Origin of the sequence: Rhizobium sp. Rhizsp42 (genome assembly GCF_047304155.1) — a bacterium.
In the GTDB taxonomy this organism is placed as follows: domain Bacteria; phylum Pseudomonadota; class Alphaproteobacteria; order Rhizobiales; family Rhizobiaceae; genus Rhizobium.
This window is the reverse complement of the sequence record NZ_JBGLYS010000027.1, coordinates 57,139-103,003: the sequence shown is the minus strand read 5'-3', so window position 1 is coordinate 103,003 and position 45,865 is coordinate 57,139. Positions and strand designations below refer to the sequence as shown.

General features: G+C 59.9%; 48 protein-coding genes and 3 pseudogenes (1 of these 51 cut by a window edge). 23 read left to right on the top strand and 28 right to left on the bottom strand.

The annotated features are described in order from the left end of the window. Window positions 1-196: 196 nt before the first annotated feature. Window positions 197-985 carry a DUF4394 domain-containing protein gene (locus ACCD05_RS22815; protein WP_313760836.1) on the bottom strand — a complete coding sequence of 263 codons (789 nt, stop codon included), beginning with the start codon at window positions 983-985 and terminating at the stop codon, window positions 197-199. 202 nt (window positions 986-1,187) lie between these two features. Here ACCD05_RS22815 and ACCD05_RS22810 point away from each other — a divergent pair, with 202 nt between their 5' ends. The 5 genes from ACCD05_RS22810 to ACCD05_RS22790 all read left to right on the top strand — a co-directional run bounded on the left by ACCD05_RS22810 (window position 1,188) and on the right by ACCD05_RS22790 (window position 3,982). Continuing rightward, window positions 1,188-1,733, top strand: coding sequence for a sigma-70 family RNA polymerase sigma factor (locus ACCD05_RS22810; RefSeq protein WP_112989840.1), 546 nt, complete (start codon window positions 1,188-1,190; stop codon window positions 1,731-1,733). Beyond that, window positions 1,730-2,434 carry an anti-sigma factor domain-containing protein gene (locus ACCD05_RS22805; RefSeq protein ID WP_112989836.1) on the top strand — a complete coding sequence of 235 codons (705 nt, stop codon included), beginning with the start codon at window positions 1,730-1,732 and terminating at the stop codon, window positions 2,432-2,434. Before ACCD05_RS22810 ends, ACCD05_RS22805 begins: the two co-directional genes overlap by 4 nt. A gap of 430 nt (window positions 2,435-2,864) precedes the next feature. Then, window positions 2,865-3,056, top strand: a complete 192-nt coding sequence (locus tag ACCD05_RS22800) for a LysE family transporter (protein ID WP_313760835.1) — start codon at window positions 2,865-2,867, stop codon at window positions 3,054-3,056. A gap of 34 nt (window positions 3,057-3,090) precedes the next feature. Continuing rightward, the gene (locus ACCD05_RS22795; RefSeq protein ID WP_313760834.1) at window positions 3,091-3,408 is read left to right on the top strand and encodes a LysE family translocator; all 318 of its coding nucleotides are present in this window, start codon (window positions 3,091-3,093) and stop codon (window positions 3,406-3,408) included. Window positions 3,409-3,736: 328 nt separating this feature from the next. Then, on the top strand, window positions 3,737-3,982 hold the full coding sequence (locus ACCD05_RS22790) for a helix-turn-helix domain-containing protein (protein WP_112989834.1): 246 nt from the start codon (window positions 3,737-3,739) through the stop codon (window positions 3,980-3,982). Between the two features lie 307 nt (window positions 3,983-4,289). On the opposite strand, the gene ACCD05_RS22785 is transcribed toward ACCD05_RS22790, so the two are convergent. From ACCD05_RS22785 to ACCD05_RS22765, 5 genes are all read right to left on the bottom strand, one after another. Further along, window positions 4,290-4,685: a response regulator gene (locus tag ACCD05_RS22785; protein WP_413395513.1), complete on the bottom strand. Its 396-nt coding sequence runs from the start codon at window positions 4,683-4,685 to the stop codon at window positions 4,290-4,292. Further along, on the bottom strand, window positions 4,660-5,004 hold the full coding sequence (locus ACCD05_RS22780) for a hypothetical protein (protein WP_313760833.1): 345 nt from the start codon (window positions 5,002-5,004) through the stop codon (window positions 4,660-4,662). The genes ACCD05_RS22785 and ACCD05_RS22780 overlap by 26 nt, the downstream gene beginning before the upstream one ends. Next, window positions 5,001-6,092 carry an IS5 family transposase gene (locus ACCD05_RS22775; RefSeq protein WP_313760832.1) on the bottom strand — a complete coding sequence of 364 codons (1,092 nt, stop codon included), beginning with the start codon at window positions 6,090-6,092 and terminating at the stop codon, window positions 5,001-5,003. Before ACCD05_RS22775 ends, ACCD05_RS22780 begins: the two co-directional genes overlap by 4 nt. Window positions 6,093-6,472: 380 nt before the next feature. Further along, window positions 6,473-8,179 (bottom strand): ISL3 family transposase, encoded by a 1,707-nt coding sequence (locus tag ACCD05_RS22770; protein WP_313760837.1) that lies wholly within the window; start codon window positions 8,177-8,179, stop codon window positions 6,473-6,475. Between the two features lie 381 nt (window positions 8,180-8,560). Beyond that, window positions 8,561-9,475, bottom strand: coding sequence for a LysR family transcriptional regulator (locus tag ACCD05_RS22765; RefSeq protein WP_409527958.1), 915 nt, complete (start codon window positions 9,473-9,475; stop codon window positions 8,561-8,563). An 88-nt stretch (window positions 9,476-9,563) separates the two neighbouring features. On the opposite strand from ACCD05_RS22765, the gene ACCD05_RS22760 reads away from it, so the two are divergent. Both ACCD05_RS22760 and ACCD05_RS22755 read left to right on the top strand, forming a co-directional pair. Then, window positions 9,564-10,007, top strand: coding sequence for an ester cyclase (locus ACCD05_RS22760; protein ID WP_413395503.1), 444 nt, complete (start codon window positions 9,564-9,566; stop codon window positions 10,005-10,007). Window positions 10,008-10,017: 10 nt separating this feature from the next. Beyond that, window positions 10,018-10,938, top strand: coding sequence for an NADP-dependent oxidoreductase (locus tag ACCD05_RS22755; RefSeq protein ID WP_313760829.1), 921 nt, complete (start codon window positions 10,018-10,020; stop codon window positions 10,936-10,938). Between the two features lie 63 nt (window positions 10,939-11,001). Here the strand turns inward: ACCD05_RS22755 and ACCD05_RS22750 are convergent, their stop codons facing one another. Then, window positions 11,002-11,985: an SDR family oxidoreductase gene (locus tag ACCD05_RS22750; protein ID WP_313760828.1), complete on the bottom strand. Its 984-nt coding sequence runs from the start codon at window positions 11,983-11,985 to the stop codon at window positions 11,002-11,004. 4 nt (window positions 11,986-11,989) lie between these two features. Continuing rightward, on the bottom strand, window positions 11,990-12,643 hold the full coding sequence (locus ACCD05_RS22745; RefSeq protein WP_313760827.1) for a DUF2306 domain-containing protein: 654 nt from the start codon (window positions 12,641-12,643) through the stop codon (window positions 11,990-11,992). 150 nt (window positions 12,644-12,793) lie between these two features. Between ACCD05_RS22745 and ACCD05_RS22740 the strand changes: the two genes are divergently transcribed. Next, a complete protein-coding gene (locus ACCD05_RS22740; RefSeq protein ID WP_313760826.1) occupies window positions 12,794-13,717 on the top strand; it encodes an AraC family transcriptional regulator in 924 nt (307 codons plus the stop codon). Between the two features lie 169 nt (window positions 13,718-13,886). Here the strand turns inward: ACCD05_RS22740 and ACCD05_RS22735 are convergent, their stop codons facing one another. Further along, window positions 13,887-14,774, bottom strand: a complete 888-nt coding sequence (locus ACCD05_RS22735) for a LysR family transcriptional regulator (protein ID WP_313760825.1) — start codon at window positions 14,772-14,774, stop codon at window positions 13,887-13,889. Between the two features lie 107 nt (window positions 14,775-14,881). On the opposite strand from ACCD05_RS22735, the gene ACCD05_RS22730 reads away from it, so the two are divergent. From ACCD05_RS22730 to ACCD05_RS22715, 4 genes are all read left to right on the top strand, one after another. Beyond that, window positions 14,882-15,514, top strand: coding sequence for a glutathione S-transferase family protein (locus ACCD05_RS22730; RefSeq protein WP_313760824.1), 633 nt, complete (start codon window positions 14,882-14,884; stop codon window positions 15,512-15,514). A gap of 42 nt (window positions 15,515-15,556) precedes the next feature. After that, window positions 15,557-16,327 carry an enoyl-CoA hydratase/isomerase family protein gene (locus tag ACCD05_RS22725; protein WP_313760823.1) on the top strand — a complete coding sequence of 257 codons (771 nt, stop codon included), beginning with the start codon at window positions 15,557-15,559 and terminating at the stop codon, window positions 16,325-16,327. 94 nt (window positions 16,328-16,421) lie between these two features. Then, window positions 16,422-17,099 (top strand): peroxiredoxin-like family protein, encoded by a 678-nt coding sequence (locus tag ACCD05_RS22720; protein WP_313760822.1) that lies wholly within the window; start codon window positions 16,422-16,424, stop codon window positions 17,097-17,099. A 54-nt stretch (window positions 17,100-17,153) separates the two neighbouring features. Next, window positions 17,154-17,867 (top strand): SDR family oxidoreductase, encoded by a 714-nt coding sequence (locus ACCD05_RS22715; RefSeq protein ID WP_313760821.1) that lies wholly within the window; start codon window positions 17,154-17,156, stop codon window positions 17,865-17,867. Between the two features lie 49 nt (window positions 17,868-17,916). Here the strand turns inward: ACCD05_RS22715 and ACCD05_RS22710 are convergent, their stop codons facing one another. Continuing rightward, the gene (locus ACCD05_RS22710; protein ID WP_313760820.1) at window positions 17,917-18,606 is read right to left on the bottom strand and encodes an SDR family NAD(P)-dependent oxidoreductase; all 690 of its coding nucleotides are present in this window, start codon (window positions 18,604-18,606) and stop codon (window positions 17,917-17,919) included. 98 nt (window positions 18,607-18,704) lie between these two features. Here ACCD05_RS22710 and ACCD05_RS22705 point away from each other — a divergent pair, with 98 nt between their 5' ends. From ACCD05_RS22705 to ACCD05_RS22695, 3 genes and pseudogenes are all read left to right on the top strand, one after another. Then, window positions 18,705-19,613: a LysR family transcriptional regulator gene (locus ACCD05_RS22705; protein ID WP_313760819.1), complete on the top strand. Its 909-nt coding sequence runs from the start codon at window positions 18,705-18,707 to the stop codon at window positions 19,611-19,613. 76 nt (window positions 19,614-19,689) lie between these two features. Continuing rightward, window positions 19,690-20,781: pseudogene (locus ACCD05_RS22700) on the top strand (IS5 family transposase). Further along, window positions 20,778-21,125: a hypothetical protein gene (locus ACCD05_RS22695; protein WP_112668310.1), complete on the top strand. Its 348-nt coding sequence runs from the start codon at window positions 20,778-20,780 to the stop codon at window positions 21,123-21,125. The pseudogene ACCD05_RS22700 and the gene ACCD05_RS22695 overlap by 4 nt, the downstream one beginning before the upstream one ends. Before the next feature lie 417 nt (window positions 21,126-21,542). Here ACCD05_RS22695 and ACCD05_RS22690 read toward each other — a convergent pair whose 3' ends face one another. From ACCD05_RS22690 to ACCD05_RS22650, 9 genes are all read right to left on the bottom strand, one after another. After that, a complete protein-coding gene (locus tag ACCD05_RS22690) occupies window positions 21,543-22,076 on the bottom strand; it encodes a 2,4'-dihydroxyacetophenone dioxygenase family protein (RefSeq protein WP_413395497.1) in 534 nt (177 codons plus the stop codon). 14 nt (window positions 22,077-22,090) lie between these two features. Then, the gene (locus ACCD05_RS22685) at window positions 22,091-23,803 is read right to left on the bottom strand and encodes a thiamine pyrophosphate-requiring protein (RefSeq protein ID WP_413395495.1); all 1,713 of its coding nucleotides are present in this window, start codon (window positions 23,801-23,803) and stop codon (window positions 22,091-22,093) included. 17 nt (window positions 23,804-23,820) lie between these two features. Then, the gene (locus tag ACCD05_RS22680) at window positions 23,821-24,579 is read right to left on the bottom strand and encodes an SDR family NAD(P)-dependent oxidoreductase (protein ID WP_413395493.1); all 759 of its coding nucleotides are present in this window, start codon (window positions 24,577-24,579) and stop codon (window positions 23,821-23,823) included. A 109-nt stretch (window positions 24,580-24,688) separates the two neighbouring features. Further along, window positions 24,689-26,140 (bottom strand): aldehyde dehydrogenase, encoded by a 1,452-nt coding sequence (locus ACCD05_RS22675; protein ID WP_413395491.1) that lies wholly within the window; start codon window positions 26,138-26,140, stop codon window positions 24,689-24,691. Between the two features lie 22 nt (window positions 26,141-26,162). Continuing rightward, window positions 26,163-26,876 carry an ABC transporter ATP-binding protein gene (locus tag ACCD05_RS22670; RefSeq protein WP_413395489.1) on the bottom strand — a complete coding sequence of 238 codons (714 nt, stop codon included), beginning with the start codon at window positions 26,874-26,876 and terminating at the stop codon, window positions 26,163-26,165. After that, window positions 26,869-27,597 (bottom strand): ABC transporter ATP-binding protein, encoded by a 729-nt coding sequence (locus tag ACCD05_RS22665; protein WP_413395487.1) that lies wholly within the window; start codon window positions 27,595-27,597, stop codon window positions 26,869-26,871. Before ACCD05_RS22665 ends, ACCD05_RS22670 begins: the two co-directional genes overlap by 8 nt. Further along, window positions 27,594-28,547, bottom strand: coding sequence for a branched-chain amino acid ABC transporter permease (locus ACCD05_RS22660; RefSeq protein ID WP_413395485.1), 954 nt, complete (start codon window positions 28,545-28,547; stop codon window positions 27,594-27,596). The genes ACCD05_RS22665 and ACCD05_RS22660 overlap by 4 nt, the downstream gene beginning before the upstream one ends. Further along, on the bottom strand, window positions 28,544-29,416 hold the full coding sequence (locus tag ACCD05_RS22655) for a branched-chain amino acid ABC transporter permease (protein ID WP_413395483.1): 873 nt from the start codon (window positions 29,414-29,416) through the stop codon (window positions 28,544-28,546). The genes ACCD05_RS22660 and ACCD05_RS22655 overlap by 4 nt, the downstream gene beginning before the upstream one ends. 147 nt (window positions 29,417-29,563) lie before the next feature. Continuing rightward, on the bottom strand, window positions 29,564-30,790 hold the full coding sequence (locus tag ACCD05_RS22650) for an amino acid ABC transporter substrate-binding protein (RefSeq protein ID WP_413395481.1): 1,227 nt from the start codon (window positions 30,788-30,790) through the stop codon (window positions 29,564-29,566). Window positions 30,791-31,028: 238 nt separating this feature from the next. On the opposite strand from ACCD05_RS22650, the gene ACCD05_RS22645 reads away from it, so the two are divergent. Then, the gene (locus ACCD05_RS22645; RefSeq protein WP_413395479.1) at window positions 31,029-31,937 is read left to right on the top strand and encodes a helix-turn-helix domain-containing protein; all 909 of its coding nucleotides are present in this window, start codon (window positions 31,029-31,031) and stop codon (window positions 31,935-31,937) included. A gap of 381 nt (window positions 31,938-32,318) precedes the next feature. On the opposite strand, the pseudogene ACCD05_RS22640 reads toward ACCD05_RS22645, so the two are convergent. From ACCD05_RS22640 to ACCD05_RS22630, 3 genes and pseudogenes are all read right to left on the bottom strand, one after another. Then, a pseudogene (locus tag ACCD05_RS22640) lies at window positions 32,319-32,693 on the bottom strand (DUF6481 family protein); the annotation flags it as partial. A 32-nt stretch (window positions 32,694-32,725) separates the two neighbouring features. Further along, complete coding sequence (locus ACCD05_RS22635; RefSeq protein ID WP_413395477.1) at window positions 32,726-32,950, bottom strand: hypothetical protein; 225 nt, start codon at window positions 32,948-32,950, stop codon at window positions 32,726-32,728. Window positions 32,951-33,072: 122 nt separating this feature from the next. Continuing rightward, window positions 33,073-33,282: a cold-shock protein gene (locus ACCD05_RS22630; protein ID WP_413395475.1), complete on the bottom strand. Its 210-nt coding sequence runs from the start codon at window positions 33,280-33,282 to the stop codon at window positions 33,073-33,075. Between the two features lie 436 nt (window positions 33,283-33,718). On the opposite strand from ACCD05_RS22630, the gene ACCD05_RS22625 reads away from it, so the two are divergent. Next, the gene (locus tag ACCD05_RS22625) at window positions 33,719-34,108 is read left to right on the top strand and encodes a response regulator (protein WP_413395472.1); all 390 of its coding nucleotides are present in this window, start codon (window positions 33,719-33,721) and stop codon (window positions 34,106-34,108) included. 12 nt (window positions 34,109-34,120) lie between these two features. Here ACCD05_RS22625 and ACCD05_RS22620 read toward each other — a convergent pair whose 3' ends face one another. Next, entirely contained in the window at window positions 34,121-34,630 is a 510-nt protein-coding gene (locus tag ACCD05_RS22620; protein ID WP_413395470.1) for a winged helix-turn-helix transcriptional regulator, read from the bottom strand. 211 nt (window positions 34,631-34,841) lie between these two features. On the opposite strand from ACCD05_RS22620, the gene ACCD05_RS22615 reads away from it, so the two are divergent. Further along, window positions 34,842-35,015 (top strand): hypothetical protein, encoded by a 174-nt coding sequence (locus ACCD05_RS22615; RefSeq protein WP_413395468.1) that lies wholly within the window; start codon window positions 34,842-34,844, stop codon window positions 35,013-35,015. 163 nt (window positions 35,016-35,178) lie between these two features. Here the strand turns inward: ACCD05_RS22615 and ACCD05_RS22610 are convergent, their stop codons facing one another. The 4 genes from ACCD05_RS22610 to ACCD05_RS22595 form a co-directional block, all read right to left on the bottom strand. Then, the gene (locus tag ACCD05_RS22610; RefSeq protein WP_413395466.1) at window positions 35,179-36,183 is read right to left on the bottom strand and encodes an NADP-dependent oxidoreductase; all 1,005 of its coding nucleotides are present in this window, start codon (window positions 36,181-36,183) and stop codon (window positions 35,179-35,181) included. Between the two features lie 31 nt (window positions 36,184-36,214). Next, complete coding sequence (locus tag ACCD05_RS22605; protein WP_413395511.1) at window positions 36,215-37,051, bottom strand: alpha/beta fold hydrolase; 837 nt, start codon at window positions 37,049-37,051, stop codon at window positions 36,215-36,217. Between the two features lie 140 nt (window positions 37,052-37,191). Further along, complete coding sequence (locus tag ACCD05_RS22600; protein WP_413395464.1) at window positions 37,192-38,283, bottom strand: alkene reductase; 1,092 nt, start codon at window positions 38,281-38,283, stop codon at window positions 37,192-37,194. Window positions 38,284-38,336: 53 nt separating this feature from the next. Then, window positions 38,337-39,125, bottom strand: a complete 789-nt coding sequence (locus ACCD05_RS22595; RefSeq protein ID WP_413395462.1) for an SDR family NAD(P)-dependent oxidoreductase — start codon at window positions 39,123-39,125, stop codon at window positions 38,337-38,339. Window positions 39,126-39,236: 111 nt separating this feature from the next. On the opposite strand from ACCD05_RS22595, the gene ACCD05_RS22590 reads away from it, so the two are divergent. Together ACCD05_RS22590 and ACCD05_RS22585 are read left to right on the top strand one after the other, a co-directional pair. Then, complete coding sequence (locus ACCD05_RS22590) at window positions 39,237-39,785, top strand: TetR/AcrR family transcriptional regulator (protein WP_413395460.1); 549 nt, start codon at window positions 39,237-39,239, stop codon at window positions 39,783-39,785. 182 nt (window positions 39,786-39,967) lie between these two features. Next, window positions 39,968-40,384 (top strand): LysR substrate-binding domain-containing protein, encoded by a 417-nt coding sequence (locus ACCD05_RS22585; protein ID WP_413395458.1) that lies wholly within the window; start codon window positions 39,968-39,970, stop codon window positions 40,382-40,384. Between the two features lie 66 nt (window positions 40,385-40,450). Here ACCD05_RS22585 and ACCD05_RS22580 read toward each other — a convergent pair. Further along, window positions 40,451-40,600, bottom strand: a pseudogene (locus tag ACCD05_RS22580) (HipA N-terminal domain-containing protein); the annotation flags it as partial. A 501-nt stretch (window positions 40,601-41,101) separates the two neighbouring features. On the opposite strand from ACCD05_RS22580, the gene bcsA reads away from it, so the two are divergent. The 3 genes in view from bcsA to ACCD05_RS22565 are tightly spaced (each overlapping or abutting the next) and all read left to right on the top strand, a layout consistent with a single transcriptional unit that may run on beyond the window. Further along, complete coding sequence (bcsA, locus tag ACCD05_RS22575) at window positions 41,102-43,339, top strand: UDP-forming cellulose synthase catalytic subunit (RefSeq protein WP_413395456.1); 2,238 nt, start codon at window positions 41,102-41,104, stop codon at window positions 43,337-43,339. Next, window positions 43,339-45,669: a cellulose biosynthesis cyclic di-GMP-binding regulatory protein BcsB gene (locus tag ACCD05_RS22570; protein WP_413395454.1), complete on the top strand. Its 2,331-nt coding sequence runs from the start codon at window positions 43,339-43,341 to the stop codon at window positions 45,667-45,669. The genes bcsA and ACCD05_RS22570 overlap by 1 nt, the downstream gene beginning before the upstream one ends. Beyond that, a protein-coding gene (locus ACCD05_RS22565) for a glycosyl hydrolase family 8 (RefSeq protein WP_413395452.1) crosses the window boundary here: on the top strand, window positions 45,669-45,865 show its 5' portion. The gene runs 895 nt beyond the window's last position; only the first 197 of its 1,092 coding nucleotides appear in the window; it begins with the start codon at window positions 45,669-45,671; its stop codon lies off the right edge, out of view. Before ACCD05_RS22570 ends, ACCD05_RS22565 begins: the two co-directional genes overlap by 1 nt.

The following is a 45,865-nucleotide window of genomic DNA, read 5'->3' as shown; positions in this document are numbered from 1 at the left end:
ACTGAAGGTGATGATCCGCAAGGCGAGCCAACTCGGCTATGATGTCAGAAAGCTTGAGTTTCCCGCGCAGTCTGGGCGCTGAGTGGCCGAAAGTCGCTTCAGCAAGCCTTGCGCCGATGCACTTTCAGAAAGTCCCGCCGGAGCGCGGAGGACAGTCGATTGCCTGCCCTCCGCGCCTTGAGAGACGAGGTGACCATCAGCTCGCGGGGAGAATGGCGATATCCCGCAGCTCCGTGTCCAGCCCCTCGATGGCGCCGACTTCAGTCGCCGCGCCAGTTTCCAGGTTCACGGTGTAGAGGATCTTGCTCGCAGCCAGATAGGCCGTGTTCTTGCCGTCTTCCGTCCCCTGGATATCGAAGGCATAAGTTGCGGGACCGTCCTTGATGCCGAGCTTTCCAATCGCCTTCAACGTGCCGTCGTTTGGCTTGGTCTGCTGGATCAGTGCGCCGATCGTCGCGTCGATATTGTGCATCGCCGTCTTCTCCGGCTTGCCGAAGGAATTGGTGTAGGCAGCAGCGACGATGTTCGGCGTTTCACCCTTGTGCATGTCGCCATCTTCATAGGCCAGGACGCCGTCCACCGTCACCGCACCCGTGTCGGGATGAACCCGATGGTTGGTCGTTCCGGTCATGAAGCGCAGACGGTCGGCCATCGGATTGAAGTCTACGACCACAGGCGCTTCGGTAAGAGAGAGCATCCTGTCCATCTTGGCGACCTCGCTTGCAGCTCCAGTCTCAAGATTGATCGAGACGATGCGATGGTCAGCCGTGACGCCGATGACGGTCTTGGTGCCTGGGCGGAAATCGATACCGATGAGCTTGTCGACGCCGGTGACCTCCATCGTCTTGGAGATCGCTGGCTTTGCCGTGTCGAACATGACGAGCGTTTTGTCGCCAGTCAGACCGAGCACCGGCGCGGCGAATGCGGCGCTGGCGGTCATCGCGAATACGGAGGAGGTGATCAGTGCGGCACGAATGATGGACATGTCTTTCTCCCGTTTGGTTGCTTTACGGGGCGGCTCGATGCTTGTTCGAAACGCTCCCATCATCACGACACGGCAGCAGGCCCATTTGGATGCAGCACGCCAAAAAAACTTTCTCGGCACGCATCCATTCCAGCTCATCGTGGGTATAGGCATTCAGTGGCGACCGTGGTCACCACCGAGATGGGGGACCTTGTGTATGTTGATGGGCTTCAAGCCGGATGATCTTGGGGGTGCGCTCGCCGCATGCGCCAAGGGCGATCGCAACGCGTTGCGTAGCATCTACGATCAGGAGGCGGGCCGACTTGTCGCCGTTGCCGAACGCATCGTGCGCCGGCGCGACCTTGCCGAGGAGGTCGTCCAGGAATCCTTCATCCGCATCTGGACCCATGCCCACCAATACAAGCAGGATTGTGGTTCGGCCCGCAGCTGGATTTACGCGATCGTCCGCAACCGGGCCCTCAATCTGCTGCGCGATGGCAAACGCGAGATTACAGTCGAAGACGTCGGCGTGCTCCGCGAGGGAGAAGACGCCAACGAACTGATCGCCGCCTGGCAGTCTCTGGACCGCAGTTCGCGTTTATATGAGTGCCTCGGCGCGCTCGACGAAACAAAACGGCGCGGCATTCTGATGGCCTATGTCAACGGCTACACGCACGGAGAAATCGCCGGACGGCTGCGGATGCCGCTGGGCACGGTCAAGTCCTGGATAAGACGCGGATTGACCGCACTCCGGGAGTGCATGGCATGAGATACGAGCACGCGGACATTCCTTGGATCGCCGACGAATACGTGTTGGGCCTGCTTGACCCGCGAGAGACGGCCGAGATCGAGGAAGCGATGGACAACGATGCAGATCTTCGAAAAGCCGTGGCAGCCAGCCGCGATCGTCTTCTCCCGCTCGACATGGCGCTCGAACCCGTCGACATCGATCAAACGCTCTGGCAGCGCATCGAAACCGCCCTACCCGATCATCAGCATACAGCAACGCCGCAGGAAAGACGGTCATCGAACGTCAACCGCGTAGGCATATGGCGAAACACGGCTGTCGGCGCGCTCGCCGCAACTATCCTGCTTGCCGTTGGACTGGCGTTCAGTTTGATACGAACGGCGGAGCCGATTGTCGTCGCAGTCCTTCTCAGCGAGACCGGCGAAGTCCAGGCGATCGTCGAGGATTTCGGCAACGAGAATGCAACGGTCCGCCTGCTGGCCGATTTCGATGTGCCAGACGACAAGACCATCCAGGTCTGGACTTTGCCGTCGCGGGACATTGGGCCTGTATCTCTCGGACTGCTGAAAGGTGTGCACTCGGCCCGTCTTGCAGGTCCCGAACTCCCGACGCCTCTTGTCGATCAGCTCTACGAACTGACGCTTGAACAGGCCGGCGGATCGCCAACGGGGCGCCCGACAGGTCCGATCCTGGCAAAGGGCTTGGCAAGGTTGCCTCGATAGGAAGCAGTGAGATTCGGGATGGCGTGGAAACCCGCAGGCGTCTATCCGCTATCCGAGGCGGTTCATATCGATAACGACCCACCGAAAAAATGCAAAAGCGCTCGCAGCGAAGTACATCAACCGGGGAGATATCGTCGAGCATCATGCTCATTCTCCTATCGATAATCCGATGCGCTGATGATTGAGCATAAGGTATTTCCGAGGCGTTAATTGCGGCGCAGGCTTAATCACAGAATGAACCGACCGTAAATTCTGCGAACTCGTTTCTCGCTTCTATCGCGAACAGTCTGGCCTAGCCCGCGAATACGTGACCATGTAACGATGATGGCTGTTCTTTCCAAATCCAATTCAGCCCGATGCGATTCTGCCGCTGACGACCGAGGACCTAATATTTTTTCTTTCAGTTGCGGCTATTTGGGCCATCGCGTCAATGACTCCCGGACCAAATACTCTTTTGTGCATTCGATACTGCCTGACGTCGACACGTAAGGTCGCCATCACCGCGGCTTGCGGCACGGTCACCGGGACATTCATGTGGGGTCTAGCTGGATGGTTAGGTATCAACGTGTTGTTTCAGACTGCTCCGTTCGCCTACCTGGCTCGGACTGAAACTCTTCCTTGACCTAAGGAAAGCACGCGGCTCAAACGCGGTCGTCTTGTCGAGGCGCGTTGAGATCCCGTTGGGAAGGGCATATCGAATGGGCCTCGCCACCAACCTTGCCAACCCAAAAACCGCGCTCTTTGTTGCGTCACTTTTCGCCGCGACAATGCCTGTAGGAACACCGTTCCTTTACGGCGTAGCCGCAATTGCCGAGATGATGTTAATTTCAAGCTTTTACTACGCCTGCCTGATCGGCCTTATGACCCACCCAGCGGTAGCTGCTGGGTATCTAAGGGCAAAACGCAAGATCGATGTGGGCGTTGCGAATGTATTTATCGGTTTCGGGACAAAGCTTCTGCTTTCGCGTCATTAGGATCTGAATTGGGTCTGTTAGCTAAGAAAAGGGCGTCTCGCTGATGCATTCACCCTTCCTCTAAAACACATCTAGGTTCGCAGTGCGACCGCGGTACGGGCAAGACGAACATGGCCACCGCAATGGGCGGTGTGGAGCAACATTTCGAGCCCGTATCAATGGTTCGCATATCGGACCATTCCGGCTAGGCGGAGAGATCGCCCAATCGCCGCCCAGCCCTTCGCCGCACATCGTCCGAGCAACGAAATACTTCGTCTCGTGGTGATCTGCCCAACTCCCCGTTGCGTCTAAAGTCCATCGCATCCAACACGGAGTTGAGTGTATCCCAATGGACCAGGAAGCCTCGGATGTAAACGAGAAGCTCGGTAAGCGGCTGCGGTCGGCTAGAAAAGCTCAAGGGTTGAGCCAGACACACGTTGCAAAATTCCTAGGGGTCAGCTTCCAGCAGGTCGGAAAATACGAAAGCGGGCAGAACACCATGTCTGTTCCAGTGTTCCTCAGGGTGTGCAAGGCCTTAAATCTCCGCCCGTCATTCGTTCTTGAACAAGTTGCCGGAGTCCAACACAACCGTTAGGAGAACGGCCGCCCAGACGTAAATTCTTCCGACACTGAAATAGCGGTCAAGGGAACGACATCAAGAGCTCGGTTTCGAGTCCACAGCGCCTACGCCGCGCGGAACCTTCGTAGCTCCGGCGACTGCCGACGGCGTCGTACGGCACCATGGCCGGCGCGCACCAAATGTTGGTTAGAACCAGAAAAGCGCAAACTCGAATATTTATAAGCTGTGGCGTGGGTGGATATGGTTGGGGACGAACATTTGGCCCGCCCACAGTGACGGGGGCCGACTACCAGATGGCAAGCGGATCTTGCGAGTCCTCGTGCTATGCCGACATCTGTCGGATCGTCGCGATGACATCTTTCTCCCGGTATGGCTTTGAGAAGAAGACACTATCGAGCGGGAGAGTATGTTTTGGTGGTACCTTGTGCCCGGAGGTGATGATAATGTGGATGGGCGGCCAGCGATCCGTAATCAGGTCAGCCAACCGCATGCCATCCATTCCCCGTGGCATGTCGATGTCAGTAAAGACGATACAGACATCAGGCCGGTTTTCCAGAATTTCGACGGCTTGTATCGCGTCAGCGGCCTCCAGCGCTTCGAAGCCGGCTGCCTCAATCATGTCGATCGCCGCCATTCGCAAAAGCGGTTCGTCTTCGACAACAAGTAGGCAAGGACATGATGACTCCCTCGCTCTAGCAGGCTGTTGAAGAAGTCTCAGGTTTGGCCTTCAGGATAGCTTCGTCGCCATTGTGGTAAGCGAACATTATCTCGATCGAGCCATCGTCGAGCAACTCGGCATGACCGTCACCCGAAACCTCGTCCATTTCGTCGCATCCGGCCCATGTGAAGGAGACCCGAGACGCGCTGTAGCCGAGATCGAGTCCCGCTTGCATCGCGCCGAAGGCGATTTCGCCATGCCCATTGGCCGCGATGGTGATCATGGCGGGCTCGACCAGATCGAGATAATCCCGATCCCATAGATCAGCCTCAACGATCCGCCAGCGGCCAATCAGGCGGCAGCTTGATGCCCCGCTCATGACGACACCGCCATCAGTTTCGGTAACCGCACCAGATCATAGGCGGCCGCGGCGAAGGTGAAGGCCCATCCGACGCGGTCGCGGCCACGGAACTTCGTCTTGTCCTGCCCCGCGACAGTCTTGATCCAGCCGAACGCCTCCTCGATGCGCTTGCGGATACGCAAGCTGACCTTATAGCCGCAATGGCGCGTCGTGCGTCCATCAATCGCCGAACGGCGACCGTTGATGTTCTGCGCCACATGGGGTGTCACCTTCATCGACCGTAATTCTTTGACGAAGTCTTTTGTGTCATAGGCCTTGTCGGCACCCAGCGTGATTGCTTGTGGCCGCTCAGCGAAGGGTTCGATCATGGTAAGCGCCGCGACCCGTTCGGCATATCCGCTGGCCTCGCTCAGGCAGGCGTCGACCAGTAGGCCATGACGGTTCTCCATCAGCCCATGGCCCATGAAGCACAGCTTGGCTTCCTTGCCTTTGCCTTTCTTATAAAGCCTTGCATCCGGGTCGGTCGTTGAAGCATGCGTCTCGTTGCAACGCCTTTCTCCGTGGAAGTCTGCTTCCGCATTCCGACCGCCGCTATCCGACGGTGGTTCGCCCGAGCCGCCCTTCGGCCTGAAGCTCTTCATCGACGCCCAGGCTTCGATCAGTGTGCCATCGACCGAGAAGTGATCCGTTGACAGCAGCCGCTTTACCTTGGGCTGAGAAAGGATCGCGCCGAGGAACTTCGCCGCGATGTCGCCATCAAGCAACCTGTCGCGGTTCTTCGAAAACACCGAATGGTCCCAAGCCGGGTCGTCAATGCCGATGTCAACGAACCAACGGAAAAGAAGGTCGTATTCCAGCCGCTCCATCAAAAGCCGCTCAGAGCGGATGGAATAGAAGGCTTGCAAAAGCATGGCGCGTAAAAGCTTCTCAGGCGCGATCGATGGTCGCCCGATGGGCGAATAGAGTGCTGTAAACTCCCGCTCCAGCAAGACGAGTGCATCGTTCACGATCTGGCGGATCGCTCTCAGCGGATGATCACGACGAACGCGAGCCTCAAGATCGACATAGCTGAAGAGTTCACCTGTCCTCACATCGCCGCCGCGCATCCATCAACTCCAATCTCGATGGTGCTAGTGAATCACGACAAACGCGATCACGCTAGGCCTTTTTCAACAGCCTGCTAGAGGCAATTACCGATTTTGAGCCTCGAATATGGGAACAGTTTAAGCATCTGGTGTCAAATTGACATCATGGAGTGTCGGCTGAATTTGGGGAAGTTAGCTTTAGTTGCAACCTTTCACGCAACCTAGGCCAATTCTGCTTCGTGGGTTTCACTATCGGACGTAAAATGAAATAACGAATCACATCAGCGATTTCGCCGCAGTCTTTAAAATCCAGCGCCACATTCGTAACAAACAACGTTGGAGATCTGATCGGCGACTGTAAGATGGTAGGTCTGTCGTTTTGCATTTAACCGGGGTCTTCCTCAATTTGTGTGGAGATCGGTCAATTTGATTGGCATCATCCGCGCCCTGAGCAGCTCTGGTCCCGCCCGGCCATACATTGCGCGCTTGATCGTCTTCAGTCGGTTGATCTGGCCTTCTGCCTGACCGTTGCTCCAGGGCAGGTCGATGGCGTTACAGACGGCATCGATATCACGGAGAATTACACGGGCAAAACGGGCTAAGAAGGCGAGACCAGAATGAATGGCATCGTCGATCCACTGGTGCAGTTTCGCCGAGGTTCGGCCACGAAATATGCCGCGAAATCGCATGGCGAAGCTGCGCAGAACAGTAAACGTCCGTGAACTCTGTTTGAGGGCATCGACTTTCCGCGCCTGATTGATGGTCAGTGCGCCGCGCGGCTTTATGCAAAGAGTAGCGGCGACAATGGGTGAGATCAAATGACCGGTTTGCGGATCACGGACAGGCACATTGTCAGGTGCTTTTTCAGAGAGCCCAATCCGAGCTGGCGCAGCATCAATCTTATCCTCATCCGCTTCCGGCCTCTCGGCGCGGCGCCATGTTGCCAGGAGGCGTTCAAGATTAGAAAAGCTGCCGGTGTATCCTCGGCGCTTTATGTCGTGAAACAAATGCCGACCACGGCGGTTGCCATCCTTCCAACACTGGGTGAGGAACACTTCGAAGTAGAGAGGCGATGTCGGCTGTAGCGCGCCCCTGCGTCGATCGGGTGGGGTTTCGAACGTCAGCCATTTCGTGATGCTGCGTCGGCCATATCCTGTGCGACGTGCAATGTCGGAGCAGGTCAGGCCTTCTTTGCTCAAGGCGTGCACTGTCTCGAACACATCCTTCCGGGACTGCCGATGCGCCCGGCGAAGCTGATTGCGCCAAGGCGTTTCAGGCGCCTGCACTTGCAAAGCCCGATCGTCATGATCGTTTTCGATATCCTCGTTTGGTAGCAGTGCCCTGCCTGTAGCTCGACCGGAGAGGCTCATCTGTTCCTCGATAGCAAGACGAAGATTTTGGATGAGATGAAAGCGGTCCGCCACCTGAGACGCTTGGGGCGCACCTTCACGAGTGGCCTGCGCGTAAAGTCCGCATCGATCTCGGCTGACGACCTCAATGGAAGGGTGCCGCTTCAACCATCGTGCAACGCTTGCCACGCTCCGGTCTTCGAGAATGTCCATAACCTTTCGGCGTTCAAGATCAACGATGATCGTACCGTAGCGCCAGGATTTCCTCCAACTCCAGTCGTCGATCCCGATGATCCGTGCCGCGGGGTCGTCGTCGACCCGTGAAGCATTGCGCTTCAAGTGCCGAAGGATGGTGTCGTCGCTGATCGGCATCCCAAGCCGTCTCATCAAGCGCTCTCCGGGCCGTCCGCCGGTGCTGTGCCCCAGCAGGCCAATTATTTCGGCGACCCTCGTTGTCCTGCGGCCGTAAGGGGAGGCAATCGCCGGGACCTGGTCTGTGAATGTTTGTCGTCTGCACTGCCGATTTGTGCAACGCCAACGGCTCAACTGAAGCCTTACCGTCACTTCCTTGCCTTGGACCGGCAGGTCCTGAAGTCTGCGGTAAGACCAGCCATGCCGACTTCTGCTTTGGTTTTGGCAATCTGGGCATGTGCCAGAGGATGGCCCACAAGCAGACACAACCCAATCACCGTCGTCGCTGGATACGACGCTCTGCACTTTAATGCCCGGACCGGGCGACCATTTCGATCTCGTTCGCATGCCCGCCCATAGCGCCGTGACCACTAACGATTTGTTAACCACACAAATTGAGGAAGACCCTTTAATCGCGAGACTCCGCATCCAATAATTTCAACAAGATAGCGCGGCAGTTAATTTGAGATCGGGCACCTAATTTGAGATTCGGCGGTCCGACTTGGCATTTAATGTGAGAATCACCGCGTAGAAAAAGATGGCCGCCGATGGCCAAGCTTCATCGGAAAATGCTAAGTATTACAGAATGTTATTCCCGGATCGGAGAGCGTCAAGCGCCGAAACTTGAACCTGTGCACCTCAAAATTGAGTGGCATGATCTGTCGGGACGGGCGCATTCTTACAGTTAAATGCCAAACGACATGTCCCTCCGGTTCGGCAGTGGCCCATTTAGGTCGAGGCCTTTTCAAAGAGCGACCCGATCACCTGACGCAGCCAGCGCTGCGCGGGGTGAACGTCGTTGCGCCGGTGCCACGCCATGTCGAACGTCGCCGTGCCGAGGTCCAGGGGCGGTTTTAGCACATGAAGCTGCTCGCGATATCCACAGGCGTCAACCACGCCCCTCATCAGCGTTGCAATCAGGTCGGACGACGCGACCAACTGCGGCGCTGCGTACATTTGCGGTAGGCTGAGCGCAAGGCGGCGGCGCAGTCCCAGTTTCCCAAGCGCGGCATCGACCAATCCAAACCGCTCGTTTTCGGGCGAAACCAGCAGATGCGACATCTGAAGAAACGTCTCGAGCGTCAGCTCTGCCTCGCCTTGCGGATGACCTTTGCGAACGACGCAGACGAAACGTTCCTCGAACAGGCGTCTGCTGAGGATGCGACCGGCCGGCGTGTGTGGGACGCCGATGGTCAGGTCCGCTTCCCCCAAATCCAGGAGTGTGATGACCTCGTCACGGTGGTCGATGTTGCGGATCCGTAGGACAATCCCCGGAGCCTGCGCGCGCAGGACCGCGAGCAGGCTTGGCAGGACGGCGAATGCCGCGTGCTCGGACAGGCCGATCGACAAGGTTACCGTCGACGTCGACGGGTCGAAAATCCTCGTGAACTCCAACGTTCTCTGGATCTCCGAAAGCGCATGACCGAGGGGTTCGGCAAGATCGAGCGCACGCGGCGTCGGTTGCAATCCCTCGGGGCCGCGGATGAAAAGCTCGTCCTGCAGGAGGGCACGCAGGCGGGACAGGGCCGCACTCATTGCCGGTTGCGTGCGCCCGATCCGCACCCCGGCACGCGTGACGCTTCGCTCCGCCATGAGAGCGTCGAAGGCGACGAGAAGGTTCAAGTCGATGCCATGTAAATCCATGAGATGGATGTTAGGCCATATCCTTTATCAATTTCAAGTATGAAAAATAACGACGTACGTTCCCTTATCGCCAACCAAGGGAATTGCCATGAGCGACAAACACCTCTCCATCAGCGGTATCGGGGCCGCCGATCTCCAGACCCTTCGCACCTTCTACAATGCGTTCGAGGGAAACCCTGACCTTCTCGACGACAGCGTCGTGCCCGACTGGCACGACATCCCGCTGGCTCCGGGCCAAGCCGAAGGCCGGGAGGGCTTCAAGCCCATGATCGTGGCCTTCTCAAAGGCTTTTGCCGACATCAAGATCGAGATCCTCGATGTGATCGGTGGGCCGGAGAAGGCTGCGGTCCGCGCCGTGATCACGGGCCGTCACGTCGCAGACTGGTTCGGGGTCGCCCCGACCGGCCGCACGTTCTCGCTTCCGATCCACGAGTTCCACGCTTTCGACAAGGGCCGGATCACCCACACCTGGCACATGGAAGACTGGATGGGTTGGTTCGCCCAGATGGGCGCCTGGCCGGTCGAGAATTAAGGATTACACGATGCGACAGATCATTCTCTCCGCCTATGCGCAAACGCCGGTTCTGACGGAGGTCTCTATCCCGGTACCGGGCGATGGCGAGGTGCTTGTGGCCGTGAAGGCGGCAGCCCTCAACCCTCTCGACGTCAAGCTGCAGCGCGGTCAGGTCCACACCTACTTCCCGCTCACCTTCCCGTCAGCGCTCGGCACGGATCTTGCTGGCACGATCGAGAAGACAGGTTCGCTGACCTCTCGCTTCAGAGCGGGCGACCGGGTCGTCGCGCGGCTCGATCCGACGGTGGGCGGCGCGTTTGCGGACTATGCGATCGTTCCGGAAAATCAAGTGGTTCTTGTGCCCGAAGATCTGAACTTCAGCAGCGCAGCCGGATTGCCGACCGCTGCAGGAACCGCTTGGCAGGCGCTTGTCGAAATGGCGGATCTCAGGGCCGGCCAGACCGTGCTCGTGCATGCCGGCAGTGGGGGCGTCGGCAGCTTCGCCATCCAGTTGGCCAGAGGGCTCGGCGCCCGCGTCATTGCCACCGCGTCGGGAGACGGCCTGGAGATCGCCCGTAAACTGGGTGCCCTTCAGGTCATCGACTATCGATCCGACGATGCCACCCAGATAGTTTCCGACGTCGACGTCGTGCTGGACACGATCGGCGGGGAGACACAACAGGGTTCCTTCAAGGTGCTGCACAGCGGCGGAAAGCTGGTTTCGACCGTGTCGCCCCCGGATCAGGCGCTGGCAGCAGCCCACAAGGTCGAAGCTGCGTTCGTGTTTCACACGTCGAACGCCAAACGGCTGTCGGATCTGGTCAAAGCCTACCGCGACAAGGGACATTCGACCTTGATCGACAGCGTCTTGCCTGTCACATCCTTCGCAGAGGCATTCGAACGCCAGGCATCTGGCAGAGCGCGGGGCAAGATCATCGTGAGCTTCTGATCCTCCCGATGACACCGACGAGCCGGGCGGTTTTCGTCCGGCTCGTTCCCTCGCGCGCTCAGCTTAGCCCAAGCCAAAATAATCCGCTCCTCTGAGATCATCCGTCAACGCCGGCCCAACCGGTTGCCATCCGAGCTCCTGCCGCGTTCGCCGGCTATCGACGGGATTGTCGACGGCCACGAAGGGCGCCAGGAAGCCGAACTGGCGCTTGGCTTGACGCGAGGTTGCGGAACGGGCGGGAAGTCCGAGACCTTCGGCCATGATCTCGGCAATCTGCTTGTACGCGATACCCTCCTCTGCGGCGCCGTGATAGACACCCCCGGCCCGGCCCTTTTCCAGCGCCAACGCGATCAGCGAGACGGCATCGCCGATATGCACGCCGCTCCACCGATTGGAACCGTCTGCGAGATAGAGAACCTCACCATGCTTTCGGGCGGCTGTTGCAAGCTGCGGAACCAGGCCCCTGTCGCCCCGGCCGTGCACCGATGGCGCGAGCCGCACGATCGACGCGCGAACACCCCGCTGCGCCCAGTGCTCCACCAGCACCTCGCTTATTGCACGAACGTAACCGGGCGAGCGGGGATCGGGCGCGTCGGTTTCGACGGCAAAGCGTCCCGCGCGCACGCCGGGGGGGCCGGCCACGCCCATCGTGGCGAACGCCGTCACCATCGGGCGTCCGGACCCCGCCAACGCGCCGGCCAAAGCATCGATGGCTGCGTCGTTCGTGGCGGTGATCGCCTGCATCATTCTCGCGACGATGTCGCCGGGCCATCCACCGAGCAGAGCGCCGATCAGGCGCCGGCGCGGCAGGTCGGCCGGCGAAAAGCTGTAGGCGAGATGGACGACCGCGTCGGCCTCGGCAGCGCCTCTACGAAGCGTGTCGACATCGAGGATGCTGCCGAAAAGCGGACGTGCATCTAGAGACCGCACTTTTTGCTCTGCCGCCTCTGACCGGGCTAGCCCGGTGATTTCGTGGCCCTTTGCCGACAGATGCTCGATCAGCGCCGGCCCGATGAAACCGGTGGCACCGGTCATGAAAATACGCATTCGATCACTCCTGAGAGATTGTCACGGGCCGCGCGGCATTGACCTCTGTCGCCCGAAGCCTGAGATAGACCTCGGCGAGGATGAGGTTCGGCAGCCAGCAAGCCCAGGCGATGACGGGATAGGCTATCGGAAAGTCGATGGTGAGGGCGCCCGAGAGCGGCAGGTAGAGGCGCAGCGTCACGGCGGAAAGCGTGAGCGCGAAGGACCGGATCATCCAGCGTCGATGCGATGCGATGCGCCGGGAAAGGGCTTCGCGTATCGCCAGACACGTGGTCGCAAGCCAGGCAAGGCCGAGGGTGGCGAAACCCGCACCGGCCACGGGCCCGGTGGTCAGACCCGTTGCCAGCACGAGCGCGGCAAGCCCGCCGCTCGCACAGCCCGCCGCATATAGGCGACCGATCCACCGGTGGACCGACGGCCAGCGAGCCCTCAGACCCGGCAGAAACTGCCAGGGTCCGAGAAGTAGGGCCGTCGCTGCGCCCGCCGCGTGCACGGCGATCCACGGATCGAAATGTCTATTGGCCGCGACATTCGCAGGCACGGGTCCCTGTCCGGCGAGATAGCGATAGGAAAGGAAAGCCAACGCGGTGGAAATTGTCGCCGAAGCGGCCCAGCCGAGCCGGACACCACGGGAACGATTGGTAGGCACCGCCGTCATAGCGCTGCCGATGCGCAATGTCGCGTCGGCCGAAGATGTGGGGGAGCTGCCATACAATATCCTTTGATCATCCAAGGCCTCCCACACTAGCTTCATTGTTTCGAACCATCTATGCTTGTTACATCTTAAAATCTTTGTGATCGTTCCAAAATGGATCCACTTTCCGATATCTTGACCATGCTGAAACCGCGGCGGCTGAAGACCGGCGCCACGGATGCCTCCGGCGATCTCTCCATTCGGTTCCCGCCGCATGCGGGCCTCTATTGTTATGCGGTGTTGGAAGGTGCCTGCTGGTTGACGATGGAGGACGGGTCCTGCCCGCTCCGCCTGCAAGCCGGCCATTGCGTGCTGCTGCCGAGCGGCCGTCCGTTTCGCATTGGCAGCGATCCCGACCTTGCGCCCGTGGCGGCCGACCTTTTCTTCGCGGGCCGAAGCAATGGCGCGGTGGCCACGTACGGAAGGGGCGGTGACTGCTTCATCTGCGCCGCACATTTTGACTTCGACGGTCCGGATTCCGCTCTGCTGCTGGGCCTGCTTCCGCCCGTCGTTCATATCGACGACGAAACCGATCAGACGGCGATGCGCTGGGCGCTGGACCGGATGATGGCCGAGTTGCGCACGCCCAGAGCCGGCAGCGACCTTCTTGTCGAGCACCTTTCCCACCTGATCCTGATCCAGGCGCTGCGCCAGCATCTGACGGCGCGGGACGGCGCGCGTGCGGGATGGTTGTCGGCACTGGCTGATCCTCCCGTCGCTTCGGTCATTGCAGCCCTGCATGCAGCGCCGGCTCGCCGATGGAGCGTGGCGGAGATGGCCGGGATCGCGGGAATGTCGCGCACGGTCTTCGCGCTTCGCTTCAAGGCACGCGTCGGCGCCAGCCCGATGGAGTATCTCACGCGCTGGCGCATGATGCTGGCCGCCGAGGCTTTGCGGCAGCCGCAGACGACGGTCGCGGCGGCTGCCATGACGGCTGGATATGACTCCGACAGCGCGTTCAGCACTGCTTTCAAGCGCGTCATGGGCTGCTCGCCACGGACGTATCACTCAAGTATGAACGGAGTAATCCCACTTTAGTCGCCGTCGTCTTGGCAGTGTTTGTATGCTTCGCAGGCTAATCTTACCTATCGAACTCTCAACGGGAAAAGACGGACTTCTCCACTTCATGCCACAAGAATACCGCTTTGAACCAAATCGAACCATCGACCTCTCATTAGCCGGAGGACGAGCCGTCGATCAACCTCGATTACGTGCTCTGGGCAGCAACGATTGATCCCGCGAAATCGGCGAAAGCGCGCGCCTTGGCGCTGGCCAGCCGGCCGGTCGGGAAGACGGCCCAGAGATCAATCGGCGGAAGGCCCCAGTCTTCCAGCACGCGTTCTACCGTGCCGTCCGCCAGTTCCGGCGCGAACATCCAGTCGGAGGCGACCGCCAGGCCCATATGCGACAGGACAGCGGTGCGTATGCCTTCCGCGGCACTGAATCGCGCCCTGCCGGAAACAGTGACCGAAGCCTGCGTTCCCTCGCGGGTGAAGGTCCAGGCGTTGCCAAGCTGAGTGTAGACGACTGCCTGATGGGCTGCGAGATCCGCCGGAACGGAAGGGATTCCGTGACGGTCGAGATAGGAGGGCGTCGCCATGACGGAGCGGCGGCCTGTGGCGAGCTTTCGTGCGACGGCTGACGTGTCTGCCAGCTCTCCCATCCGCAGTGCTATATCTATCCCTTCCGAGACCAAATCGATAACCCGGTCGTCCAGAATGACATCGACCTCGAGATCCGGATGGCTGTCCATGAACTGCGACAGGTGCGGCAAGACCATAATCCTGGCAAAGGTGGTCGCGGCACAGATGCGGAGGCGGCCGGATAGCCCGGCGCCTGCTCCCTTTGCTTCCAGCTCCGCCTCGTCCGCTTCTTGTATCGCTGTTCGCGCTCGCTCGAAAAAGCGCTGGCCGGCATCCGTCGGTGTCAGACCGCGGGTGGATCGGATCAGCAGACGCACCTGCAGCCGGTCTTCGAGCTGCGCGATCGTCTTCGAGATCGCCGGCTGACCGACGCCGATCTGTCGGGCAGCCTGCGAAAACGACCCTGTCTCCACCACCCGCACGAATGCGGTCATCGCCTGCAACCGGTCCATCGCTTATTCTCCTTCGGAATAAGCGTTATCGCCTCAACGCGCCTGCCGCAAGTCTGCAGGAATGGTCATAACTCTCTCCAACGGAACACGATCCGATGGAGACGAAGATGATCGAAGTCCACGCCTTTGCCACACCAAACAGCGTCAAGGTACTGATCGCCCTGGAAGAGATGGGGTTGCCCTACGATCTCAAGCCTATCAATGTGCGCATGGGCGCGCAGAAGGCCGAGGCATTCCTCGCTCTCAACCCGAACGGCAAGGTGCCGGTCCTGGTGGACGGCGGTTTTGTTCTGACCGAGAGCGCTGCCATCCTCGTCCATCTCGCTGAGAAGACCGGCAAGCTATTGCCAAAGGATGGCGCCGGCCGCGCTTGTGTCTTCGAACAGCTTTTCTTCCACGCCTCGGGCTTGAGCCCCGCCTTCGGCAATGCCGGCTTCTTCAAGCGCTCGTCACCCGAACCACAGCCGATCGCCGAGGCCCGCTTCACCACCGAGGCGGAACGGATCCTCGGCTTGCTCGATGACAAGCTTGCCTCGCAGCCGTTCATGGCCGGTGACGAGTTCACGATCGCCGACATCGCCCATTTCGGCTGGATGTGGCGAATACATTTCCCCGGGCTCACCCTTGACGGTCGCCCCAATCTTTCCCGCTGGTACGACGCCGTGGCTGCGCGCCCCGCCGTCCAGCAGGCCATCACTCGCACCGAAGCCCTGATCGAAACGCAGCGGCCCGCCGCCTGATCCTCCCAACCCCATGCCCGCTTGAACACAAAGGAGATAACCATGTCCAAATTCGAATCCTACAAGAACAGCTTCCCGAACGCCCGCCTGACCCGCACGGCAAGCGGCGTGCTCGAAGTCGCGTTGCACACCGATGGCGGCAAGCTCGTCTTCAACGGCCATACCCATGAGCAGTTCGTTGAACTCTTCCACCAGATCGGCGCCGACAGCGACAACCGCGTTATTATCCTCACCGGCTCGGGCAATGCCTTCATGGACGCAATCAGTCCCGACGGCTTCGACTTCTTCTCGCCGCGCGGCTACGACAAGATCTTTCGCGAGGGCCGCAAGGTTCTAATGAACATCCTCGACGTCGAGGTGCCGATGATTACCGCCTTGAACGGCCCGGTTCTTCTGCACTCCGAATATGCGCTTCTGACCGACATCATCCTTGCGACGCCTGAAACTGTCTTCCAGGACAAGCCGCATTTCGACTTCGGGATCGTGCCCGGTGATGGCGTCAACCTGCTGTGGCCCGAAGTGATCGGCAGCATCCGCGGCCGCTACTTCATCCTCACCCGCCAGGTACTGGATGCGGCAACCGCCAAGGATTGGGGCGTCGTCAACGAGATCGTGCCGGCTGACAAGCTCCTTGCCCGCGCCCATGAGATCGCCGAGGGCATTGCCGCCCTTCCGCCGCTGACCTCCAGCTATACCCGCATCGCGCTCACCCAGAAGCTGCGCCGGATCATCGATCAGGACGGTGGCTACGGTCTTGCTCTCGAAGGCATCAGCGCCGCCGAAGTCGCTCGTTCCCTGGCCGCACAGGGCTGATCACCTTTCAAGTTTATCAACGGACTTCAGGGGCATCCTGAAGTCCAAAAATGCCCGACACGCCAGACCCAATTCCAATTCAAGGAGAATGACGATGACCCTTCAATCCAAGCTTGACGCTTTCAGAGCTGACTTCGAAGCCGGCAAGCCGCCTTACAACGTGCCGTACTCCGTGATCGAGACGATGCACCGCGCCACTTCCGAACTGATTGCCTCTGGTGCTGCTCAAAAAGCCCTGAAGGCTGGCGACAAGTTGCCGGAATTCACCCTCTCCGATCCTGACGGCAATCCGGTCTCGTCGGCGGATCTTCTGGCGCATGGCCCGCTGGTAATCAGCTTTTACCGTGGCGTCTGGTGCCCCTATTGCAACATGGAGCTCCAGGCGCTCCAGGAAGCCCTCCCGCAGTTCGAAGCACTTGGCGCAAAGCTTGTTGCTATTTCCCCGCAAAACCCGGTCAACAGCCGAAAATCGTTGCGCCAGAACAACCTTACCTTCCCAATCCTGTCCGACACGCATAACGATGTCGCAGCTTCTTTCGGCCTGCGCTTCGAGATGCAGGATTATCTGGTCGATCTCTACAAGTCGCTGAAGAACGACCTCCCCGCCTTTAACGGTGACCCGAGCTGGACCCTGCCCATGCCGGCCCGCTACGTCGTCGACCAGGATGGCGTCATCCTCTATGCCGAGGTCAACCCGGACTATACCCGCCGCCCGGAACCGGAAGACATGCTGCCGGCACTTCGTGCGGCAGCCAACCGCGCCGCCGCTTGATCGGTCAACACCAGAGGACCCTGCCTCTTCGGAAGCAGGGTCGAGGATTTTCAAATGAAGAGAAGATTTCTGATAACGGGTGCCAGCAAGGGTATAGGACTTGCCTTGGCGAACCAGCTTGCCGGCCAGGGTCACGAGGTCATCGGCATCGCCCGCAACGCGACCGAGGGCTTTCCCGGCCGCCTTCACCAACTTGACCTCGCAGATCAGGCTTCCACCACTAGCCTTGCAACCATAATCCAAGAGAGTGGAATTGACGGGATCGTCAACAATGTTGGGCTTGTGCGGGCGGAGCCTTTGGGCAACATCGCTGTCGAGACGCTCGAAGAAGTCATGCGCGTCAATTTGCATCCGGCTCTCGTGGCGACACAGGCCGCCCTCCCAGGGATGCGTTTGCGGGGCTGGGGACGGATTGTCAACATCTCGAGCCTCACCGTCCTGGGCAGCGTGCAGCGCACCAGTTATGCCGCCGCAAAGGCTGCGCTCGTCAGCTTCACACGCAGCTGGGCTCTTGAACTTGCGGCGACCGGCATCACAGTCAACGCCGTGTCGCCTGGCCCCACGGAGACGGAATTGTTCAGGGCAAACAACCCGGCCGGAAGTGATGGCGAGGCTCGTTATCTCTCTGGTGTGCCGATGGGGCGGTTCGGAAAGCCGGAAGAAATCGCGGCAGCTATCGGCTTTTTGCTGTCAGACGAAGCCGCCTTCATCACGGGGCAGACCCTGCACGTCGATGGCGGTGCCTCGATTGGTAAGGCGTCGGCCTGAAGGAAATCCCCTTCCCTTCGTGTCCGTCTTCGCTCAAGTCAGTACCACATCACCAAGGCAGCGTTGCGTTGAAACGATCGACGTAGCGCAGCCCGGGCTTACCACGGTTTGCTTCGACCATATCGACGACGAGCGGGATGCTCTCTTCGATCGATAGCGCGGCATTTGAGCCGCCCATCTCCGTGCGCACCCAGCCTGGAGCAACAAGGAGAAGCGTGTGTCGGTCTTCCTCATGCTGCGCGGCGTAGCCCTTTATCAACATGTTGAGGGCCGCCTTGCTGGACGAATAGAGCTGCCAGCCACCCTTTGCGTTATGGATGCTGCCGAGCTCTGACGTCATGATGGCGATTGTTCCTCCCACCGGGACCAGATCCCGCAAAAGTTCGGCGGCGCGAACGGGCGAAAACGCGTTCACGAGCATCATGTCCAGGAAGTCGCGCTCGTCAGCAGCTGCAGGACTCTTCTCGATGGAGCGAGCGATACCGGCGTTGATGTAGAGGACGTCGAGGCGATGCCCGCCGAGACGATCTCTCAAAGCTTTAACGCTGTCGGCATTCGCGATGTCGACCGTTTCGATCTCCAGGCTTCCGGGAAATCGAGCACCAAGATCTTTGAGTTCGCTGGAGTGTGTTCGAACGGTGGCGATCACCCGCCAACCCCGTTCAAGCCATTCTCTGGCAAGTGCGAATCCCAGGCCGCGCGATGCGCCGAGTACGAGTACTGTCGATTGCTGCGTCATGCTGTGTTCCTTCTGCTTATCCTCGCAAATTAGGTTCCTTGAACCGCGAACGACAGCGCATATCTGTCATATGATTTCGGACATGGAGTCATGGAACAATGGCCTATGACGGACGGCTATTATCCGGCGTGACCATCCTGATGGCGGTCGTGGAAGCGGGAACGATGACGCGCGCCGCCGAAGCATTGGGAATGACCCAATCCGGTGTCGGCAGATCGATACAACGGTTGGAAGCCCGCATCGGTGTACGCCTGCTCGACCGGACGACGCGGACCTTGAGGTTGACAGATGAGGGGCGCCGGTTCTGGGAGCGTGTTGGCCCCCATCTCGACGGCATCGAGGAAGCCGCCTTGGATGCCGCAGATGCGACGGAGAAAGTTCGCGGCCGGTTGCGAGTGAATGTCGATCCCTTCTTCTCCCGCCTGGTTCTGGCCGGCGAGCTCGCTAGTTTTCTGGAACAGCATCCAGACCTGCGGCTTGAGTTGATCATGCGCGATCATATCGGCGACCTAGTTGCGGACGCTTTCGATATGGCGTTGCGTTTTGGGGAGCCTACAGTGGCAGGTTTCACCATTCGCAAGATGCTGGAGACCCGGATCTTGACAGTCGCGTCACCGGGCTACCTAGAAAAACATGGGCAGCCCGAGCATCCCCGCGACCTCATCAATTACACTTGCATCGATTTTCAAGACCCGACCACCGGGCGCGCCTTTGAATGGGAGTTTCGTCGCGGAAGTGAGATCTTTCCAATACGCCCGCCGGCGAGTTTGATGGTCTCGGACGTCGAGACAATGATCGGAGCTTGTTGCGAGGGGGCCGGCATCGCGCAGATCATGGAACTTGGCTCGCGGCACATCATGGCTAGTGGCAAGCTCGTCGAGATCTTTCCTGACTGGCCCGACGAGACGTTTCCTCTTTATGCCATTTATCCGTCACGACGTCATCGCGCTGCGAAAGTCGGTGTCTTCACCGATTTCTGTTTGCGACTACTGGGGCGCGCCGACTAGCAGGCTGTTGAAAAAGGCGCTGGCATAGAGACTACCGTCGTGATTCACTCGCTTTATTGCGATTTGGAGCTGATGGATGCGCGGCGGCGATGTGAGAACAGGCGAACTCTTCAGCTATGTGGATCTTGAGGCTCGTGTTCGAAAAGATCATCCTCTACGGGCCATCCGGCAGATCGTGAACGAAGCGCTCGTTTTATTGGAACAAGATTTTGCAGCGCTTTATTCACCGATCGGGCGACCGTCGATCGCGCCAGAAAAGCTTCTGCGCGCGATGCTTCTGCAAGCCTTCTATTCGATCCGTTCTGAGCGACTTCTGATGGAGCGGTTGGAATAAGACCTTCTCTTCCGCTGGTTCGTCGACATCGGCGTTGACGATCCCGCCTGGGACCATTCAGTGTTTTCGAAGAACCGCGACCGGTTACTTGAGGGCGACATCGCTGCGAAGTTCCTGGGTGCAATCCTTTCCCAGCCCAAGGTGAAGCGGCTGCTGTCCACAGACCATTTCTCTGTCGATGGCACGCTGATCAAAGCCTGGGCGTCGATGAAGAGCTTCAGGCCGAAGGACGGTTCGGACGAACCGCCGTCGGATGGCGGTGGTCGCAACGCGGAAGCAGACTTCCATGGCGAAAAGCGTTCCAACGAGACGCATGCATCAACGACCGATCCGGATGCAAAGCTGTATAGGAAGGGAAAGGGCAAGGAGGCCAAGCTGTCCTTCATGGGGCATGGGTTGATGGAAAACCGCCATGGTCTTCTGGTCAATGCTTACCTGACGGAAGCAACCGGTTACGCCGAACGCATCGCGGCTCTTCACATGATTGAACCCTTCTGCGACCGGCCACAGGCAATCACGCTTGGTGCCGACAAGGCTTATGATACAAAGGACTTCGTCAAAGATTTGCGGTCGATGAAGGTGACGCCCCACGTGGCACAGAACGTCAATGGTCGCCGCTCGGCTATCGACGGACGCACGACACGCCATCCCGGCTATGAGGTCAGCCTGCGCATTCGCAAGCGTATCGAAGAAGCGTTCGGCTGGATCAAAACCGTCGCGGGGCAGGACAAGACGAAGTTCCGCGGGCGCGACCGCGTCGGATGGGCTTTCACTTTCGCGGCAGCGGCCTACAATCTCGTGCGGTTACCGAAGCTGATTGCGGTGTCCTCATGAGTGAGGCGGGTTCAAACTGCAGCCTGGTCGGCCGTTGGCGGATTGTAGCGGCAGACATCTGGGATCGGGAATATCTCGACCTGGTCGAGCCAGCGATGATCACCATTCGGCCAGATGGCTCCGGAGAAATTGCCTTCGGTGCCATGCAAGCCAGCCTCGACATCGGCTATGGCGCATCATCCGTTTCCTTCACATGGTATGGATCTGACGAGATGGACGAAGTCTCGGGCGACGGTCATGCTGAACTACTCGACGATGGCTCGGTCGAGATCACGTTCGCATACAACAACGGTGACGAGGCCATCCTCAAGGCCAAGCCGCAGACTTTTTCAACAGCCTGCTAGCGGCGGAGCCTTTCAGGGATCGATCTGCAAAGGGTAACTAGCGAGGTACCGGAGCAATTCACTCCAATAGCTACCGCGTTGCCGGCCGAGACGGGCTGAACAAGGAACGCTGACCGGACACGTGTTTACTGATCTTGACAGGAATCGAACCGGCGACAGGTTGGCCAGATAGCTTAAGTATATGAAAATGCAAACTTCGGGGGTTACGCCTGTTTATGGAACTTTGCGCGATGCCAAATGGGGCAGCGAGGATGTAGAAAGTGGACATCAACATGCTATGGATCAATCGCTCCCTCTGATCGAAATATCTGAATGGGTATAGCAAGAGGTGACTATCGTTATATTCAGAGAAATACATCTTCATGAAAAGAAAGCCGCGGATGTGTGGCACGGCTCGCCTCCCGGGCCCAAACCCGCTTAACGGAACAGCTTTTCCGCATAGTCCCGCCCCAGACCGACTTTCTCATAGTGGTCGCGACAGAGGGCGATGTAGTTGTGCACGTCGAAAAAGCCATTCGACTCGCCCGTGTCATCCAGCCAGATCAGCGGCCCCTTGACCTGGAAGAATACCTTCATCGGCTGCTCGTGTTCATAAGCAACCAGCGTATGCCCCTCACCCGGCGTCTCATAGACAAAATCACCGGCCGTCGCCGTCCAGTCGTGCTCCAGATAACCCCATTTGCCGGAGATCGTGTAGGCAAAGACCTCGTGCGGGTGGTAGTGGCGGTTCACAAGGCCGGCCTTCTTGGCCATCAGGATATCGCACCACTTGTTCTGTGTGGGCGAAATCCAGAGCGGACGGGAAGACACCGTCTCGGTGAAGGGCACGTAATAGCGCTCGTCCTCTGTCGGTGCATTCTGCAGATAGACCTCCGGCAGAGCATCGGGCTGGAATACCTTGGTGATCGGCTGCAGGTCCTTCCAGAATTCATTCCTAGCAAGTTCGGGCATGGTTCTCCTCCTCGTTATGCTCTGACGCGGACATCAAGCAACGCCAGCGTCTTTTTTTCGTCGATATGACGAAACGCCCGCTCCAGCGCTCCGGCGAGGTCCTCGCCACGGGTGACGGTCTCGGCACGGGCGCGGCTAGCCTCGGCGATCTTGGTGAAATCCGGCACCGGCGTTAGCGAGGTCAACGGCACACTGTTTGCCTTGGCGGCATAGCCATTCGGATAAAGCCCGACGACCGATTGGCGCACCGCGCCCCATTCGGCATTGTTGACGATGACGATCAGGATCGGCAGCGCCATCGCCTCCGCGATCTGATGGCAGGCGGCGGGGTTTGAAAAGATGTAGGAGCCATCCCCCATTGTCGCGACGACGAGACGATTGCGGTCCGCGAGCTGCATGCCAAGTGCCGCCGGGAACGACCAGCCGAGGCCGCCCGAATGCGGTTCCTGATACCAGGCGCGATGATGCGAGAGCGTCATAGGCGCCAGCGGGCAGCCGAGTTCCGACAGCACGGTCGCGTCGCGTCCTGCAATCGCGCGGGAGAGCGTGAGGCTCACCCATTCCTTGCTCATCGGCTCGCCGCACCCGGCCTCCGCCTTGCGTAAGGTTTCCGCCCGGGCCGCCCGGTTCGTCGCTGCAACCTCGCTGCCGCGGAAAGTAGCCGACGTCTTTCCTATCCCGTCCATCGCCGCCTTCAGCGCGATCACGCCATCGGCAATATCGCAGGCAATCGTCACATCGGACGGAAAATAGCGAACGGGAGAGCGAGCAAACAACGGGTCCTGCCCGAGCTGGATGACCTTGCACCCTTCCCGCAGCGAATGAATATCCGGCGACCACGGCGCCAGCGCATCGATGACAAGAATAGCATCCGCCTTTTCCAGGAGCGGCTTCGGATCGGCAGCCGCCGCCATCGGATGATCGGTCGGGATCGCCAGTTGCACCGCCCAATACTGGCAGACCGGAATGCCCCATGTCTCCGCCAGCGCCGAAAGGGCTGCAAAACCTTCCGCCGAGCCCGCCCCGCGCTGGGCGAAAATGACGGGGTTCTTGGCGCTAGACAGAATGCGGGCCGCCTCAGCGATCGCGGCCGGGTCCGGCGCATGCATGGCCGGCGCCATGGTGGCCGGACGGTCGAGCCCTTCCGTCGGGCACGGCTGGCAGAGCACCTCGCGCGGCAGGCTCATATAAACGGGACCACGCGGCGTCGACATGGCGATGGCGCTCGCCCGATCCACCATCGGCGCCACATGCTCGGGAAACCGCAATTCGTCATCCCATTTCACCGCTTCGCGCACGAGGGCCGCCTGATCGCGCATCTCCTGTCCCCAGCCGATCGGCACGGTACGGGAACCGAAACGCCCCTTTTCGGTGACTGGCGTTCGGCCGGAAAACAGCAGCACCGGAATATGCTCGGTCGCGGCATTGATCGCGCCGATCGCGCAATTGGCAAGGCCGACATTGGTGTGCGCCATCACGGCCTGCATCCGCCCCGTCGCCAGATAGTAGCCATGGGCCATGCCCATGGCCGCGCTCTCGTGCGGAATGATCACCGTTTCCGGCAGCGGTACCCGCTTTGCCTCGGCTTCCGCCAGCCCCTCGATGATCGGCGGAAAATCCGTGCCGGAATTGGCAAAGATGTAGTCGATTCCGACCGCCTTCATGCGGGCGAGCAGCGCGCCGCCCGCCGTCATGGTTGCCGTCTTCGGTTCTGATCTACCGTCCATGTCCTGTCCCTCCGCCATCAACAACTCATGCCACCATCGACCATCAATGTCGTGCCCGTGACGAAGCTCGATTGATCGGAAGCGAGATACAGAACCGAGCGCGCAATCTCCTCGGGTCGGCCATGACGACCAAGCGGGATGAGCCCATTGAAAAACTCGGTTCCATCAGCCCCGATCGCCTCGCCGAGCCCCTGCTCCACCGCCAGCTGGAAGCCGTTATCGATGGGACCGGGATGGACCGTGTTGACGCGGATGCGGCGTGGCGCCAGCTCCTTGGCAAGGCAGCGCATCAGCCCCACTTGCGCATGTTTCGCGGTGATGTAGGCGTAAACCCCGGCATCCCCGCGCGTTGCGGCAACCGAAGACGTAATGACGATGCTGCCGCCATCGCGCATGTGAGGCACGGCACATTTCGCCGCCAGAAGCGCACCGCGCACATGCACCGCCTGCACCGCATCGAAAATATCGAGCGGATAGTCCGCAATCGGCGCCACGGTACCGAAATTGCCGGCATTGGAAAACAGCACATCGATGGCGCCGAAACGCTCGACCGCGAGCTGAACATAACGCTCGGTATCCTGCGCAGAGGAGACATCAGCCGCCACAAGCATCACCTGCACGGCCGGCAGATCCCGGCTCGCCTCTTCCAGCGCCGCAAGCGAAAGATCGACCAGAACGACGCGCGCGCCCTCATCGACGAACAGCCTTGCTGCTGCCAGTCCCAGACTGCCGGCACCACCGGTAATGACACAGACCTTGCCGGCAAGTGCCTGCATGTTTTTTCCTCCCGTTTGAACAATGTCCCTCTCTCCGCAGGAACGTGAGCGCCCACGAAAAGCGCGGTTCTGTCCCTCTCTTCTCCCCGCTGGGAGAAGAAAACCCCGTTCAGATCGGATAATGAATCGGTCCATCCTGAATGGTGATCCAGCGAAGCTCCGTGAACTCGGCAATGCCCGCCTTGCCGCCGAAGCGGCCGTAGCCGGAATCCTTGACGCCGCCGAAGGGCATCTGCGCCTCGTCATGCACGGTCGGCCCGTTGATGTGGCAAATGCCGGATTCGATACGGCGGGCAACCGCCATGGCGCGGTTCACATCCTTGCCGAAGACGGCGGCCGACAGGCCATATTCCGTATCGTTGGCAACCCGCACCGCTTCATCGACCGAACCGACGCGCACCACCGAAACGACCGGGCCAAAACTTTCCTCGCCATAAATCCGCATCGCCGGTGTCACCCGGTCGAGCAAGGTCGCATCGACGATCGTGCCGGATGCAGCTCCGCCGGCAGCAAGCACCGCGCCCTTGGCCACGGCATCGCGCACCAAAGCATCGATCCGCTGCGCCGCCGTGGCATCGACCACCGAGCCGAGTGGCGTGTCGCCCTTGCGCGGATCGCCGGCCTTCAGCGTCATTACCTTCGCAGCCAGCGCCTCGACGAAACGATCGGCGATCCTGTCATCGACGACGATACGCTCCGTCGACATGCAGATCTGGCCCTGGTTCATGTAGGCGCCGAAGGCAGCGGCGGCGACAGCCTGCTCGATATCGGCATCATCCAGCACCACGAATGGCGCCTTGCCGCCGAGTTCCAAGAGCGACGGTTTCAGATAGCGCCCAGCCGTCTCGGCGATGATGCGACCAACACGGGTCGAACCGGTGAAATTCACACGGCGGATGGCCGGATGCGCAATCAGCGCCTCGACGATCGCACCCGCATCTTCCGGCGCATTGGAAACGGCGTTCAACACACCTTCCGGCAGCCCGGCCTCATGCAGCGCATCGACGATCAGGCGATGTGTGCGCGGGCAAATCTCCGAGGTCTTCATCACGACCGTGTTGCCGCAGGCAAGCGGCGTCGCCAGTGACCGGACGCCGAGAATAACCGGCGCATTCCACGGCGCGATCGACAGCACGACACCCGCCGGCTGGCGAACCGCCATGGCAAGGCTGCCAGGACGGTTGGACGGGATGACTTCGCCGGCAATCTGCGTCGTCAGCGATGCGGCCTCGCGCAGCATGTCGGCAGCAAGCCCAACATTGAACATTGCCCAGCCGGCTGTCGCTCCGGTTTCAGCCGCCATGGCCTCGACGAATTGCGGCGCCTTTTCCTGCAGCTTGTCTGCAGCGGCAAGCAGCAGCTTGCGGCGCGCGCCGGGGCCGGTTGCAGCCCAGCCCGGGAAGGCCTTGGCCGCCGCATTGGCCGCCTGGCGCGCATCCTCGACGGAGGCTGCCGCGACAGTGGAGGCCACCTCACCGGAAATCGGGTTCAGCCGCTCGAAGATGCGGCCATCAGTCGCCTCGACTTCCGCATTGTTGATCTTCAATCCCAGCATATTCATGGGTTTCTCCCGTTCATAAAAATCAGACCGCGGCGCCGAGGAAGGCGCGCTGCACGGCGGCATCGTTCATCAGATCGCAGGCCGCCGCCTCGCCGGTAATCCGCCCGGCTTCGGCAAGATAGCCCCGATCCGCAATGGAAAGGCTCATTTTCACATTCTGCTCCACGACAAGAAGCGCAATGCCCCGTTCGCGAATACGCCCCAGACTGCGGAACAGCTCGCCGACCACCAACGGCGCCAGGCCAAGGCTCGGCTCGTCCAGCATCAGCAACTCCGGCTTCGACATCAGCGCCCGGCCGATCGCCACCATCTGCTGCTCGCCGCCGGACATGGTGTTGACGAATTGCGCCCGCCGATCCCGAAGCTTCGGAAAGAGCTCGTAGACGAAGGCCCGGCTATCAGCCGCATGCGCCCGCGCCCGCCTGGCATAGGCGCCTAGCGCCAGGTTTTCATCGACCGTCAGATCGCCGAAGACACCGCGCCCTTCCGGCACGAGCGCAATCCCCGCTTCTACAACATCATGCGCCGCTAGCGTCTCGATCCGACGTCCGTCAAACGAAACGCTGTAACCGGCATCCGGCCGTGTCACCCGCGCAATGGATTTCAGCAGCGAGGATTTGCCCGCCCCATTGGCCCCGAGGATGACGACGGTTTCGCCCTTCCTCACCCGAACCGAAACCCGGTTCAGCGCCACATGACGACCGTAGTGCAGCGAGAGGTTTTCAACATCAAGCATGGCCGCCTCCGAGATAGGCCGTGACGACATCGGGATGGGACAGCGCCTTTTCCGTCGGCCCATCGGCTATCTTGCGCCCAGCATTCATCACCACGCAGCGATCGCAGAGCGCGCGGACCGCATCCATCACATGCTCCACCAGCAGCACGGTAATCCCCCGCCCCTTCAGGGACTGGATAAGCTCGATGCCGGTGCGCAGCTCCGTCGGGTTCAGCCCCGCCAGCCACTCGTCGAGCAGCAGCAGTTCCGGCTCGGCGGCAAGCGCGCGCGCCAGTTCCATGCGCTTCTGGTCGATATAGGTCAGGTCTTGCGCGCTCTCGTCGGCGCGATGGGCAAGGCCTACCTCGTCCAATCGCGCCAGCGCTTCCGTACGGGCAGCCGCGCCCCAGAGCTTGCGCCGGCCGAAGGCGAGTGCGGCAATGACATTCTCCACCACCGTCAGGGACGGCAACCCGCGCACCAGCTGGAAGGTGCGGGCAACGCCCTTGAGCGCAATGCGGTTTGGCGTAAGGCCGGAAATCATCTCGTCGCTGAGGGCAATCGTGCCGCCGCTCGGCGGCAGATGGCCGGAGATCATGTTCAGCACCGTCGTCTTGCCGGAACCGTTCGGCCCGAGCAGGGCAACGACCTCACCACGCCCAACGGAGAAGGAGACCGCATCCACCGCCGTCAGACCACCGAAGCGCCGGGTAAGCCCCGAAATCGTCAGAAGTTCGCTCATTCTGCCACTCCCGGCACGGTTTTCGCTTCATGCCTGCGCCAGCGCTTCCAGTTCTCCTCGGCAAAGGCGAGCACGCCGCGTGGCAGAATGAAGACGATGGCAATGAACAGCAGGCCGAGAATGATCGAATAATGGTTCGGGAAATTGGCCGACAACCATTCGAACAGCAGGAACAGCGGCACAGCGCCGAGGAGCGGCCCCGTCAGCCGGTTGGCCCCGCCAAGCAGCGCCATGATCAGCGTCAGAAACGAGACCGTCGGATTGAAGGCAATCACCGGCTCGACATAGGTCCAGCGCGGCGCCTGGATCGCGCCGACAAGGGTGATGACCGTGGAGCTGACCGCAAACAGCGCCAGTTTCACCCGGGCAACATTGATGCCGCAATGGGCCGCCACGACTTCATCATCGCCGATCACCTTCAGGGCAAGGCCGATACGGCTGCGCCCGACACCCCAGGAAATCGCAAAGGTGATCGCCGCAAGCGCTAACAGCTGCCAATAGATTCCCTCCGGCGTCACCGGCAGGAAAATATAGCGGCCGAGCGTGCCGGTCATGTTGACCTCATACCAGGTCACCAACTGACGGATCAGTTCGGCAAGACCGAACGTGAAGATCACGAAATAGACGCCGGCAAGCCTGAGCGTCGCAAAGCCGACGACGCTTGCCACGGCAAGTCCGATCGCCGCCGAGACGAGCAGCACCAGCGGATAGGCCATGCTCTCGCTGAACACGGCAACCGTATAGGCGCCGATACCGAAGAAGGCGACGGTGGCAAGCGAGACATAGCGCGTCGGGCCGGAAAACAGCGCCCAGGCGGTCGCAAGCGTCACATAGCCAAGCATGCCGATCATCAGCGTCAGGCCATAGGGGCTGGCGAAGGCAGGCAGGAAGGCAAGGACTGCAACGACAGCGACAAACAATGCCACCTGCAGGGAAAGGACGCTCTTCATCGCGAAGCCCTCCCGAACAGGCCGGCCGGACGCCAGAGCAGGATGGCGAGGAAGATGCCGTAGGTCGCCGCCAGCGTCAGGCCGGGATCGATATAGGTGGCGACGAAGGTTTCGACGAGGCCGAGGATCAACCCTGCAGACAGCGCGCCAAGTACATTGCCGACTCCACCCATGATCACGACGATTAGCGCCTTCATGGTGAAAACGACGCCGGTGGTCGCGGTAAAGGTCTGGTACATAGAGATGACGACCCCGCCGGCTGCCGCCAGCGCACCGCCCAACGCAAAGGCCATGCGTGCAGCCTTGTCGACATTGATACCGACCAGCGGTGCCGACGCCGGGGCGACTGCGACAGCACGCAACGCCGTGCCCCAGAGCGTACGGGTGAGCAGCAGATAGAGCCCGCCGCCGAGCACCAGTGCCATCAGCAGCGCCAGCAACCGGTTTGCCGCGATATTGGTGCCGAAGACATCAACCGCGACATTCAGGTAGTTGTAGCTGGTGAAGTTCGCGCCAAAAATGACGAGCAGCACGCCCTGAATGACGAAAAGCAGGCCGAAGGTGGCGAGGATGGAATCGATCTCCAGGCTCGCCTTGTCCCTGGCGCGCGCCACCAGCGGCCGCATCATCACGCCATAGACGACATAGCCTAGAAGGAAGCCGGCAGGTGCTGCGATCAGCAGACCGACGACCGGATTGATGCCGGCACCGGCATAGAGCACATAGGCCAGAAAGGATGCCGAAATGATCATCTCGCCATAGGCAAGGTTCATGATGCGCGCGATGCCGTATTGGAGCGTCAGCCCCATTGCCACCAGCGCATAGGTTCCGCCGAGCACCAGCCCGGACAAAAGGGCCGTGACGAGCATCGGCCTCCTCCTTATGTCATATGCAAAATCGGCAGGACCGCGCCACGTCCGCCTTGCGGCGCGGCCCTGCGGTTTGGAGCGGAAGCATTTTCAAGCTCCGATCGTCCTCTCTCCCCGCATGCGGGGACAGAGGAAAGATGCCTCAGCTCATTTCTTCCAGGCCTGACGCGGCAAAACGATCTTGCTCACGCCGGAATGATCGGCCGGGGCAACCCCGACGAACTGGCCGTTCTGCCACTGTCCCGTCCACCAGAGCTTGCGCAGCTGGTTTTCCTCAAGCTTCGTCTCGCCGAGCACGGTCTGGAACGTACCGGCCGAAAGCTCTGCCGAGACGGCTTCGCGATCGAGACCCTTGCGCTTGATCGCCTCCTGCAGCATCTGCAGGCTGGCATAGGTGATGACACTGCCCCAATAATCGGGCGCGACGCCGGTCACCGCTTCATGACGCTTGCGATAGGCGGCGTTTTCCTGGTTGTTCGGATCGATGCCGCCGAGGCTCATGATGCCGGTGGCATTGTCGCCATTGTTCTTGCCGTAGATCGGGAAGCCCGTGCCAACGCCGAGATAGAGCACCTTCGGATTGAAACTGGCGACCTGCGACTGCTGGGTCAGCGCAAACGTATCCGGCGGATAGGAGAAGGCAACGAAGGTATCGGCGCCGCTCGCGCTCGCCTCATTGATCATAGGCGAGAAATCGGACGTACCGACCGGATAGCTCTTGTCGTAGACAAGTTCGATGCCGGCTTCCTCGAAGGCAGGACGCGCCGCGGTTACGAGATCGATACCGAAACCATCGGCAACGGAAACCATCGCCACCTTGTTGTTGATCGTGCCGGCCTTGCTGGCCTCGGCAAGGATCGCGGCAAGCGCCTTGGCATAATCATGCCCGCCGCCCAGCATCCAGAAGCTCTTCTTCCAGCGCTGAACGAAATCAGGCGCCTTGTCGGTGACGGCTGAAACGGCGAGCTGCGGATAACCGTAGCGATCGAAGAGCGGCGCGACAGCGAGATTGAAGCCGGTGCCCCAGGGCGCGAGGATAAAATCGACCTGATCCTGCGTCGCCAACCGCTCGACCGCGCGCACCACTTCTTCAGACGACGAGCGATCGTCATATTCGATAAGCTCGATCGGCAGCTTCTTGCCATCGGGCATTTCAAGCCCGCCGGCATCATTCACGTCCTTCACCCAGAGCTGGTAGTTGGGAAGCGTTGTGATGCCCGCGCCGCCGGCATTCGGGCCGGTCTTAGAAATGGCATACCCGATGCGCACCGAGGTCTTGTCCTGCGCAAGGGCATAACTGCCAAGACCAGTTACACTCAGCGCCAGGACAGCAGCCGTCGTGCGCAGGACATGCCTGCGTCGATAGGTTTTCATGGATTATCCTCCCACAAGAGCCCGCTCCCACGGGCCGTTCCGTCGCCTTGGCGTGCCAGCTATACTCCTCCGCCGGTCACATCAGGGTTTGACGACGGGAACGATACGCTCGCTATGGAAGGGAATGAATAGACTTTTACAGGAGAAATTTGTACTTTTCACGGAGGTGATCTAACACTTACTCCGTGCGCAATGACACACATGCACCAAGCCGATTGACCTCAAATCCGGAAAATCCATGCCAAACAGCAACTTCTCGCAACTGCACACAATCGCGAGCCATGGTTTCCAGCAAAATGTCGCCCCGCTGGCGGAGGCGAGGTTGTTTCAAGGCGCGCTTTCCCGTTCCGAGTGGACTTTTCGCGGAACGCGCAATCGCATCTTCGTGATGCTCTCGGGCAGCGGCCAGATCAGGCTGGGAAACCGCGAACTCTCGCTATCGGCCCCTTCCCTTCTCTGGACGCCTGCGGGTGAAACCGGTGCGATTACCTTTGATGCCGGGGCGGAAGGTGCCGCCCTTGCTGTGCCGGACGTGCTGCTCGGTTCCTCCATGCCAACAGGCGCCGTTTTTGCTCCGGTGCGCGACGTGATCTCCCAACCCATCCTCGGTGCCCCGATCCTGCTTGCGGAGGCGCGCAAGCTCAGCCTCACCATCGCCACGATTGAGCAGGAACTGAAAGCCGCCCAGCCCGGCGCGCAAGAAGTGGTGCGCCATCACCTCGCGCTGCTTCTGATCGCCATCTGGCGCATCGCCACACCGGTCGCGGCAAAACCGCAGCCCTCGCCGCGAACCATCGTGCGCGGCTTCGTCCATCTGGTTGAATTGCATAACCGCGACCACTGGAGCATCGAGGCCTATGCGGAAACCCTCGGCGTCACCGCCGACCGACTGAACACGGCCGTTCGCCGCACCACCGGCCGCACGCCGATGGAACTCATCCATGCCCGTCTGATCCAAGAAGCGACGACGCTGCTCGACAGCTCGACCTTGCAGATTTCGGAAGCGGCTGAAGCCCTCGGTTTCAAGGACGCCGCCTATTTCAGCCGCTTCTTCAAGCGTAGCGCTGGCGTCTCGCCCCGTGCCTATCGGCAGGGCATCACGCTAGCACCGGTGCGCTCGGAAACCAGCTACGCCGCCTGGCCTTAAAATCTGTAGGGCAGCTGCAGCCTGCCTCAACCTGAGAGAGTGAAGTCATCACGCGTTTCTCCTCTGAGGAGCAAGGCGAGGTTACGCGTCGTAAAGAGATCCACCGGCTCACCAACACCCTTCAACAGAAAACTCCCGAGGCCCTAAACCCGGGAGGCGACATTTACCTGACCGTAAAATCGAGCTCACTTGCTGGAGCCGATATTGCGATAAATCACATCGCCCAGAACTGTAGGTGCTCCTCGCAAGATTGGTCATGTTACTGCCCCGTCTGGCAGAGCGGGATGGGGCCGCTTATGATGGAGGAGCTCGCGCTGTGGGCGGCTCTCGGCTGGCGCGGTGTTTTTCACGAGACCCAGCTTCATTGTCAGCTGGCCGACCTTGCCGGGCCTTACGAGCGGCGTAGCATCTGTCGCGTTCAGCCTTGCGGGCGGCCTCATCTCCAACGACACGCGATATCCGGCCGTTTTCGGCCGACTGTCGCGCCTCAATCTCGGCCGCGGCCACTGCCTTGATGGCTGCCTGCTCTTGCGCCTCAAGCGCTTTAATGCGGGTGCGCTCCTCGACTTTCAGTCGTTCCCGTCCCGCACGGCGCGCTTCGCGGGCTTCGACAAGCGAGATGCGCTCCGCCTGTCTGGCGGCTTGCAATGGCTCTGCTGCCGTCTTTGCTGCTCGGTATACTGTGAGAAGAGCTGCCTTGTCGTCTGCAGCAGCGGAGCGTCGGTCAGTGAGCTCGTTGCTTCTGGCGTGTCTCAAATTTTTAATCCTGATATTCTGATTAGGGATGATCAGCGGGATTTCGATCGTTTGGCAAGCAGGGCAGATGTTGCGGAGATCCGGTCGGCTTGCTCCTTGGCGAGCCGCGCTTCGCGCAGCCTCAAGGTCTTGGCGTCACGCGCCTGAGCTACCGATTCGAGCTCTCCCGCTGCATTGTTCTTGGCGAAGAACTCCGTCTGAAGATTGCCGAAGGCCGTCTCGGCACGCTGGCGAGATTTGCTATATGTTTCTGTCATTGAATTTCCTCGACGTGGCTTTAGGCCAAAACGAAAAAGGCCAGGCGTTATGCCTGGCCTGAAACTGATAATTGCTCCCGGCAGTGCCAGTACATCCGTGGTCAAAAGGAAGCAGATATCGATTAAGCGGACTGCAGATTGCAGGCCGACATCTTGCCCGACTTCGTGTCGCGCTCGAGATCGTAGCCAATCTTCTGGCCTTCGACGATTTCGCGCATGCCAGCGCGTTCGACAGCGGAAATATGAACGAAGGCATCAGCGCCGCCGTTGTCAGGCTGGATGAAGCCGAAGCCTTTGGTGGAATTGAACCATTTTACTGTGCCAGTGGTCATGATGAACCCTTTCAAAGCATAGAGTGAGGAACCGCGTAGCTCATGCCACGCAGGGGAAAACCGACTATTTTTGAGAGGGAAGTTCGCTTAAAGCGCGGTGCCAATCGCGCGGTAGACAAAGCTCGGCAAGCAAAAGATCGATGAGCCCTGTATACGCCGACAGTCATGCTTCGTCAACGCCTAGTTTTGATCAATTCATAAATACTTTTTAAGGTTGCACTGAACGCGTCTGGTTGCGTTCAGTTGCCGGTCATTCGTTCACGATCTCAAGGGGCGAACTACGCGCTTGGGCACCGTCAATTAAAAGAGACACACCTCACGAGTTAATTCGGAAAAGCTCTGGAAGGAGCATTAGCGGACGCTAGTTGGTACGATATCAGACAAACTTCTGTCAGGCTTGAAGCAGAGCCGCATTCTCTCTGGAGATCCCGGTATCGTGTCAAACCCCATTGCCGTTTTGATTGTCGAAGACGAAGCACTCATTCGCTACGCAATCGCGAATGAACTTGAGGATCAAGGCTTCGTTGTGTTTGCGGCCAACGACGCTGACGAAGCCATCGTATCCATCGAAAACCATACAGAGATATCGGTCGTATTTACTGACATTGATATGCCGGGAAGCATGGACGGCATCAAGCTTGCTGCGTTCGTTCGGGATCGGTGGCCCCCTATCAAAATCATTGTGACGTCGGGGCGAGTGAGCCCTGTCGGCTTGCTAGCGGCTGATATACCGTTTTCGCGAAACCATACGATTATGCCAGAGTGGTGGAGACGATACACAGCCTGCTGGCAGTTTAGGCTCCAGCATGACCATGCGATGACGTAGGCGGGGTATACCCTACGAGGACTTAGCTCGCCGATCCTGCTGAAACCGGCTGCGTCGTAACGCACGCTCGTTTGCAAATTCGGCGCTGAGAGTGCCATCGTAATCACTGAAACGGAAGCTGGCACTGATGGACGTGTCCTGGTCGACCTGCTTCCCTGTCTCCCTGTCCGTTATGCTGATGGCGGGGCCCTGACCGTCATCGTAAGGTGTCCATTTCATGCCCCAGGCGCGAAGCATCACAAGGATCGCATCAAGATCCAGTCCCTTTTCAGTAGCGTGATACTCGTAACGGCGCGGTTTGCTCGAGTAGATCCGTCGCTCGATGAGGCCTGATTCCTCAAGGCGCTTTAGGCGTGCCGACAATAGCGTCGGCGACAGTCCGGTCTGTGCCTGGATCTCATCGAACCGATGATTACCCATTGAAAGCTCACGCATGATCAATAGAGTCCCGCGATCGCATGCAACGTTGAGCGTGCGGGCAATCGGGCACAACGTCTCCTCTGTCGCCTCGTCTGGTGTCACGTCACATATCCGTTCGTAAAAGGGCGCCAGCTTTCAAAGGCAGGAGGCTGGCCAAATCAGAAACCAGCTTCAACATAGTGACTATTTTTTTAGTAGCAACGTTGACTGGATTACATATTGCTACATATTTTGTAGTGACTCGGCGTACATCTGCGCCCAGATTCAGAGCCGTCGGTGAGACCATCGCTGCCCTCAAAAATGGAGAACGCGTATGACAAGCCCAGCCTATAAAGCCGACGGAACAGCTCTTCTAATTGTCGATCCCTACAACGACTTCATGTCGGAAGGCGGAAAGCTTTATGAAGCGATCAAGCCGACGGCCGACCAGTCGGGACTTTTCGACAATCTGAGACAGATTATTCCCGCCGTGCGCGCAATGATCTAATCCGGCAGGATCTACAACAACCGTCGAGGCTTCGGGCGACTTTTCCCCGATCTCCAGCCCGAGAGGTCGCCGATCATCTGGCAGAGTTTCTTCGTTCTGAGCCCGGACATCCCCAGTAGCGATAGCAGAGACCGAACCGATCGCAGAACACTGATGCTATAAATCAGCCATCAACAGTGATCACGACCTTTCCCTTGGCCCGACCGGTTTCGACATAGGCCAAGGCCTGCGCCGTCTGATCGAAGGGAAACACCTTGTCCACGACCGGACGGATGACGCCGGCGTCGATCAGTTTGGCGATTTCGGTCAGTTGCTGACCATTCGCGCGCATGAACAGGAAGGCGTAGTCGATGCCACGGGCCTTAGCCTTTTTAATAATGCTACGGCTGAGCATCCCCATGATGAAGCGCAGCAACAGGTTCAGCCGCAAGGATTTGGCGAAGGGCACGTCCGGCGGGCCGGAAATCGAGATCAGCTTTCCGCCCGGCTTCAGCACGCGCAGCGACTTTGCGAGCGTGTTGGCGTCCTGGCTGTTCAGCACCAGGTCGTAACCGGACAGCACCTGTTCGAAGTCCTGCGTCCTATAGTCGATCACCACATCCGCGCCGAGGCTCTTGACCAATTCAGCATTGGCGGCACTCGTTGTGGTCGCGACGATGGCGCCGAGATGCCTGGCGAGCTGGATAGCGAAGGTGCCAACACCGCCGGAACCGGCCTGAATGAACACCTTCTGACCGGGCTTGATCTTGCCGACCTCGATCAGCGCCTGCCAGGCGGTCAGGCCGACAAGCGGGATCGACGCGGCCTGCTCCATGGAGAGGCTTGTGGGTTTCAGCGCGAGGTCTGCCGAATCGACCGCGATCATCTCCGCAAAGGTGCCCGCTCGCAGATCGCGCGGACGCGAGTACACTTCGTCCCCGACCTTGAACTTACGCACATTGGCGCCGACGCGGACGGCCGTTCCGGCCAGATCGTGACCTGGGATAAAGGGCGGGCGATAGGGCACGAATAGCTTGAATTCGCCGTCGCGCAACTTGGAATCGAGAAGGTTGATTGCGGTGGCGTGGATGCGAACCAGCACATCATTGGCGCCAATGACCGGATCGGGCATGTCCGCCAGGCGCAAAGCACCCTTCTTCTTGTATTTGTCGACGACGAAGGCTTTCACGGTCGTTCTCCAGTGTGAAACGATTGTCAGGTCAGGCAGCCAGGAAAGCCAGCGCTTTTGGGACGAACTCGGCATGGTATTGAAATATCCCGCCGTGGCCGGCATCGGGGTAGATCACCAGCTCGGCATTCGGGAGCCGTCGCGCCAGATCCCGGATGTTGGACGTCGGCACCATGATGTCATTGTCTCCATTGGCGACGAGAACGGGAATGGTGATCCGGCCGAGTTCCTGGGGCGCCTGGCGCCCCCAGGCCTTGATCGCTGAAAGCTGGCTCAGGAAGGCACGCGGTGTCGGATCCTTGTCGCGATCCAGTTTACGCTCTTTCAGGCGCGCCAGAAAGTCTTGCGCTGCCCGACGTCCATTGGCGGTCGAGGTGAAAAACAGGTAGGTCTTCGGGTCCCGCCGGGTGAACATGCCCTTGAGGATCAGGGGCCATGAGACAGCGCCGACCCGCTCAATGCCCACTCCACCCGCAGGCCCCGTGCCGGTCAGGATAAGCTTGCGCACCAGGCCGGGCGCTTTCAGCACGATATCCTGCGCCACGAAGCCGCCCAGCGAAAAGCCCAGCAGGTCAACCGTGGCAAAGCCCAGCTTGCCGATGACAGCGATGACGTCGCGGGCCATCTCATCGATGGTCACCGGGGCAGTCCCCCCGGAAAGGCCGATCCCCCGGTAGTCCAGCGTGATGATGTGATGGGAAGCGGCAAGCCCATCGACAATCCGTGGATCGAAATTGTCGAGAACAGCGCCCCAGTGATTGAGCAGCACCAGCGGGACCCCGCCGCGCGGACCAAGCTCGCGATAGGCAAAGCGGATGTTTCCACGGTGACGAAGCGGTTGGGAACGTCGCGATAGGGATGTGTCGATGCGGTCTTCAGGGGTGCGTCGGTCATGATGGGCCTGCTTATGCCCGCAATCGGGCCGATGGAATGAGAACATCGTCGTGCGATGGTAAAAGCGAGCTTATATTGAGAGCGGGGCCGCACCGAAGCGCGGCCCCTGATGGCTTAACTGCCGGACGTCTCGGTAAAGCGGGGATAATCGGTATATCCCGCGGCACCGCCGCCATAGATCGTCGCCGGGTCGATCTCAGCCAGCGGCGCGCCGCTCTGCAACCGCTCCACGAGATCCGGATTGGCGATGAACGGACGGCCGAAGGCGACAAGATCCGCCTTGCCATCGGCAAGCTGCGACTTAGCGAGGTCGAGACTGTAGCCATTGTTGGCGATATAGGTCTTGGTGAAGCGGCGGCGCAGCGATCCGTAATCGAAGGGCGCGACGTCGCGCGGACCGCCGGTGGCGCCTTCGACGACATGAATGTAGGCGATGCCAAGCGCATCGAGCTGGTCGACGATATAATCGTACTGCGCCTGGGGATCGCTGCAGGAAATGCCGTTTGCGGGCGAGACCGGCGAAATCCGGATGCCGGTGCGCTCAGGCCCGATCTCCTGCGCCACCGCTGCGGTCACTTCCAGCATCAGACGGGCACGATTTTCCACCGAGCCGCCATAGGCATCGGTGCGGATATTGGCGCCGTCCTTGGCGAACTGTTCGAGCAGATAGCCATTGGCCCCGTGAACCTCGACGCCATCGAAGCCCGCCGCGATGGCATTGGCTGCGGCCTTACGGAAGTCGTGGACGATGCCGGGAAGCTCATGAAGCTCAAGGGCACGAGGCTCAGATACGTCGGCGAAACCATTATTCACGAACGTTTTGGTCCCGGCACGGATCGCCGAGGGTGCGACCGGTGCGTCACCGCCAAGAAGATCAACATGGCTGACGCGACCGACATGCCAGAGCTGAACGAAGATCCGTCCGCCTTTGGCATGAACCACATCCGTAACCTTCCGCCAGCCCGCAATCTGCTCAGGCGTGTAAAGGCCGGGCGTATCCTGGTAGCCCTGGGCCTGCCTGGAAACCTGCGTCGCCTCGGTGATGATCAGTCCGGCGCTCGCACGCTGGCCGTAATATTCCGCGGCGAGATCACTCGGCACGAGGCCCGCACCGGCGCGATTGCGCGTCAGTGGCGCCATGACGATCCGGCTTGAAAGGGTGATGGCATCGAGGGAGTAGGGTTCAAAAAGTGTCTTTTCGGTCATGGTTTACCTATACTGCCGCGAAGGCGGCCTTTATCGGGGTGGGTTGGTGCTCTTCAAGCAGGGTTACGGTAACGTTCGCCAGGCAGCGCATTGCCGAAGTTGGCCATCATGGTCTTCCGGGCGAGGTCGAATGCACCCCACTGGCCATCATCTGGAAGCGGTGGGATGGTGACCAACTCACGGCGATCAAAGCCGACCAGAGCCGCATCCACGAGATCGCCCACTTCCATGACGTTGTTCAGGGTGTTGACGTCGGCGCCGACGTGATCCCAGATCTCCGTCCGGGTCGTGGCGGGAAGGACTGCCTGGATGTAGACGCCCTTCGGTCCGAGTTCGTGCGCCAGCCCCTGCGACAGGAACAGAACAAAGGCTTTGGTCGCGCCATAAACTGTCATTCCGAATTCCGGCGCAAGGCCCACGACCGAACCGATATTGACGATCGCGCCCTCGCCAGCATTTGCAAGACGCGGAGCGATGGCGCTCGAAAGCCGGACGAGCGCTGTTGCGTTGAGCGCAATCAGCCTGGTCATGTCGTCGACGTTCTGGTCGACAAAGCTTTTACCGATCGCCGTTCCGGCGTTGTTGACGAGGATGCCAATCCGCGTGTCGTCGCGCAGTCTGGTCTCGACCTTGGCGAGATCCTCAGCTTTGGTGAGATCGGCCGGGAGGATATCGATCGTCACGCCGGTTTCCTGGCGCAGACGGGCCGACAGCGCATCCAAACGTGCCGCGTCTCGGGCGACCAGCACCAGATCGTGTCCGCGGCGCGCAAAGCGTTCGGCATAGGTTGCGCCAATGCCCGTGGAGGCGCCGGTGATCAGGACTGCGGGACTTTGGCTCATTGTGTTGCTCTTTTCTATCATTGACTCTATATTCATGATCATCATCACGATTACCCATAAATATGACGGTCATCATGTTTATGTCAACGGCCGTTACGGAGAATTTTGAAAATGAACGTCAGCCGAGAACAGATGGCGGAAAACAAACGCCGGATTCTGGACGTCGCCAGCCGGTTGTTCAAGGACAAGGGGTTCGAGGCGGTTAGCGTCTCGGAAATCATGAAGGCAGTCGGACTGACCCATGGCGGATTTTATGGACACTTCCGCTCAAAGGACGATCTGGTGGCGCAGACCCTAGCGCATGCGCTTGCGGGAGACAGCTTAGGAAACGCTGACTTCAGCGGTTTCGTCCGCTCCTATCTCGCGCCGCGTCACCGGGACAACGCGTCCACCGGCTGTCCAACGGCAGGTCTGGCTGCAGCAGTTCGTCACCAGACGCCCGCGGCAAAAGCGGCCATGACCGAAGGTTTGCGCGAACAGCTCTCCCGAATTGAGAATGCCCTCCCGGAACATGAGAAGGCTGACAGACGGCGCGTAGCGATCGGAAGCTGGGCCGCGATGGTTGGGGCCGTTATCCTTGCCAGAGCGGTTGATGATCCTGAACTATCCGACGAGGTCCTTGATGAGACGCGTGCATGGATCGACAGCCGCGTCCGCTAATCGCGAGGATGAGGGAACTTGGGAAAGTCTTCGAACCGGGATGGTGCTATGACCGAAAGGATTGAAACAATCTTGGATCCGGTTTGGGGTGACTGCAATAACGCTGCGATCCGTCGCGCGTCGCGGAGGCAGTTTGATCACAATCCTCAGCACGCAAATCGTCCATTTGTTGCTGCGTCTCGATGCCTTCGGCCGTGACGCTGATGTCCAGCGCGCGGCACATTGCGATGACGGCGCGTGGGCTCTCAAACCCTGCCGACCTGGACAGATGTCAGCTCATCCACGAGATCGGCATGACCACGACCTGGGAGCGATGGTTCGCGTTGATGGCGCTGCCTTATTCGAAAACCCGCGGTCCGGGCTACAGCCACGGCAGCATGTCAATCGAAGCTGCCATCCGAGGCGAAGGCGTCACGCTGGGGCGAAGTGTTCTGGTGGCCGAGGACCTCGCGCAAGGGCGTCTCATTGCCCCGTTCCCGATAGCAAAACTCGACGTCGAATGGGGCTATGATCTGGTCTACCGAACGGGAAACGGTGACCATCCGAAGGTCATCGCGTTCCGGGACTGGATTTTAGACGAGACACGGGCAACGCCGTAGATGAAACCGGTGAAAGGATTCGAACCTCGAACCTGCTGTTCAATGCTGCGATGAAAATTGCGGCCCGTCAATCAGCACGACGCGAACTGTGCCAAGCAGATTCAACCCGAGTGACAAGCAGGTCGAAATCGTCTCCCGCGCGAACACTCCCCGCGTGGTGATTTTTCCAAAGCCTCGCGGAGCCATCTTCGGGAGCGGATTGGCAAAGAACACGGCATTGGCGGCGCTAACCACGACGAGCGACGAGCGACGAGCGACGAGCGACGAGCGACGAGCGACGAGCGACGAGCGACGAGCGGAGAGCGGAGAGCGGAGAGCGCAAATGCGTTACAGCGATCGGCAGAACGTATCCACAAGCATAAGTCACCGAACAACCTGGAAATGAAGCGCCGTATTAAATATATCTCGGGTAGCACGCAGTCCGGCTTCTCGGTTCCGAAATTAACTAAGAACCTACTAATTTAGCAGGGAGCCTCTGCACAAAACCTTAAATACTCATGGTAAAAATCAAGAGAATTTGCTTCTTTCAGTCGCGTTAAGTATATTTTATGTGCAGAAAAACATGTTTTGACATTTTATCCGGAAATAATACAGTTAAAAAATAGATATTTATTCAATAACATTTCAAATTTGCATAATATATACAGGTTGCCTCCCGATTATAAATTCCTAGTATCGGCTCAAACTTAACTTCCCGTTAATCATTGGGGCCGATCAATGACCAAGCTAGCCACTTTAATACTGTGGGCAACCAGTACACTTACCGCTCTGTTCCTTGTCACACAGCCGGTTGGAAACTCCGTCCAAATGGCTCTGTCGCTGTCCGTCATAGCGGTCCTTGCCGTTATCGCGGTTCTTCGTCTCGACGGCATCTGGCGCCACGTGTTTCTGGCGCTCGGTTCCGTCGTCGTCCTGCGCTACGCCTACTGGAGAACGACCAGCACGCTGCCGCCGATCGACGACCTTTATTCGTTCATTCCAGGTGTCGTGCTCTATGCGGCGGAGATGTACTGCATCGTGATGCTGGCGATCAGCCTGTTCGTCGTCGCCGATCCGCGTGAACGGGAGGCCGCGCCGCGTCTTTCGGACGAGGACGCGCCCAGCGTCGATGTTTTCGTGCCGACCTACAACGAGGGCAAGGAAATCCTTGCCATGACCCTGTCGGCTGCCAAGGCCATGCACTATCCGAGCAACAAGCTGCGAGTGTTCCTGCTTGACGACGGCGGCACCGACCAGAAGCGTTTCTCCGACGACGCCGCTGTCGCCGAGGCTGCAATCAACCGCGCTATCGTCCTCAAGGATCTGTGCGCCGATCTCGGCGTCACCTATCTGACGCGCGCCGAAAACGTCCACGCCAAGGCAGGAAACCTGAACAGCGGCCTTTCGCGCACCAGCGGCGACCTGGTCGTCGTCTTCGATGCCGACCATGCGCCTGAACGCGCTTTCCTGCAGGAGACCGTCGGATACTTCTCGAAGGATCCCAATCTCTTCCTCGTCCAGACACCGCACTTCTTCGCCAACGCGGACCCGATCGAGCACAACCTCGACACCTTCACCACAATGCCGTCAGAGAACGAGATGTTCTACGGCAAGATCCAGAAGGGTCTCGACCGCTGGAACGCCTCGTTCTTCTGCGGCTCGGCAGCCGTCCTGCGCCGCGAAGCGCTGGAAGAGGTCGGCGGCTTCTCGGGGATCACGATCACCGAAGACTGCGAAACGGCGCTTGAACTCCATTCCCGCGGCTGGACCAGCGTCTATGTCGACAAGCCGATGATTGCCGGCCTGCAGCCGGAAACAGTCTCCAGCTTCATCGGTCAGCGCTCGCGCTGGTGCCGCGGCATGGTGCAGATCCTGCTGCTGAAAAACCCGCTCCTGAAGGCCGGTCTCAGCTTCGCGCAGCGCATCTGCTACCTTTCCAGCTCGCTGTTCTGGTTTTTCCCTTTCGTGCGGGCCGTCTTCATCTTCGCGCCGCTTCTCTTCATCCTCTTCAACATGAAGATCTTCGTGGCGTCGTCCGAGGACTTTATCGCCCACACGGTGACCTACCTTATCGTCGGCGAACTCATCCGCAGCTACCTCTACGGTTCGGTTCGCTGGCCCTGGATGTCGGAGATCTACGAATACGTCCAGTCGGTCTACCTGTTCCGCGCCATCATCAGTGTCATCCTGCAGCCACGCCGCCCGACCTTCAACGTCACGGCGAAGGGTCAGAGCACTGCCGGAGACCGTCTGTCGGAGCTCTCCCTCCCCTACTTCGCGATCTTCGCGGTCCTCGCCTTCACGCTTGGCGTCTCGATTTATCGCTACAACACCGAACCTGAAATCAGCGGTCTCCTGATGATCGTCGGCGCCTGGAACTTCTTGAACCTGCTGATCGCCGGCGCCGGCCTTGGCGTCATCACCGAACGCCGCAACGTGGTCGAAGGCATTGAGCTGCCAACCAACACCAAGGTATCGCTGACCTTTGGCGACAAGACCTGGACGGGTTCGGCTCTCAGGGCTTCGGCCGCCGGCGCCACCATCCAGTTGCCGCAGGCCGCGATGCAGGCTCTTCGCAAGTCGGATAACGGCCACCTTTCGATTGCCAACCCTTCGCAGGCCCTGATCATCAACTCGATCCCGGTGACGGTCGCCGCACATCCGAGCCAGGAGCAGCAGACGCTGGCGATCCGCTTCGACCTCGAGGCGCAGCACTACCCGGTCGTTGCAGAAATGATCCTGCGCGATATGAGCGATGTCCGCTCGGCCCGCACAACCCGCCAGAAGCGCCGCGGCATGATCATGGCGACGGTCACTCTTCTTCGCTGGGCATTCAACAGTCCTGTCAGCGCGCTTGCATTGCTTCTCACCGGTGGCTCCGCAGCTTCGGCGCGCCGCTCGCAGGCGCCCCGGCTGCCTGCAAACAACAACACAGCCCAGGCATTCCCCGAAACCAGTGCCAAGGAAGGTGCATGATGCGTATCCCCTATCGTTACAAGCTGGCTCTTGCCGCAACATCCCTCTCGCTGCTCACCGGTGGTGCCTTTGCACAGTCTCCGACCGCCTTCTCACTCGGCGATATCGCCAAGCCGATGACGCCCGCAGCGACGGCAATCACCACGGACGACAGCAATCTCCGTCGGATCGGTGCCACCCGCAATGCACTGTTCTTCAATGGTGAGAGCACAAGCAGGGAATATGCCTTCTACGCGCTTCCGGCGGAGATAGCCGGCAGCACCAAACTCGTCCTTTCGCTGCAGACCTCAATCTCGACCGCGCCCGAAAGCTCGGCCATGCGGGTCTTCGTCAACGACCAGGATGTCGGCACCATCAAGCTCACAGCCGGTGACCCCTACCGCGCCGAACTCAAGGTGCCGAATGGCCTCATCCAGCCAGGCTACAATGCCGTCTCCATTCTTGTCGACCAGAAGCACCGCGTCGATTGCACCATCGACGCAACCTATGAACTCTGGACGCAGGTCGACCCCGAACACAGCGGCTTCGTCTTCGGCGGCAAGTCCGCCGCCGGCGGAACGTCGATACCCGACCTGATCGCACTGGGCGGCATCAATGATGGCCGCACTCCCATCCATGGACGGATTTCGCCCGGCGCATCGACGACCGAATACAATCGGATCATGGCCGTGATCCAGTCGCTGGCAATTGCCGGCAACTTCGATCGCCCGGCCGTGACGATCGGCGAAGCGCAATCCGGCGATCCCGGTATCGATGTGGTCGTCGGCACACGCAACGCACTGGCGTCCACACTTGGCGCCGATCGCGCGGCGGCGTTGAAGGACGGCATCAGCGTTCTTTCCGATGATGGCACGCAGCGCAAGATGCTGGTGATAACCGGACAGGCCGCTCCTGATGTCGACAATGCCGTCGAGGAGTTCCAGCGGCTTAGCCAGCAGCAGCAGAATGACGGAACGCCGCAGGGTCTGCGCGCGCTTGCCAACACCAAGGGTCGCCCGCTCGCACCCAACTCGGTGGTGCCGCTTCAGAACCTCGGCTTCATCGCGCAGCCCTTCACCGGTCGACTTTACAAGGAGAGCGTCAACTTCTCGATGCCGTCGGACTTCTATCCCGGTGATTACGGCTCGCTCGTCATGCATCTGAGCGCGCGCTATGCCGCCAACCTTGCCCGCGGTGCCGAACTCATCCTGCGCGCCAACGGCGAAACGGTCGCCGACATTACGCTCGGCGCCAGCCGCAACGGCCTCATTGAAGATCAGCGCCTGCCGATCCCGCTGAGCAAGCTGCGCCCGGGCGAAAACATCATCGAATTCGAAGCACGTCTGCCGACACCGGCCGATGCCGTCTGCGATCCGCTGGCAGGCGCCAACGAAGACCGTTCGCGCCTGTCGATCCTCGGATCGAGCTTTCTGGAAGTTCCGTCCTTTGCACGGGTCGGCCGTTACCCCGATATCGCAGCGCTAGTATCGGGCGCATCGCTCGCAGCGGGTCACGCTGCCGAGGCCACGTCCGTCTACGTGCCGGATCTGAATTCGCCGGCACTCGATGCAGCGGGTTCGTTTCTCGCCAAGATGGCTTACTCCTCCGGTCGCGTCATGCCGGTCGATCTGATGACATCGGTTCCCGACGCCGGCCAACGCCAGATCATGGCCTTTGCACCCTTCGGCAGACTGCCTGCTGAAATCCAGACCCAGGCCGGCCTCGACCTCTCCGCCACACCGGCAGGTCTGACCAACGGCCTGCTGAGCAGCAGGCGCGGACAAGCCGCAGCTTCGATGTCGTTCGGCGACCCTGCCAGCGGCCAAGAAACGACTGCGGCCGATACGCCGACCCAGCTGGATAAGGTTCTCGCGCCCGTCACCGAACTGGCTTCGACGGCAAAGTCATTCGCCGGATCGACCCTGTCGCAACTGCACCCCGCACTCGGCTCGGCCGGTGAGACCCGCGCCGAAAACTACCAGCCGAAGGATAACACCGCCCTGCTCATCGCCCAGAAGGAAATGCCATCGGGCGGCGTCTGGACGGTGGTGGCATCGCCTTCCGACGCAAGCCTCACAGCGACGGTCGACGCAGTCATGGAACGCTCGACCTGGACCCGGCTCAACGGATCGCTGCAGTCATTCTCGACGAGCGGTCAGGTCATGGACCAGGTGTCTCCCCGCGACATCGCGCTGTTTCAGACCCAGCCTGTGTCGATCGGCAACATACGCCTGATCATCGCCGGCTGGCTCTCCAACCATGTCATGGAATACACGTTGGCCCAGCTTGGCGCGGCAATCATGCTCGGTGCATCGACCTTCCTGATGCTCAAACTCGGTCGTCGCAAATGATGAGCCGCACCGTCTCGTTTAAAGCGATGTTGCTGGCGGGTTCGATTGCCGCATCCCCGCTGGCGCAGGCGACCGCTGCCGCTGACGACGCGCTGCAGCCGGTGGACTACGTCGCCGGGTCGTGGATGCTCTATCGCCACGACTACGTTACCCCGGAGGGCCGCGTGATCGACACGCGGGCCAACGGAATCAGCCA

Bases quoted from the DNA above. Each gene is read 5' to 3' on its own strand.
- ACCD05_RS22815 (WP_313760836.1), bottom strand. From the start codon at position 985: ATGTCCATCATTCGTGCCGCACTGATCACCTCCTCCGTATTCGCGATG.
- ACCD05_RS22810 (WP_112989840.1), top strand. From the start codon at position 1,188: ATGGGCTTCAAGCCGGATGATCTTGGGGGTGCGCTCGCCGCATGCGCC.
- ACCD05_RS22805 (WP_112989836.1), top strand. From the start codon at position 1,730: ATGAGATACGAGCACGCGGACATTCCTTGGATCGCCGACGAATACGTG.
- ACCD05_RS22800 (WP_313760835.1), top strand. From the start codon at position 2,865: ATGACTCCCGGACCAAATACTCTTTTGTGCATTCGATACTGCCTGACG.
- ACCD05_RS22790 (WP_112989834.1), top strand. From the start codon at position 3,737: ATGGACCAGGAAGCCTCGGATGTAAACGAGAAGCTCGGTAAGCGGCTG.
- ACCD05_RS22780 (WP_313760833.1), bottom strand. From the start codon at position 5,004: ATGAGCGGGGCATCAAGCTGCCGCCTGATTGGCCGCTGGCGGATCGTT.
- ACCD05_RS22775 (WP_313760832.1), bottom strand. From the start codon at position 6,092: ATGCGCGGCGGCGATGTGAGGACAGGTGAACTCTTCAGCTATGTCGAT.
- ACCD05_RS22770 (WP_313760837.1), bottom strand. From the start codon at position 8,179: ATGCGAACGAGATCGAAATGGTCGCCCGGTCCGGGCATTAAAGTGCAG.
- ACCD05_RS22765 (WP_409527958.1), bottom strand. From the start codon at position 9,475: ATGGATTTACATGGCATCGACTTGAACCTTCTCGTCGCCTTCGACGCT.
- ACCD05_RS22760 (WP_413395503.1), top strand. From the start codon at position 9,564: ATGAGCGACAAACACCTCTCCATCAGCGGTATCGGGGCCGCCGATCTC.
- ACCD05_RS22755 (WP_313760829.1), top strand. From the start codon at position 10,018: ATGCGACAGATCATTCTCTCCGCCTATGCGCAAACGCCGGTTCTGACG.
- ACCD05_RS22750 (WP_313760828.1), bottom strand. From the start codon at position 11,985: ATGCGTATTTTCATGACCGGTGCCACCGGTTTCATCGGGCCGGCGCTG.
- ACCD05_RS22745 (WP_313760827.1), bottom strand. From the start codon at position 12,643: ATGACGGCGGTGCCTACCAATCGTTCCCGTGGTGTCCGGCTCGGCTGG.
- ACCD05_RS22740 (WP_313760826.1), top strand. From the start codon at position 12,794: ATGGATCCACTTTCCGATATCTTGACCATGCTGAAACCGCGGCGGCTG.
- ACCD05_RS22735 (WP_313760825.1), bottom strand. From the start codon at position 14,774: ATGGACCGGTTGCAGGCGATGACCGCATTCGTGCGGGTGGTGGAGACA.
- ACCD05_RS22730 (WP_313760824.1), top strand. From the start codon at position 14,882: ATGATCGAAGTCCACGCCTTTGCCACACCAAACAGCGTCAAGGTACTG.
- ACCD05_RS22725 (WP_313760823.1), top strand. From the start codon at position 15,557: ATGTCCAAATTCGAATCCTACAAGAACAGCTTCCCGAACGCCCGCCTG.
- ACCD05_RS22720 (WP_313760822.1), top strand. From the start codon at position 16,422: ATGACCCTTCAATCCAAGCTTGACGCTTTCAGAGCTGACTTCGAAGCC.
- ACCD05_RS22715 (WP_313760821.1), top strand. From the start codon at position 17,154: ATGAAGAGAAGATTTCTGATAACGGGTGCCAGCAAGGGTATAGGACTT.
- ACCD05_RS22710 (WP_313760820.1), bottom strand. From the start codon at position 18,606: ATGACGCAGCAATCGACAGTACTCGTACTCGGCGCATCGCGCGGCCTG.
- ACCD05_RS22705 (WP_313760819.1), top strand. From the start codon at position 18,705: ATGGCCTATGACGGACGGCTATTATCCGGCGTGACCATCCTGATGGCG.
- ACCD05_RS22695 (WP_112668310.1), top strand. From the start codon at position 20,778: ATGAGTGAGGCGGGTTCAAACTGCAGCCTGGTCGGCCGTTGGCGGATT.
- ACCD05_RS22690 (WP_413395497.1), bottom strand. From the start codon at position 22,076: ATGCCCGAACTTGCTAGGAATGAATTCTGGAAGGACCTGCAGCCGATC.
- ACCD05_RS22685 (WP_413395495.1), bottom strand. From the start codon at position 23,803: ATGGACGGTAGATCAGAACCGAAGACGGCAACCATGACGGCGGGCGGC.
- ACCD05_RS22680 (WP_413395493.1), bottom strand. From the start codon at position 24,579: ATGCAGGCACTTGCCGGCAAGGTCTGTGTCATTACCGGTGGTGCCGGC.
- ACCD05_RS22675 (WP_413395491.1), bottom strand. From the start codon at position 26,140: ATGAATATGCTGGGATTGAAGATCAACAATGCGGAAGTCGAGGCGACT.
- ACCD05_RS22670 (WP_413395489.1), bottom strand. From the start codon at position 26,876: ATGCTTGATGTTGAAAACCTCTCGCTGCACTACGGTCGTCATGTGGCG.
- ACCD05_RS22665 (WP_413395487.1), bottom strand. From the start codon at position 27,597: ATGAGCGAACTTCTGACGATTTCGGGGCTTACCCGGCGCTTCGGTGGT.
- ACCD05_RS22660 (WP_413395485.1), bottom strand. From the start codon at position 28,547: ATGAAGAGCGTCCTTTCCCTGCAGGTGGCATTGTTTGTCGCTGTCGTT.
- ACCD05_RS22655 (WP_413395483.1), bottom strand. From the start codon at position 29,416: ATGCTCGTCACGGCCCTTTTGTCCGGGCTGGTGCTCGGCGGAACCTAT.
- ACCD05_RS22650 (WP_413395481.1), bottom strand. From the start codon at position 30,790: ATGAAAACCTATCGACGCAGGCATGTCCTGCGCACGACGGCTGCTGTC.
- ACCD05_RS22645 (WP_413395479.1), top strand. From the start codon at position 31,029: ATGCCAAACAGCAACTTCTCGCAACTGCACACAATCGCGAGCCATGGT.
- ACCD05_RS22635 (WP_413395477.1), bottom strand. From the start codon at position 32,950: ATGACAGAAACATATAGCAAATCTCGCCAGCGTGCCGAGACGGCCTTC.
- ACCD05_RS22630 (WP_413395475.1), bottom strand. From the start codon at position 33,282: ATGACCACTGGCACAGTAAAATGGTTCAATTCCACCAAAGGCTTCGGC.
- ACCD05_RS22615 (WP_413395468.1), top strand. From the start codon at position 34,842: ATGACAAGCCCAGCCTATAAAGCCGACGGAACAGCTCTTCTAATTGTC.
- ACCD05_RS22600 (WP_413395464.1), bottom strand. From the start codon at position 38,283: ATGACCGAAAAGACACTTTTTGAACCCTACTCCCTCGATGCCATCACC.
- ACCD05_RS22595 (WP_413395462.1), bottom strand. From the start codon at position 39,125: ATGAGCCAAAGTCCCGCAGTCCTGATCACCGGCGCCTCCACGGGCATT.
- ACCD05_RS22590 (WP_413395460.1), top strand. From the start codon at position 39,237: ATGAACGTCAGCCGAGAACAGATGGCGGAAAACAAACGCCGGATTCTG.
- ACCD05_RS22585 (WP_413395458.1), top strand. From the start codon at position 39,968: ATGCCTTCGGCCGTGACGCTGATGTCCAGCGCGCGGCACATTGCGATG.
- bcsA (WP_413395456.1), top strand. From the start codon at position 41,102: ATGACCAAGCTAGCCACTTTAATACTGTGGGCAACCAGTACACTTACC.
- ACCD05_RS22570 (WP_413395454.1), top strand. From the start codon at position 43,339: ATGCGTATCCCCTATCGTTACAAGCTGGCTCTTGCCGCAACATCCCTC.